General features: G+C 46.1%; 53 protein-coding genes (1 of these 53 running past the window's edge). 37 read left to right on the plus strand and 16 right to left on the minus strand.

Translation table 11 applies throughout. The features are described 5' to 3' along the window. The coding region (locus FTU69_RS10385) for a DUF4372 domain-containing protein (RefSeq protein WP_180103847.1) at positions 1-192 on the minus strand (192 nt) is incomplete at its 3' end. Positions 193-491: 299 nt separating this feature from the next. On the opposite strand from FTU69_RS10385, the gene FTU69_RS10390 reads away from it, so the two are divergent. The 3 genes from FTU69_RS10390 to FTU69_RS10400 all read left to right on the plus strand — a co-directional run bounded on the left by FTU69_RS10390 (position 492) and on the right by FTU69_RS10400 (position 2,931). Continuing rightward, complete coding sequence (locus tag FTU69_RS10390) at positions 492-995, plus strand: glycine zipper domain-containing protein (protein WP_005178715.1); 504 nt, start codon at positions 492-494, stop codon at positions 993-995. Between the two features lie 150 nt (positions 996-1,145). Next, positions 1,146-2,141 carry an LLM class flavin-dependent oxidoreductase gene (locus FTU69_RS10395; RefSeq protein WP_005178716.1) on the plus strand — a complete coding sequence of 332 codons (996 nt, stop codon included), beginning with the start codon at positions 1,146-1,148 and terminating at the stop codon, positions 2,139-2,141. 220 nt (positions 2,142-2,361) lie between these two features. Next, positions 2,362-2,931 (plus strand): hypothetical protein, encoded by a 570-nt coding sequence (locus FTU69_RS10400; RefSeq protein WP_005178717.1) that lies wholly within the window; start codon positions 2,362-2,364, stop codon positions 2,929-2,931. A gap of 183 nt (positions 2,932-3,114) precedes the next feature. Here the strand turns inward: FTU69_RS10400 and FTU69_RS10405 are convergent, their stop codons facing one another. Then, positions 3,115-3,951 (minus strand): pyruvate, water dikinase regulatory protein, encoded by an 837-nt coding sequence (locus FTU69_RS10405; RefSeq protein WP_005178719.1) that lies wholly within the window; start codon positions 3,949-3,951, stop codon positions 3,115-3,117. A gap of 155 nt (positions 3,952-4,106) precedes the next feature. Between FTU69_RS10405 and ppsA the strand changes: the two genes are divergently transcribed. The 12 genes from ppsA (at position 4,107) to alr (ending at position 16,701) form a co-directional block, all read left to right on the plus strand. After that, positions 4,107-6,485 carry a phosphoenolpyruvate synthase gene (gene ppsA, locus FTU69_RS10410; RefSeq protein ID WP_005178721.1) on the plus strand — a complete coding sequence of 793 codons (2,379 nt, stop codon included), beginning with the start codon at positions 4,107-4,109 and terminating at the stop codon, positions 6,483-6,485. A gap of 66 nt (positions 6,486-6,551) precedes the next feature. Then, positions 6,552-7,346 (plus strand): RDD family protein, encoded by a 795-nt coding sequence (locus tag FTU69_RS10415; RefSeq protein WP_016659095.1) that lies wholly within the window; start codon positions 6,552-6,554, stop codon positions 7,344-7,346. Positions 7,347-7,645: 299 nt separating this feature from the next. Further along, the gene (gene cyoA, locus FTU69_RS10420; protein WP_005178724.1) at positions 7,646-8,722 is read left to right on the plus strand and encodes a ubiquinol oxidase subunit II; all 1,077 of its coding nucleotides are present in this window, start codon (positions 7,646-7,648) and stop codon (positions 8,720-8,722) included. Between the two features lie 3 nt (positions 8,723-8,725). Then, positions 8,726-10,708, plus strand: a complete 1,983-nt coding sequence (gene cyoB / locus FTU69_RS10425; RefSeq protein ID WP_005178725.1) for a cytochrome o ubiquinol oxidase subunit I — start codon at positions 8,726-8,728, stop codon at positions 10,706-10,708. 4 nt (positions 10,709-10,712) lie between these two features. Next, complete coding sequence (gene cyoC, locus FTU69_RS10430) at positions 10,713-11,333, plus strand: cytochrome o ubiquinol oxidase subunit III (protein WP_005178726.1); 621 nt, start codon at positions 10,713-10,715, stop codon at positions 11,331-11,333. Beyond that, complete coding sequence (locus FTU69_RS10435) at positions 11,330-11,659, plus strand: cytochrome o ubiquinol oxidase subunit IV (protein WP_171301768.1); 330 nt, start codon at positions 11,330-11,332, stop codon at positions 11,657-11,659. Before cyoC ends, FTU69_RS10435 begins: the two co-directional genes overlap by 4 nt. 10 nt (positions 11,660-11,669) lie before the next feature. Continuing rightward, positions 11,670-12,548 carry a heme o synthase gene (gene cyoE / locus FTU69_RS10440; protein WP_005178733.1) on the plus strand — a complete coding sequence of 293 codons (879 nt, stop codon included), beginning with the start codon at positions 11,670-11,672 and terminating at the stop codon, positions 12,546-12,548. Between the two features lie 297 nt (positions 12,549-12,845). Then, a complete protein-coding gene (rpsF, locus tag FTU69_RS10445) occupies positions 12,846-13,235 on the plus strand; it encodes a 30S ribosomal protein S6 (RefSeq protein WP_005178734.1) in 390 nt (129 codons plus the stop codon). A gap of 11 nt (positions 13,236-13,246) precedes the next feature. Further along, a complete protein-coding gene (gene rpsR / locus FTU69_RS10450; protein ID WP_004719336.1) occupies positions 13,247-13,474 on the plus strand; it encodes a 30S ribosomal protein S18 in 228 nt (75 codons plus the stop codon). 9 nt (positions 13,475-13,483) lie between these two features. Next, entirely contained in the window at positions 13,484-13,930 is a 447-nt protein-coding gene (gene rplI / locus FTU69_RS10455) for a 50S ribosomal protein L9 (RefSeq protein ID WP_005178742.1), read from the plus strand. Between the two features lie 209 nt (positions 13,931-14,139). Beyond that, positions 14,140-15,585 carry a replicative DNA helicase gene (dnaB, locus tag FTU69_RS10460; RefSeq protein ID WP_005178744.1) on the plus strand — a complete coding sequence of 482 codons (1,446 nt, stop codon included), beginning with the start codon at positions 14,140-14,142 and terminating at the stop codon, positions 15,583-15,585. 45 nt (positions 15,586-15,630) lie between these two features. Then, positions 15,631-16,701, plus strand: a complete 1,071-nt coding sequence (gene alr / locus FTU69_RS10465) for an alanine racemase (RefSeq protein ID WP_180103848.1) — start codon at positions 15,631-15,633, stop codon at positions 16,699-16,701. A 68-nt stretch (positions 16,702-16,769) separates the two neighbouring features. Here the strand turns inward: alr and FTU69_RS10470 are convergent, their stop codons facing one another. From FTU69_RS10470 to FTU69_RS10490, 5 genes are all read right to left on the minus strand, one after another. Next, positions 16,770-17,204: a BLUF domain-containing protein gene (locus FTU69_RS10470; RefSeq protein WP_016659098.1), complete on the minus strand. Its 435-nt coding sequence runs from the start codon at positions 17,202-17,204 to the stop codon at positions 16,770-16,772. 96 nt (positions 17,205-17,300) lie between these two features. After that, the gene (locus FTU69_RS10475) at positions 17,301-18,035 is read right to left on the minus strand and encodes a proteasome-type protease (RefSeq protein WP_005178750.1); all 735 of its coding nucleotides are present in this window, start codon (positions 18,033-18,035) and stop codon (positions 17,301-17,303) included. 30 nt (positions 18,036-18,065) lie between these two features. Continuing rightward, positions 18,066-18,845, minus strand: coding sequence for a transglutaminase family protein (locus FTU69_RS10480; RefSeq protein ID WP_104491613.1), 780 nt, complete (start codon positions 18,843-18,845; stop codon positions 18,066-18,068). Next, the gene (locus FTU69_RS10485; RefSeq protein WP_016659100.1) at positions 18,842-19,444 is read right to left on the minus strand and encodes an alpha-E domain-containing protein; all 603 of its coding nucleotides are present in this window, start codon (positions 19,442-19,444) and stop codon (positions 18,842-18,844) included. The genes FTU69_RS10480 and FTU69_RS10485 overlap by 4 nt, the downstream gene beginning before the upstream one ends. A 20-nt stretch (positions 19,445-19,464) precedes the next feature. Then, positions 19,465-21,015, minus strand: a complete 1,551-nt coding sequence (locus FTU69_RS10490) for a circularly permuted type 2 ATP-grasp protein (protein ID WP_180103849.1) — start codon at positions 21,013-21,015, stop codon at positions 19,465-19,467. Positions 21,016-21,260: 245 nt separating this feature from the next. Here FTU69_RS10490 and FTU69_RS10495 point away from each other — a divergent pair, with 245 nt between their 5' ends. After that, positions 21,261-22,259, plus strand: coding sequence for a YafY family protein (locus FTU69_RS10495; RefSeq protein ID WP_016659102.1), 999 nt, complete (start codon positions 21,261-21,263; stop codon positions 22,257-22,259). Between the two features lie 324 nt (positions 22,260-22,583). Here the strand turns inward: FTU69_RS10495 and mnmG are convergent, their stop codons facing one another. Further along, complete coding sequence (gene mnmG, locus FTU69_RS10500) at positions 22,584-24,464, minus strand: tRNA uridine-5-carboxymethylaminomethyl(34) synthesis enzyme MnmG (protein WP_180103850.1); 1,881 nt, start codon at positions 24,462-24,464, stop codon at positions 22,584-22,586. 261 nt (positions 24,465-24,725) lie between these two features. Here mnmG and FTU69_RS10505 point away from each other — a divergent pair, with 261 nt between their 5' ends. The 17 genes from FTU69_RS10505 (at position 24,726) to FTU69_RS10585 (ending at position 45,383) form a co-directional block, all read left to right on the plus strand. After that, positions 24,726-25,085 carry a hypothetical protein gene (locus FTU69_RS10505; RefSeq protein ID WP_045794918.1) on the plus strand — a complete coding sequence of 120 codons (360 nt, stop codon included), beginning with the start codon at positions 24,726-24,728 and terminating at the stop codon, positions 25,083-25,085. Between the two features lie 162 nt (positions 25,086-25,247). Next, complete coding sequence (locus tag FTU69_RS10510) at positions 25,248-26,132, plus strand: bile acid:sodium symporter family protein (protein WP_005178767.1); 885 nt, start codon at positions 25,248-25,250, stop codon at positions 26,130-26,132. 77 nt (positions 26,133-26,209) lie between these two features. Then, the gene (locus FTU69_RS10515; protein WP_016659105.1) at positions 26,210-27,097 is read left to right on the plus strand and encodes a bile acid:sodium symporter family protein; all 888 of its coding nucleotides are present in this window, start codon (positions 26,210-26,212) and stop codon (positions 27,095-27,097) included. Positions 27,098-27,214: 117 nt separating this feature from the next. Continuing rightward, entirely contained in the window at positions 27,215-28,117 is a 903-nt protein-coding gene (prmA, locus tag FTU69_RS10520; RefSeq protein WP_005178769.1) for a 50S ribosomal protein L11 methyltransferase, read from the plus strand. Positions 28,118-28,135: 18 nt separating this feature from the next. Further along, on the plus strand, positions 28,136-29,005 hold the full coding sequence (locus FTU69_RS10525; RefSeq protein WP_168398733.1) for a DUF3426 domain-containing protein: 870 nt from the start codon (positions 28,136-28,138) through the stop codon (positions 29,003-29,005). A 368-nt stretch (positions 29,006-29,373) separates the two neighbouring features. Then, positions 29,374-29,643, plus strand: coding sequence for a DNA-binding transcriptional regulator Fis (gene fis, locus FTU69_RS10530; protein ID WP_001086304.1), 270 nt, complete (start codon positions 29,374-29,376; stop codon positions 29,641-29,643). A gap of 91 nt (positions 29,644-29,734) precedes the next feature. Continuing rightward, on the plus strand, positions 29,735-31,309 hold the full coding sequence (purH, locus tag FTU69_RS10535; RefSeq protein ID WP_005178775.1) for a bifunctional phosphoribosylaminoimidazolecarboxamide formyltransferase/IMP cyclohydrolase: 1,575 nt from the start codon (positions 29,735-29,737) through the stop codon (positions 31,307-31,309). Positions 31,310-31,464: 155 nt separating this feature from the next. Continuing rightward, on the plus strand, positions 31,465-32,748 hold the full coding sequence (gene purD / locus FTU69_RS10540) for a phosphoribosylamine--glycine ligase (protein ID WP_180103851.1): 1,284 nt from the start codon (positions 31,465-31,467) through the stop codon (positions 32,746-32,748). A 263-nt stretch (positions 32,749-33,011) separates the two neighbouring features. Beyond that, positions 33,012-33,581, plus strand: a complete 570-nt coding sequence (locus FTU69_RS10545; protein ID WP_180103852.1) for a GNAT family N-acetyltransferase — start codon at positions 33,012-33,014, stop codon at positions 33,579-33,581. 487 nt (positions 33,582-34,068) lie between these two features. Beyond that, on the plus strand, positions 34,069-34,938 hold the full coding sequence (locus FTU69_RS10550; RefSeq protein WP_075166892.1) for a MetQ/NlpA family ABC transporter substrate-binding protein: 870 nt from the start codon (positions 34,069-34,071) through the stop codon (positions 34,936-34,938). Between the two features lie 75 nt (positions 34,939-35,013). Then, positions 35,014-36,039 carry a methionine ABC transporter ATP-binding protein gene (locus tag FTU69_RS10555; RefSeq protein WP_180103853.1) on the plus strand — a complete coding sequence of 342 codons (1,026 nt, stop codon included), beginning with the start codon at positions 35,014-35,016 and terminating at the stop codon, positions 36,037-36,039. Next, the gene (locus tag FTU69_RS10560; RefSeq protein WP_180103854.1) at positions 36,036-36,731 is read left to right on the plus strand and encodes a methionine ABC transporter permease; all 696 of its coding nucleotides are present in this window, start codon (positions 36,036-36,038) and stop codon (positions 36,729-36,731) included. The genes FTU69_RS10555 and FTU69_RS10560 overlap by 4 nt, the downstream gene beginning before the upstream one ends. A gap of 266 nt (positions 36,732-36,997) precedes the next feature. Then, complete coding sequence (gene dnaE, locus FTU69_RS10565) at positions 36,998-40,564, plus strand: DNA polymerase III subunit alpha (RefSeq protein WP_045794911.1); 3,567 nt, start codon at positions 36,998-37,000, stop codon at positions 40,562-40,564. A 29-nt stretch (positions 40,565-40,593) separates the two neighbouring features. After that, on the plus strand, positions 40,594-41,448 hold the full coding sequence (locus FTU69_RS10570) for an RNA methyltransferase (protein WP_180103855.1): 855 nt from the start codon (positions 40,594-40,596) through the stop codon (positions 41,446-41,448). Beyond that, complete coding sequence (gene cysE, locus FTU69_RS10575; RefSeq protein WP_005178800.1) at positions 41,441-42,250, plus strand: serine O-acetyltransferase; 810 nt, start codon at positions 41,441-41,443, stop codon at positions 42,248-42,250. Before FTU69_RS10570 ends, cysE begins: the two co-directional genes overlap by 8 nt. Positions 42,251-42,357: 107 nt before the next feature. Then, positions 42,358-43,266 (plus strand): ABUW_2363 family tetratricopeptide repeat lipoprotein, encoded by a 909-nt coding sequence (locus FTU69_RS10580; RefSeq protein ID WP_180103856.1) that lies wholly within the window; start codon positions 42,358-42,360, stop codon positions 43,264-43,266. Between the two features lie 113 nt (positions 43,267-43,379). After that, positions 43,380-45,383: a triacylglycerol lipase gene (locus FTU69_RS10585; RefSeq protein ID WP_163145713.1), complete on the plus strand. Its 2,004-nt coding sequence runs from the start codon at positions 43,380-43,382 to the stop codon at positions 45,381-45,383. 76 nt (positions 45,384-45,459) lie between these two features. On the opposite strand, the gene FTU69_RS10590 is transcribed toward FTU69_RS10585, so the two are convergent. Together FTU69_RS10590 and FTU69_RS10595 are read right to left on the minus strand one after the other, a co-directional pair. Then, on the minus strand, positions 45,460-46,533 hold the full coding sequence (locus FTU69_RS10590; RefSeq protein WP_180103857.1) for a maleylacetate reductase: 1,074 nt from the start codon (positions 46,531-46,533) through the stop codon (positions 45,460-45,462). Continuing rightward, positions 46,533-46,685: a hypothetical protein gene (locus tag FTU69_RS10595; RefSeq protein WP_155756624.1), complete on the minus strand. Its 153-nt coding sequence runs from the start codon at positions 46,683-46,685 to the stop codon at positions 46,533-46,535. Before FTU69_RS10595 ends, FTU69_RS10590 begins: the two co-directional genes overlap by 1 nt. Positions 46,686-46,892: 207 nt before the next feature. Between FTU69_RS10595 and mutS the strand changes: the two genes are divergently transcribed. The 4 genes from mutS to FTU69_RS10615 all read left to right on the plus strand — a co-directional run bounded on the left by mutS (position 46,893) and on the right by FTU69_RS10615 (position 51,706). Further along, the gene (gene mutS, locus FTU69_RS10600) at positions 46,893-49,526 is read left to right on the plus strand and encodes a DNA mismatch repair protein MutS (protein ID WP_104471029.1); all 2,634 of its coding nucleotides are present in this window, start codon (positions 46,893-46,895) and stop codon (positions 49,524-49,526) included. Between the two features lie 205 nt (positions 49,527-49,731). Next, complete coding sequence (fdxA, locus tag FTU69_RS10605; RefSeq protein ID WP_005178805.1) at positions 49,732-50,055, plus strand: ferredoxin FdxA; 324 nt, start codon at positions 49,732-49,734, stop codon at positions 50,053-50,055. Between the two features lie 130 nt (positions 50,056-50,185). After that, the gene (locus FTU69_RS10610) at positions 50,186-50,908 is read left to right on the plus strand and encodes a D-Ala-D-Ala carboxypeptidase family metallohydrolase (RefSeq protein ID WP_180103858.1); all 723 of its coding nucleotides are present in this window, start codon (positions 50,186-50,188) and stop codon (positions 50,906-50,908) included. A 132-nt stretch (positions 50,909-51,040) separates the two neighbouring features. Then, entirely contained in the window at positions 51,041-51,706 is a 666-nt protein-coding gene (locus FTU69_RS10615; RefSeq protein ID WP_005178807.1) for an O-methyltransferase, read from the plus strand. Between the two features lie 142 nt (positions 51,707-51,848). Here the strand turns inward: FTU69_RS10615 and FTU69_RS10620 are convergent, their stop codons facing one another. The 6 genes from FTU69_RS10620 to FTU69_RS10645 all read right to left on the minus strand — a co-directional run. After that, positions 51,849-52,691 carry a universal stress protein gene (locus FTU69_RS10620; RefSeq protein WP_005178808.1) on the minus strand — a complete coding sequence of 281 codons (843 nt, stop codon included), beginning with the start codon at positions 52,689-52,691 and terminating at the stop codon, positions 51,849-51,851. A gap of 136 nt (positions 52,692-52,827) precedes the next feature. Continuing rightward, complete coding sequence (locus FTU69_RS10625; RefSeq protein ID WP_104473705.1) at positions 52,828-53,445, minus strand: DapH/DapD/GlmU-related protein; 618 nt, start codon at positions 53,443-53,445, stop codon at positions 52,828-52,830. Then, a complete protein-coding gene (locus FTU69_RS10630) occupies positions 53,438-54,037 on the minus strand; it encodes a YigZ family protein (RefSeq protein ID WP_180103859.1) in 600 nt (199 codons plus the stop codon). Before FTU69_RS10630 ends, FTU69_RS10625 begins: the two co-directional genes overlap by 8 nt. 103 nt (positions 54,038-54,140) lie before the next feature. Continuing rightward, complete coding sequence (locus FTU69_RS10635; protein WP_005178811.1) at positions 54,141-55,325, minus strand: HlyD family efflux transporter periplasmic adaptor subunit; 1,185 nt, start codon at positions 55,323-55,325, stop codon at positions 54,141-54,143. Next, positions 55,322-57,460, minus strand: a complete 2,139-nt coding sequence (locus tag FTU69_RS10640) for a type I secretion system permease/ATPase (RefSeq protein ID WP_104513340.1) — start codon at positions 57,458-57,460, stop codon at positions 55,322-55,324. The genes FTU69_RS10635 and FTU69_RS10640 overlap by 4 nt, the downstream gene beginning before the upstream one ends. Beyond that, positions 57,457-57,671, minus strand: partial view of a TolC family outer membrane protein gene (locus FTU69_RS10645; protein ID WP_180103860.1) — the 3' portion only. The gene runs 1,327 nt beyond the window's last position; the window shows 215 of its 1,542 coding nt (coding positions 1,328-1,542); the start codon falls outside the window, past its right edge; its stop codon occupies positions 57,457-57,459. The genes FTU69_RS10640 and FTU69_RS10645 overlap by 4 nt, the downstream gene beginning before the upstream one ends.

A 57,671-nucleotide genomic window follows, 5' to 3' on the forward strand; every position in this document is an offset into this window, starting at 1 on the left:
CTCCAAATTGGATTGAATATCTCTCAGACTTTGCCTACAAGAGAATTGAGACATCAATATGGCAATAAACTGATCCCACCGGGAAGCCGCTCTAAATTTCTGTCCAACATGGTGTACTTTAGCAAGTGGTTCAAAATCCTGTCGCACAACAGGTTTAATTAGCTCATGAAATACGGTATTCTGATGGGACAAAACCTGAATCCTGGTCGTTAAAGTGTTTGTTTGCACTCATATTTTAACTGTTAGGACTCAGGTTTTTTTATTTAAAGCAAACTATGGGACAGCAGTGATCTTCAGGATGCTTTTTTTACGCCTGGGATTTCATTTTTTCAGTAGATGGATGAGGAGGCAATTATGAAGAGATTCGACAGAAAAATTACACAGCGTTGACCAAAATTAGCATTTTGACACCTGTGCCCTCCACGATCTTTTCTCAAAGTTTTTCTACATTAAAGTCAAGAAAAATTGAATGTGCTCTTTGGAGTGTAACCATGAAGATCAACAAAATTTTATTGAGTACAGTACTGGCCAGCTCAGCGCTTATGATGGGTACAGCACACGCCGACAACAACACCCGTGTCGCAGTAGGTTCCGCTTTAGGTGGTGTGGTCGGTGCAGCCATTGGCCAGCAAATGGGCGGCTCAACCGGTGCGTTAATTGGTTCTGCCTTGGGTGGTGCCGGTGGTGCAGCAGTCTCTGCCGATAAACGTGACCGCAATGGTGCAGCCATTGGTGCCGCTTTAGGTAGCGCTGGTGGTTATAGTGTCGGTAAAAACATGGCCGGTAGCAATGGTGGTTATATTGGCGCAGCCTTAGGTGGTGGTGCCGGTGCAGTGTTAGGTACCAAAGTCAGCGAAGATCGCCGTTATGATGACCGTTATGATCGTCGCTACGACAGCCGTGGCTACCGTTACAACGACTATCGTTATAATGACCGTTACCGCAGTGATAATGGCCTGCATCTGGGTCATTATAAAAACGGAAAACGCCGTTAATTTCAAAGTTCAGAATCTAAACCTATCACAAGCACCTTCGGGTGCTTGTGTTGTTTTACACGATGAAACCTTATATCGAAAAAAAGCGATATACAAACATCGGGACACAACGTATGCTGTGAGCCATAGATATGTGAATAGAGAACGCCAATGCGCAGTTTAAAAGACACACAATTTTCCATTCTGGAACTGGCACCGGTTCGTGACGATAAAACCATTCAATTTTCCCTGCATCATGCGCTAGAGCTGGCGCAACGGGCAGAAAAACTGGGCTATGCTCGCTTCTGGCTGGCTGAACATCATAATATGGACGGCATTGCCAGCTCGGCCACAGCGGTGCTGCTCGGCTACATTCTGGCCAACACCCAGACTTTAAAAGTCGGCTCTGGCGGGATTATGTTGCCCAATCACGCCCCTTTAGTGGTGGCAGAACAGTTCGGTACACTGGCTACACTCTATCCGGACCGGATTGAGCTGGGTCTTGGTCGTGCGCCCGGCACTGATCAGACCACCATGCGTGCCTTGCGCCGTGGCCGTCAGGAAACTGAAGACCAGTTCCCGCAAGATGTGCTGGAAATTCTGCACTATTTCAAAGAACCTGAACCGCAGCAACGCATTGTAGCGACGCCGGGACAAGGCACCCATGTTCCGGTCTGGTTACTCGGTTCCAGCCTGTTTAGTGCCCAGCTGGCAGCCCGATTGGGTCTGCCCTACTCGTTTGCCTCACACTTTGCGCCGCGGATGCTCGGTCAGGCCATTCAGCTGTATCGGGATAACTTCCAGCCGTCTGAATATCTAGATCGGCCTTATGTATCGATGGGCGTGCCAACGGTCGTGGCGGCCACCGATGAAGAAGCGCAGTTTTTGGCCACCAGTGCCTATCAGCGGGTTTTAGGTTTAATGCGTGGTCAGAGCCTGAAACTGAAAGCGCCAGTCGCCAGCATGGACGGTTTATGGTCACCGGCTGAAAAAATGTCGGTGGATAACTTCTATGCCATGGGTCAAATTGGCTCACCTTCGACTGTTAAAGCCGGCTTAGAACAGTTGTTGAGCCGTTATGAGGTCGATGAGTTTATCTTTACCTGTGATGTCTATGACACTGAAAAACGTCTGCAAAACTTTGACTACCTGATGCAGCTCAAATAAGTTTCATCGAGCTGTAATGGAGCCTGTAAACCGTGTGGATTTACAGGCTTTTTTTATTGTGACGGTGAATCTATTCTCGCCCCATCCTGCACTGATATTTTCGTCACCGTGACCGAAATGACTGGCCAGATAGTTAAAGCGCTTTACCTTCCAGCAAGAGCTGACTAAAAATAGAGTAAAACATCTAAATTGATAAAACCAAGAATGAAAGGATGCCCTCATGGTCGTTAAACAGCAGGATACCGGCAAAAGCGTTTTTGAAAATTGTGCAGCAGACTTTCATGCCTTTCAGGGGCTTTGCATCAGTGCCAAAGACAGCAAACAGCATGACTTCAGTCAACGCAGCGTGGCGATTATTGGTGCCAATCAGGACAGTGTCTCGCAGCTGGACAAAATTGCCCAGGTCGCCAGCCAGGTTAAAGTCTTTCAGATTGAACCGCACTTTGTATTACCAAGTACCGAACGCGGTATCCATCGTTTAATCAGCCATCCACTGGTATTTAAAAACCGCCGGCTGTTTAACAACCGGGTCAAGAATATTCTGGCCTTGCGCTTTTTAGATGCGCAGGTGGTAGATACCTGGCTAAAACGTCAGCTAACCCCGAATATTGCCGATACCCAGCACGCCTATTTTAAATCGGACAGTTATTATGCTGCGCTGCAACGTGATAACTGCCAGTTAATTACCTGGCCCATTGCCCGAATTGCAGAACACAGTATTTATACCATTGATGGCAGTGAATATAAGGTCGATGTGATTATTACGACTCACCGTAATCCGGAAAAGTAAATACAGGTACAAGTAAATTAAAAGAGCGGTAAATTAAGAGAAAAGTGTTATTAATTTTCAAGCCGATGAGAGCAATGGATGAAACAGGATTTTAGACCGTTTTTTTAGTTTTTTAATTTATTTTCAGTCTAATATCCACTGGAATACTGCAGCCTGCAGTATTCCAGTTTTAATAACAATTACTTAACCAATACGACGTTTCAGACCGGTCATTTGCAGGACACGGGTCGAAATTTCTTCAATCGACATTTCAGACACGTTCAGGTATTTAATACCTTCAGAAATATAAATGCCTTCAATGGCGCGTAATTCCATCTGGCACTGGTTAAAGCTGGCATAACGGCTATTGGCTTTACGTTCGGTACGAATTGCCACCAGACGCTCGGCATCAATCATCAACCCGAATAATTTATGTTTATGTGGGCGCAGCACAGCTGGCAAGCGGTTATCGTCCAGATCTTCTTCGGTCAGTGGATAGTTGGCCACACGTATACCAAACTGTAATGACAAATAAATCGAGGTTGGGGTTTTACCAGAACGGGATACGCCAATGAGAATCAGATCAGCTTTGTCATAGTGACGGGTACGTGCGCCATCATCATTGTCCAAAGCAAAATGTACCGCATCAATTCGCGCTTTATACGATTCTGAATCAGTTACAGCATGGGTCTGCCCCACCAGCGTGGTTGGCTGTGTGCCCAGCTCATCGGCCAGTTTGCTGATCAACCCCTCAAATACGTCCAGATTGACGGCATTGGCGGTGTTGATAATATCGCGCACATACGGATCGACCAACGTATCAAATACCAGTGGCGGCTGACCGTCTAATTCAGCACGTCGGTTAATTTCTGACACCACATCGGTGGCTGCTTCTTCCGAGCTGATATAGGGAATAATATGAATGTCAAAATCGACATTCGGAAACTGCGCTAAAAGGGAGTGTCCCAAGGTTTCGGCTGTAATTGCGGTTCCATCGGAAATAAAGAACACACTCCGCTTAATTTGTTTACCTTCGGACATTAAAATTCTCCTTAAACATTTGTCTTAGTGCTATATAATCTTTATAGTAAACTGATCTTACATGACTGTCGCTTAGTTAAATCAAAAAGCTAAGCATATTCAACATAATTTCATGCCAAGATAGTGATTAATACTGCAAAAGTGGAGTAATAACTTTGGAAGCGCGCGTAATTGGTCTAGAAAAATTAGGGAAACACGACGTTGAGCTCGTAGGTGGGAAAAACTCATCTCTGGGCGAAATGATCAGCCATTTGTCTAATGCTGGCGTCTCTGTACCAGGTGGCTTTGCGACAACGGCTCAAGCTTATCGTGAATTTCTCGAGCAAAGTGGCCTAAACGCTAAAATTCAAGCCGAGCTTAAAACGTTAAATGTAGATGACGTCAATGCTCTTGCTGAGACAGGCGCAAAAATCCGTCAATGGATTGTCGACACTCCGCTTACGGCAGAACTTGAAAAAGAAATCCGCGATGCTTTCGCAGAACTTTCTAACGGCAACCCTGACATCGCGGTTGCCGTTCGTTCATCTGCTACCGCAGAAGATTTGCCAGATGCTTCTTTCGCGGGTCAACAGGAAACTTTCCTGAACATCCGTGGCATCGACAACGTCCTGATTGCCATTAAAGAAGTATTTGCCTCTTTGTACAACGACCGCGCAATTTCTTACCGTGTACACCAAAACTTTGACCATGATGTTGTTGCCCTGTCTGCTGGCGTACAACGCATGGTGCGCTCAGAAACAGGTGCCGCAGGTGTAATGTTCACCCTGGATACAGAATCTGGTTTCCGTGATGCAGTCTTTATTACGGCTTCTTACGGTCTGGGTGAAATGGTGGTACAAGGTGCGGTCAACCCGGACGAATTCTATATCTCTAAGCCACTGTTAAGAGCAGGTAAACACGCAGTTTTACGTCGTAACCTTGGTTCTAAACACCAGAAAATGATTTATGGTGAAGAAGGTGCGGCTGGTAAATCTGTGGTTGTGGTTGATGTTGAAAAAGCGGATCGTCAACAGTTCGCCTTAAATGATCACGAACTGCAAGAACTGGCAAAACAGGCGTTAATCATTGAAGAGCACTACGGTGCACCAATGGACATCGAATGGGCCAAAGATGGTGATGACGGTTTAATTTATATTGTTCAGGCGCGTCCAGAAACAGTGAAAAGCCGTCAAAACGTGGGCACCATGGAACGTTACCTGCTGAAACAACGCGGCACTGTATTGTGTGAAGGCCGTTCAATTGGTCAGCGTATCGGTTCTGGTAAAGTCCGCATCGTAACCTCGATTAAAGAAATGGACAAAGTCCAGGACGGTGATGTACTGGTTTCTGACATGACCGACCCGGATTGGGAACCAGTGATGAAACGTGCCGCTGCCATTGTCACGAACCGTGGTGGTCGTACCTGTCACGCCGCGATTATTGCACGTGAGTTAGGTGTTCCTGCAATTGTGGGTTGTGGTAATGCCACTGAAGTCTTGACTGACGGTCAGGAAGTGACTGTATCTTGTGCTGAAGGTGATACTGGCTTCATTTACGAAGGTGCTTTAGATTTTGAAGTACAACGCAACTCAATCGAGTCGATGCCTGCGCTACCGTTCAAGATCATGATGAACGTGGGTAACCCGGACCGTGCGTTTGACTTCGCGCAAATTCCAAACGAAGGCATTGGCCTGGCACGTCTTGAGTTCATCATTAACCGTATGATTGGTGTGCATCCAAAAGCATTACTGAATATTGACAGCTTGCCACGTGAAACACGTGCAGCCGTAATGGCACGTACTGCGGGTTATACTTCTCCAGTTGAATTCTATGTGGAAAAACTGGTAGAAGGTATTTCAACGCTGGCAGCCGCGTTTGCAGACAAGCCAGTCATCGTGCGTATGTCTGACTTCAAATCAAACGAATATGCTAACCTGATTGGCGGTAAATTATACGAGCCGGAAGAAGAAAACCCAATGCTGGGCTTCCGTGGTGCAAGCCGTTATGTATCAGACAACTTCCGTGACTGCTTCGAGCTTGAATGTCGCGCACTGAAAAAAGTCCGTGATGAAATGGGCTTAACCAACGTACAAATCATGATTCCATTTGTACGCACTGTGGCTGAAGCGAAACGTGTGATGGAACTGCTGGCACAAAATGGCCTGAAACGTGGTGAAAATGGTCTGAAAGTGATCATGATGTGTGAATTACCAACCAACGCCCTGTTGGCTGAGCAATTCCTTGAACACTTCGACGGTTTCTCAATCGGTTCAAATGACTTGACTCAATTAACACTTGGTTTAGACCGTGATTCAGGCATTGTTTCTCATCTGTTTGATGAACGTGATGCAGCGGTAAAAGCCCTGCTGTCGATGGCGATTCATGCTTGCCGTAAAGCCGGTAAATATGTCGGCATCTGTGGTCAAGGTCCTTCTGACCACCCTGACCTGGCAAAATGGCTGATGGAACAAGGGATTGAATCTGTATCGCTGAACCCAGACTCAGTATTAGACACCTGGTTCTTCCTTGCTGAAGAAAAAGCTCAACAAGCTTAATAAAACATGTTAAAAAAGACCCATTCATTGGGTCTTTTTTATTTATAGATTTGAGATTTAAACTTTATGCAGATTTACTTGGCACGAAATAATCAACAAGCCGGTCCATATACCCTGGAGCAAGTGAACCAGATGCTTGCCAGCCAGCAAGTGTTACTGACAGATCTTGCATGGCATCAAGGGATGACAGAATGGAAAGCTTTAGGTGAGCTCACCCAAGGTAAACTTGTATATCAACCTGAAGGCTACGAGCCTGCGCCGGCCACACCAGAAGCATCACCGTTTCAGCAGCCACAGAATACCGCCAGCTATAACAATTCAAGCCTGAACCAGCCGCAAGCAAAAGCTGCTCAAACTGAACTGGCCTCTATCGGTACGCGTGCACTGGCGAAAATTATTGACCTGTTGCTGTGGTTACCGGCTGCCGCCATTCCATCTTTCTTTTTAACGCAGGACCAGTTTGGTCAACTGTCTGAACTGCAACAGAAAATGCAGTCAGCCACCAGCTCTGATCAGGCGGTGCAATTACAGTCGGAACTGTTTCGCCTGATTCCTGCCGATGCCTGGCAAATGATGGCCATTTACCTGTTGATTATGCTCGGGATTCAGGCGTTTCTGCTGGCCAAAAGTGGCCAGAGTATTGGTAAACGTTTAACCAAAATCAAGATTGTCGACGCTGAAGACCACAGCAAAGTAGGCCTGACCCGCGTGTTTGCGCTGCGTACCCTGGTTTTCATTATTTTGAATCTGTTATTCATGCCGTTTATTACAATTGCCGATTATATCTTCGCTTTGGGTGAAAAACGTCAGACCCTGCATGACAAACTGGCCAAAACCAAAGTCGTAAAGCAAGAAAAATAAAAGATCAAAAAAAGGGATGAAATTTCATCCCTTTTTTATTCATTACATTGATATACAAATAAAAATATTTCGTAAAAAAGTTAATTCCGAGTGACAAAATCGGTTTTTATTACAGTCCTTTAAAGGCGCTTTTTGAGTAGCTTAGTTTGTCGATATCAGGCATAATGCCCTACAACGTAGCGGTGTATCATGATTGACAAGGATTTTTGCGTCAAAAAAAATACTTATCAATCATGCGACACTATAATCGCTATCCCATAATTAAATTAGGGAATGGGACTCTTCACCGAGGTTGTAAAATGAGACAAACGATTTTAGCTGTATTGTCTTTATCTACGATGGCTGCACTCTTAACCGGGTGCGGTGGTGATATGGTACTTCTAAACTCGCAAGGTCCAGTTGCTGAAGGTCAATCGAACCTGATGATGACTGCGATCTACTTGATGCTATTAGTGGTGATTCCTTCAATCATCATGGCATTATGGTTTGGTTGGAAATATCGCGCATCAAATAAAGATGCAGACTATAAACCAACATGGGCACACTCTACTGCGATTGAAATCGTGGTTTGGGGTATCCCGGTTATTATTATTGGTATTCTAGCTTGGTTAACTTGGTGGGGTTCCCACAAGTATGACCCATACCGTCCAATCGAGTCAGATAAGGCTCCATTAACTGTTCAGGTTATTGCTGAACAATTCAAATGGATCTTCATCTACCCAGAACAGAACATTGCGACTGTTAACGAAATCCGCTTCCCAGAGCAAACGCCGGTAAGCCTTCGCTTAACATCCAACTTTACAATGAACTCGTTCTTTATCCCTGCATTGTCTGGTCAGATTTATGCAATGGCGGGTATGCAGACTCACCTGAACCTATTAGCGAACAGCACCGGTCAATACCGCGGCTTCTCGTCTAACTACTCAGGTTACGGTTTCTCTCAAATGCGCTTCCTTGCTCACTCTGTAACTGAAGCCGATTTTGATCAATGGGTAACTGCGGTTAAAGCCGGACAAGGCACAACGATCAATCCTGAAGCTGTTCAAAAAACAGTTCTAGATCAAGCTGAATTTGCATCTTTACGTGACGGTAACCGTTCACAGAAACAAATTGATGCAATGGTTCGTAACGCGAAAACAGAACTAGAGAAAAAACTTGCTGCAACTGCTGAAGCAGAAGGTCCTTATAAGACTCAGCCACATCCTGTGACTTATTACTCTTCTGTAGAGCAAGGCTTGTTTGAATCTGTGATCAATAAATACATGAGTAACTATCATGGTGCAGACCATTCAGCTCAAGCTGAAACTGCGCTTGAAGCGCCTGCTTCAGAAGCTCATGTAAACGTTGAACATGCGACTGCTTCTGTAGAGGAATAAGACATGTTTGGTAAGTTAGGACTAGATGCAATTCCGTACGATCCAATCGTACAGGCTACAGTTGTAATGATGATCCTGGGCGGTCTCGTTCTTGTTGCGGGTATTACCTACTTCAAGAAATGGGGTTACCTGTGGAATGAATGGTTCACATCTGTAGACCATAAAAAAATTGGTATCATGTATATCATCGTGTCTGTGGTCATGCTACTGCGTGGTTTCGCCGATGCGATCATGATGCGTCTTCAGCAATTCCTTGCACGAGGTGGTGGCGAAGGTTATTTACACCCTGAGCACTACGACCAGATCTTCACCGCGCACGGTGTGATCATGATCTTCTTCGTGGCAATGGGTCTTGTAGTAGGCTTGATGAACATCTCTGTACCTTTACAGATTGGTGCTCGTGACGTTGCCTTCCCATTATTAAACTCTTTAAGCTTCTGGCTGTTCGCTGGTGCTGCGGGTCTGATGATGGTTTCACTTGCACTTGGTGAGTTCGCTGCAACAGGCTGGATGGCTTATCCTCCACTGTCAGGTATTGAATACTCTCCAGGCGTAGGTATGGACTACTACATCTGGGCATTACAGATCTCCGGTTTAGGTACGCTTCTAACGGGTGTTAACTTCTTCGTTACCATCATCAAGATGCGTGCGCCTGGCATGAAGTTAATGGACATGCCGATCTTTACCTGGACATCTTTATGTACAGCGGTACTGATCATTGCTGCGTTCCCTGTGTTAACTGCAACAATTGCAATGTTAACGCTTGACCGTTACTTCGGTTTCCACTTCTTTACAAACGACATGGGTGGTAGCCCAATGTTGTATGTAAACCTGATCTGGACTTGGGGTCACCCTGAAGTTTATATCTTGGTATTACCAGCATTTGGTATTTACTCAGAAGTTGTTGCGACGTTCTCTCGTAAAACGTTGTTCGGCTACAAATCAATGGTGTATGCAACTGTAGCAATTACTGTATTGTCTTTCGTTGTATGGGTTCACCACTTCTTTACCATGGGTGCAGGTGCCAACGTTAACGCGTTCTTCGGTATCATGACCATGATTATTGCGATCCCGACTGGTGTGAAAATCTTCTCTTGGTTATTCACCATGTACAAGGGTCGCATCACCTACACAACTCCAATGCTGTGGACACTTGGCTTCCTGGTGACTTTCGGTATCGGTGGTTTAACAGGTGTATTAATGGCAGTTCCACCAGCGGACTTCCTGGTACACAACTCTTTATTCCTGATCGCTCACTTCCATAACGTAATTATTGGTGGTGTAGTATTCGCGATGTTCGCAGGTATCATTTTCTACTGGCCAAAAATGTTTGGTTGGAGACTGAATGAAACTTGGGGTAAAGCTGCATTCTGGTTCTGGTTCTTAGGTTTCTACTTTGCGTTCATGCCGCTGTATATCCTTGGTTTCATGGGTATGACGCGTCGTCTGAACACATATGACAACCCAGATTGGGACCCATATGTCATGATCGCGATGGTGGGTGCGGTAATGATTGCCATTGGTATTGCATGCTTCTTGATGCAAATCATTGTTGGCTTCTTGCAACGTAACCAGCGTCTTGATCACACTGGCGACCCTTGGGATGGCCGTACCCTTGAATGGGCGACTTCATCTCCTGCTCCGTTCTATAACTTTGCGCATCTTCCAAAGATCAATGGCATTGATACTTTCTGGACTGACAAAGAGAATGGCGTAGCTTACGCGAAACCAGCGAAGTACGAAGACATCCACATGCCAACCAACCGTGCTGCGGGCTTTGTGATTGCTATGTTTATCACAGTAATGGGCTTTGCACTTATCTGGCACATCTGGTGGTTAGTAGTTGTAACGTTTATCGCGTCTATCATTTCGTTCATCGTGAGCTCGTTCACGAAGAAAGTGGACTACTATGTTCCTGCAGCAGAAGTAGAACGCATTGAAAACGAACGTTATGCCTTACTTGAAAAACACTTGAAGAAGGACTAAGACAATGGCTGAGGTACTTCATCACGACAACCACGGACACGATGAGCATCATCATCACGATGATACTGACATCACTGTCTTTGGTTTCTGGACTTACTTGATGAGTGACTTGATCATTTTCGGTACACTCTTCATTGCATTCGCTGTATTAAGCAGCCACGTTCCAGTTGGTACTCCAAGTGCAAAAGATCTTTTTGGCGAGTCTTTAGGTTTCGTTTTAACTGAAACCTTCGCCCTGCTGATCTCTTCAGTAACCTTTGGTTTTGCAGTTCTGGCTGCATACAAAAAAGATGTTGCTAAAGTTTTAACTTGGTTAGGCATCACATGGATCTTCGGTGCGATCTTTATTGGCATGGAACTATATGAGTTCAATCATTTAGTTCACGCTGGTCATGGCCCAAGCGTTAGTGCGTTCTTATCTGCGTTCTTTACTTTAGTTGGTACGCACGGTATTCACGTTACTTCTGGTCTTGTATGGATGATCGTGTTAATGATTCAAATCAAGAAATATGGTTTGACTCTACCTAACATGCGTCGTCTTGCTTGCCTAAGCTTGTTCTGGCACTTCCTTGACATCGTATGGATCTGTGTATTCAGCGTCGTTTACTTGATGGGAGTTCTATAATGGGTCACGATCACAACGCTGCTGGCGCATCACACGGTAACTTCAAGCAGTACTCTGTTGGCTTTATCCTGTCTGTTATTTTAACCGTTATTCCTTTTGGTATGGTTATGGCAGGTGGTTTTAGCCGCAGTCTGCTGGTCACAGTTATTGCGATTACTGCGGTTGCTCAGGTTCTTGTACAGTTAGTTTACTTCCTGCACATGAACTCGTCTTCAGAACAACGCTGGAACGTGATTGCGTTTATTTATACAATCCTCTGTATCGCTATTCTGTTAGTCGGTTCAGTATGGATTATGAACTACCTTCACTACAACATGATGATCTAAACTGGTTGTCATGCTGAAAAAGTATTTATTCCTGACTAAGCCAGGAATTCTCTTCGGTAACTTCGTTACCACTTTGGGTGGCTACTTTGTAGCCACTCAAGGTTCTGTAGATTTCCTTCTCCTGCTTCTTACCCTTCTGGGCACTACCCTGGTAGTGGCATCTGGATGTGTGGTTAATAACGTAATTGACCAAGACATCGACCAAAAAATGCAACGTACACAAAATCGTGCGATGGTAAAAAAAACCATTTCAGTTCCGGTTGCTTTAGCGTTTGCTTTAGTACTGGGTGTACTGGGTTTTAGCATTTTATGGTTTGGGGTAAATGCGTACGCTTTCCTTTTTGCCGTGATTGGTTTTGTAGTTTATGTCGGCTTTTATAGCTTATGGACCAAACGCACCACCATTCACCAGACCATTATTGGTAGTATTTCGGGCGCAAGCCCACCGGTTATTGGTTATACTGCGGTTGCAAACCAGTTTGACCTGGCTGCCCTGCTTATTTTTCTGGGCTATGCACTGTGGCAAATGCCGCATTCCTGGGCGATTGCCATTTACCGCTTCGATGACTACAAAAATGCAGGTATTCCAATTTTACCTGTGGCGCGTTCTGTGTATCGCACCAAAGTAGAGTCGCTAATTTATGTGATTCTGTTTACAGTGGTCATGAATGCCTTATTTGTATTTGGATATGCCAACTGGTTATATCTGCTGATTTTAAATGCCCTGTGTATTTACTGGCTGTACATTGCCATCCTCGGCTTTAAAGCAGAAAATGATCAGCTGTGGGCAAAACGCTTTTTCCTGTTCTCTGTAATTTTAATTACCGTGATCAGTTTAAGCTTCAGCATTACTGCGCAAGCTCCTGCAAATTCAATCATCCTCTTTTAAAAGATAGAGCCCTCTCTATCTTTTAAGATGGGACTCCCCTTCTAATTCCAGTTTTCTTTTCTTCGATCTCTTTTTTCTGATTTATAGATACTTACTTTCTATGGGTAAGTTTATTTCTAAAATTTCCCATCTCACTCTTTTGTTGAAATAAGTGATCAAGCTCTTTGTTCAATGGCTTGTATTTCGTTAGCAAAAGCACTAAAATTCACGCTTCGCAATTTTGCGACACAACCCTGGTTGTGACTCCTTGCTTCTGGCTATTTGGTCAGGGGCTGCATAAACCGTAAGGAGCTGACAATGCGTCACTACGAAATCGTACTTTTGGTACACCCAGACCAAAGCGATCAAGTTGTGGGTATGGTAGAACGTTACCTGACTCACATCAAAGAAGCTGAAGGTCAAATTCACCGTTTAGAAGATTGGGGCCGTCGTCAATTGGCTTACCCAATTAACAAAATTCACAAAGCGCACTACATTTTAATGAACGTTGAATGTGGTCAAACGACTCTTGATGAACTTGAAGAATTGTTCCGTTATAACGACGCGATCCTTCGTAGCTTAATCATCCGTCGTGAAAACGCTATCACTGAAGAGTCTTTACTGGCTAAGAGTGCTGAAGAAAAACGTGCGCGTAAAGCTCAACGTGAAGAAGCACAACAAGTTAACCAAGACTCTGCTGAAGCATAAGGAGAACATCAATGGCACGTTTTTACCGTCGTCGCAAGTTCTGCCGCTTTACAGCTGAGAACGTTACGTACATCGACTACAAAGATATCGATACTTTAAAACAGTACATCACTGAAAACGGCAAGATCGTTCCTAGCCGTATTACAGGTACTAAAGCTCGTTACCAACGTCAATTAGCGCTTGCGATCAAACAAGCTCGCTACTTAGCGTTGATCCCTTACACTGACAATCATAAGTGAGGTTGAGCTGTGGATATTATCTTATTACAACGCATTAAAAACCTTGGTAAATTAGGCGATAAAGTATCAGTTAAAGCTGGTTACGGCCGTAACTTCCTTATCCCTCAAGGTAAAGCAGTTGCTGCGACTGAAGCAAACACTGCTGCTTTTGAAGCTCGTCGTGCTGAACTTGAGAAGCAAGAAGCTGAAGTATTGGCTGCTGCTCAAGCACGTGCTGACCAACTGAACGAAGTAAATATCGTAATCACTGCGAAAGCGGGTGACGAAGGTAAATTATTCGGTTCAATCGGTACTCGTGACATCGCTGACGCGTTAACGAACGCTGGTTTAGAAGTAGACCGTTCAGAAGTTCGTTTACCAAACGGTGCGCTTCGTCACACTGGTGAATTCAACATCGCAATCCAATTGCACCATGATGTTGTTGCTGAAGTTCTCGTTACTATCGTATCTGAGTAATTTCTCGCAAGAAAAAAGGGCATGCCTTGGCATGCTCTTTTTTTATTTCTGTAAAAATCTCCTCACCTTTTTGTAAGCTATCCGTTCTTAAAATCTGCTCGCTTTTTTTGCCAGAGCGCGTATGATTTGTGGTTACACCGTTTATTGAATTCATGCTATAAGACCACCGGTTTTATTTGGTATTCATCGTATTAAAATCAGGGAATTATATGTCACAGGCGCTGGCCAACACCAAACCAACTCCAGTCAAAACAGAGAGTTCCAGCAACGATTCCGGTGCACTCAAAGAGTTTCGCACCCCGCCGCATAACCTGGCCATTGAGCAGGCCGTTCTGGCTGCCCTCATGACCGTGGCTGAATCATTGGAACAGGTCGGAGATGTATTACAGGAATCCGATTTCTACGCCACGCGACACAAATATATTTACCGTGCCATTGATACCCTGGCCAAAGAAAATTCCCCTTATGATGCCGTTCTGGTCAATGACTGGCTGATCAAGCACAATCTGCTTGATGCCATTGGTGGTGAAGAATATCTCATGCAGCTGATGGCCGATTCACCATCGAGTTTCTATAACCTGGAAACTTATGCGGCTAAAATTAAAGAGTTTTCGACCTTAAGAAACATGATTAAAGTCAGCTCGGAAATTCTACAAAATGCCTATGACACCAAAGGCCGCACTGTCAGTGAAATTCTAGACCTCGCTGAAACCAATATTTTCCAGATTGCCGAGCAGCACAATAACAACAAGAAAAATGCCGGTCCGAAAGCCATTAATACCGTCGTGGCCGATGTATTCGACAAGTTAAATGAACTGTCGCAAATGGATGGCAACATTACCGGTCTGACCACCGGCTTTGTCGAGCTGGACAATAAAACTTCGGGGATGCAAGCTGGCGACCTGATTATTGTTGCGGCCCGTCCGTCAATGGGTAAAACCACCTTTGCCATGAACCTGGTTGAAAGTGTACTGTTCAATAACGACCTGCCGGCGCTGGTTTACTCCATGGAAATGCCAGCCGATTCAATTGCCATGCGTCTGATTTCCTCGTATGGCAAAGTGCATCAGGGGAATTTACGTTCCGGCAAACTCAGCGGCGATGAATGGTCCAAAGTCACCGGCACCATTTTACAGCTACAAGAAAAGCATTTATATATTGATGACTCATCAGCACTGCCTCCAACCGAAGTACGTTCGCGTGCACGCCGAATTGCCAAACAGCACGGCGGCAAACTCGGCTGTATCATGGTCGACTATTTGCAGCTGATGAAAGTACCGGGCATGGGCGATAACCGTGTCGGCGAGATTTCAGAAATTTCGCGTAGCTTGAAAGCCTTAGCCAAAGAAATGCAGTGTCCGGTCATTGCCCTCTCCCAGCTCAACCGCTCGCTGGAAAACCGTCCCAACAAACGCCCAGTAATGTCCGACCTTCGTGAATCGGGTGCGATTGAGCAGGATGCCGACTTGATCATGTTCATTTACCGTGATGAGGTCTATAACAAGGAATCTAAAGAAGCCGGTACTGCCGAAATTATTATTGGTAAACAGCGTAACGGCCCGATTGGCACCGTGCGTCTGGCGTTTGAAGGCCAATACACCCGCTTTAGTAACCTTTCCCCTGAGTTTTATGCTCAGTACGATGATGATGAATAATTCAGCCATCATTGCCTTTCCATGACCCTGTAGGAGTAAATAAGGGTGCGCCAAGCTACAGTTTATATTGATCGTGCTGCGCTTCAATATAATTTAAACCGTGTCAGACAACTTGCCCCGACTGCCAAAATTGTCAGTATGGTCAAAGCCAATGCTTATGGACATGGCGTTAAAGACTGCTTAGCAGCCTTACAAGACAGCGATGCCTTTGGTGTCGCCTGTTTACAAGAAGCACTGGAAATTCGTGAACTGGGGTTCCAGCAACCCATCACCTTGATTGAAGGCGTGTTCACTGAAGATGAAATGCCAATTGTCATTGAACAGAATATCGAGATTGTGGTGCATCAGCCTGAACAGGTTACATGGCTCATTGCGCACAAAGATGCCTATATCTCTAAAAATCTGAAAGTCTGGGTTAAGCTCAACAGCGGCATGAACCGTCTGGGCTTTAAACTTAAGGTGATTAAAGAGGTCATTCAGCAATTAAAATCGGCTGGTTTTACATGTGTTCTGGCGATGCACTTTGCCAATGCAGATGCCGATCATCCACTGAATGATGAACAGATCCGTCAGTTTCTGGAAGTGAAAAACGACTGTGCCCCAATTTTAGCTTCGTGCTGTAATTCTGCCGCCATCTATAAATATCCGGAACTGCATTTTGACTTTGTCCGTCCCGGTATCATGCTTTACGGCGCAACCCCGTTTGCAGATCGAGATATTCATGCGCTTGATTTAAAACCGGTGATGACCTTTAGCGCAGAAATTATTGCCTTAAATGAGATTCAGGCCGGTGAACAGGTTGGTTATGGCTCGACCTTTACTGCCGATAAAGCTATACAACTGGCTATTGTGTCCATTGGCTACGGTGATGGTTATCCACGTGCCTTCTTTGCGCAGAATTTTGTCGCCATTAACGGCCAAAAAGCAGTGGTAGTCGGTCGTGTTGCCATGGATATGATTGCTATTGATGTAACGGGATTGGATGTTCAGTTAGGCACGGAAGTCGAACTTTGGGGCAAGCAACGATTAGTGGATGATGTTGCTGCAGCCAATGGCACCATTGGTTATGAGCTGTTGTGCCGCTTAACCCAGCGTCCGGACCGTAAAGTTATTTAATCTTTTCAATAAAAGAGAATCTCAATGGAGGTTCTTTTTTTATTCTTTTTATAACGCAGGCAGCAGATTTAAGCCACCTCATCTACCACCGAATGATTTAGCGCCTCATATAGCACCTGAAGCAATCCATCAACCTGTGTGGCATTTAATTGATGCGGTAAAAATTGCGCATGACCGAGTTGCTGGAAATAGGCTTTAATCTCGCTATTACGCATCACATATTTCATAGCCCAATCCTGAAAACGCTGCTGGGCAACATGATTCTCGGTAAAAATCTGGATATTCTGATGACGCGGATCACCAACAATCCCGGCAAAAATTTCCTGAACGGCCTGTTCATCACCTTGCAGACATTGAAAAAAATAACCCTCTGCATAGCACAGCACACCCGATACCTGATGCTGGGTATTAGCATTGCGCGCTTCGATCAGAATATTGCGTAAATCTTGCAGTAAATTTTCAGCCGTCGAGGTACTCTGGCTGGCATAGCAAAGCTGAAACATATTCAAGTCCTAATCATGATCTGTACGAATATTTTTTGATTTTCTTAAGGATTTATCATTCAAGGAAAACTTGATTAAAATAAAGGGACTGAGCTTTTAAGTCAAATAATCTTCGGTTGGCACCGGCAATTCCTGCAACCCGCGTCTTAAGGTATCGGACCACTGCTTGCTGATATATTCAAAGTACGGGTCTTCTTCGCAAATACGTTTGCCCAAAGGAATATGCAGGCTGTCTTTATGATAAACCATACAGTCCAGCGGCATACCCACGGACACATTGGAACGTAAAGTGGAATCAAAAGAAATCAGGCCGCAGCGTAAGGCATCTTCCAGCGACATATCATAGCGTAAGGCCCGGTCAAGAATTGGTTTGCCATATTTGCTTTCTCCAATCTGGAAAAACGGCGTATCACGCGTGGCGCAAATAAAATTGCCTTGCGGATAAATATGATACAGCTGCATCGGCTCGCCTTTAATCTGCCCGCCCACCAGCAAATTGCAATAATAATTATGCTGCTCGTCTTTATCGTCGGTAACATCCTGAATGACTTTTTTCAGCAAACAACCCACCAATTCTGCCACTTCAAACATGGTTTTGACACTATATAAATGCGGTTCCTGGTTTAAAGTCAGATGATTTTTTAAATGACCGATGACTGCCTGTGTGGTCGCTAGGTTGCCCGAGGTCTGAATGGTAATCAGGCGCTCGCCTTCCACCCCAAAGGTATACAGCTTGCGAAATACCGAAATGTGATCGACCCCGGCATTGGTACGCGAATCACTAATAAACACCAGACCATCTTTTAAACGCAGCGCACAGCAATACGTCATAGCATTATCCTTTTAATTGTCATCCATTACTTAGCAGGCCAGAACCTGCACCATGGTCTGCATGTGCTCGATGCCGCCTTTTTCTCTTACGCCACGGACCGGCGCCACATCCCAATAATCCCGCCCGACGGCCAGATAGACATGCGAGTCTGGCTGAAAAGCCAGATTGCTGACATCAAAACAGTACCAGTGCTGTTCTAAAAATACCTCTACCCAGGCATGGCTGGCAAGATGTGAACTGTTGCTGCTATATAAATAACCGGAAACATAACGTGCCGGGATGCCTAAAGATTTACACATGGCAATCAGCACATGGGCATGGTCCTGACAGACGCCCTGTTTGGCCTGAAAGGCTTCAATGGCGGTGGTCTGCACCGAAGTTTGGGCCGGACGGTATGGCATATGGCTTAAAATCGCTTCTGACAAACGGATCAGGTTGTCACGATTCACCTGCAACACATACTGCCGTGCAAAACACTGCATTTCAGGGCTGCACAGCGTGCTGGCTGTTGGTTGTAAAAATAGATAGGGATTCAGCTGATCTTGCAGGCCCCAGCGTGTCTGCGGACGCAACTCGACAATGCCCTGCGCCATAATACTCAGACTTTGATAGCTAAAGCGCTGGGTGCTGGTCATCCAGATATTCTGAAAAGCATCCTGTTTAATCTCGGATTCCCCTGGCACACTAATCGCCCAATGATGAACCTGTTGATGGGCATTGTTCGGCGGGGTCATTTTAATATATTGAATACTGTTACAGGCCGGTGCCGAATAATGATAATGGGTCTGGTGATTAATCATGAGCCTCATGCATCGGCCTCGAACAGTTGCTGGATATGGTCACTAAACTGGTAAAAATGCATGCTGTCGGGCTGCTGCTTCAGCTTCATCCAGATTTCGGGTAAAGAATCCCAGCCGGCTTGGGTCAATAACCCTACCACCACTTCAATATAATAGACCGTGCCCTGAATATCCTGCTTTAAGCGCAATTGCCGGTCCAGTTGCTCGAGATGCTGCCCCAGTTTAAAGAACAGGAAAATATCAGATGCTTCAGCTTCTAAGACTTCATGACAATCTCCAACTACATCACAGATATAGGCCGGATTTTCTTTGGCATTTTTAATGTACTGGTTTAATTCGGCATAGGCATGTGCCGACAAGACCCCGCGTAAATCCTGAATATTATCTTTGGCATACTGAAACTGCTGATGAAAAGAGGCGGGCTGTTCCGGATTTAGAATCAGCTCATTTAAAGATGCCGCATCAAAGGCTGGCAAACAGAATGCGTGTGCATACTGCAAGGCATCATCATTATATTTAAATGGAAACTGACTGCATAAATACTGGATGCGGGTCAAATAACGACCCAACCAGAAAATCTGCTGTGCATTACGACTCAGTAAAATCACATGATTCTCCTTGGGAGTTGTTATGAATGTAAGGGATCAACCACCCAGGTATCTTTAATGCCACCACCTTGAGATGAATTGACCACCAGCGAACCGGCCTGCATGGCTACACGGGTTAAACCACCGGGAACAATTTCAGTGCGATAAGGCGAGCTGAGCACAAAAGGACGTAAATCAATATGCCGTTCGGCAATGCCCTGTTCGGTTAAAGTCGGACTCACCGACAGATTCAGGGTCGGCTGGGCAATGTAGGCTTGCGGTGCGGCCAGAATTTTCATTTTAAACTCGGCCAGTTGCTCCTCGGAGGCTTGAGGACCAATCAGCATGCCATATCCACCTGAACCTTGTGCTTCTTTCACTACCAACTGTTCCAGATGTTCCAGCACATAGGCCAGATCATCTGCTTCGCGGCATTGATAGGTCGGGACATTATTTAAGATTGGTTGTTCACCCAAATAGAAATGAATCATTTTATCGACATAAGGATAAATGGATTTGTCATCGGCCACCCCGGTTCCCGGCGCATTGGCGATGACGACGTGATGCTGTAAATAGGCCGACATCAGGCCCGGTACACCCAAGGTGCTGTCCGGTTTGAAACAGAGCGGGTCTAAAAATGCATCATCTACCCTGCGATAAATTACATCAACCTGCTGTTTGCCCCGCACCGTTTTCACATAAACCTTGTCATTTAATACAAACAGGTCACTCGATGTTACCAAAGGTACACCCATCTCACGGGCTAAAAATGCATGTTCATAATAGGCACTGTTATAGCGCCCCGGGGTCAGCACCACAATAAAAGGCTGATCGACATAGGCATTTTCGGCCAGAATTTCTTTTAAAAGCTGCGGATAATGCTCGATGCCCTGAATATTATTCTGCTGATACAGCTGGGGAATCAGTTTCTGGCTAATCTTACGGCTTTCCAGCATATAAGACACACCCGATGGCGTTCTTAAATTGTCTTCCAGCACAAAAAATTCACCGTGCTGATCACGAATAATGTCAATGCCACTAATCTGACTATAGACCTTACCCTTCAGACCATGACCAAGCATATGTGGCTGATAGGCTTCGTGGGTCAGCACCTGCAGTTCCGGTACGATACCGGCTTTTAGAATATCCTGTTGATGATAAATATCATGTAAAAACAGATTTAGCGCCCGGGTACGCTGGGCACAGCCCAAGGCCACTGTATTCCATTGCTGCCGGGCCATAACTCGCGGAATAATATCAAAAGGAATGGTGCGCTCGGTGCCTTCCTGATCGCCATACACGGTAAAGGTAATTCCCTGATACAGAAAATGTGCTTTGGCGGCATCATTCAGTGCTGTCAGTTCTTCTAAACTGTGCTGGGTCAGCCATTGTTCGATTTTCTGCGCGGCACTATCGGCAAGGCTCTGTTCGCCCGACAATTCATTAAAAAATTCAGATTTCAATTGTTCGAATAATACAGATGATTTTTGCTGCGGCAGCGAAATATCGGTCACCGAGACCTGCACCCGCTCTAAAAGATGATCTGATGTTATTGTATCTATTGAATTTGTATCTTGATTTTCTTTCAGCATACAAACCTCATCATTGTTATCCTTTCTAATTTTATATAAGCAATTCCAGTGCCAATAATTGTGACTTAGCATTCACTCTTTCTTTATCGCCGATCTGTACAGATAAAACAAATCTTATTTTGCTTCATCTTGTATCAATTTATCGCCAGACCTCGTGCCTGCCACTTGCCAAAAAGCATGACATTTCTTATTGTGTGGACTATAGCCATGTACTCTCCAATATTTATCTCAGCGCTGATTCCAATATGTCGACACAAGAAAAAGAAACGTCCAATAGCCTCTATCGCCAGTGGCAAATCCTGTCCCGCCTTTCTACCGGAAAATGGATGGGCACCCGTGAATTACAGGAAATTCTGCAACGTGAAGGCATTGATATCAGCCTACGTACCATCCAGCGTGATTTAAACCAGATTTCGCAGCGCTTCCCGATTGAAAATAATGGCACCGTCCCGCAAGGCTGGCGCTGGCGCTCCGATGCACCGCTACAAAGCCTGCCGCACATGACCAGCTCACAGGCAGTCACCTTTATGATGGTGGAAGAACATCTCAAACATCTGTTACCACCTAGCCTGATTGAGGAAATGACTCCGTGGTTTGATCTGGCACGGCGCAGCCTGTCGACCCAGAACAATGTCCGCCAGTGGATTAACCGGGTGCGGATTGTGCCGGCCATTCAGCCGCTGATTCCGCCAGTGGTCGATAAAAGCGCACAACAGGCCATTTATGAAGGCTTATTGCAGGATAAACAGCTGGAATGTGTTTACCATCCACGTACCACCGCTTCGGAAGAAAAGACCTATATTCTGAATCCGCTGGCGCTGGTACAAAAAGGTGCAGTGATTTATCTGATTTGCACCCGACACGACAAAACCGATATTCAGACCTTTGCCCTGCATCGCTTTAAATCGGCGGAGGTATTAAATTCCCGCGCCCTGCATCCGGTTAATTTTGATATTGATGCCTATATTGAATCCGGCGCGCTGGGCTTTAGAGTCGATTACAGCAAGCCGACTGAAAATATCGAGTTGAAACTGACCATGTCAGAAGCCGATGCGCATTATTTTGAAGAAACCCGTTTAAGCAAAGACCAGCAGATTATCCAGCTGGACAATGGCTTGTATCAGGTCATTTCCAATGTACCATTTACCTCGCAACTGGTGTGGTGGCTGCGCAGTTTTGGCAAAAAACTGGTACAGATTGAACCGGCAGAAGTGTCTGACGCTGTGCATCAAGTCAATGAATAAAAAAGGTCCCAAGTCCGGGACCTAACATTTGCTTATCATTTTTTCAATTTTTTTGTTATCGCTGCTGATTTTTAGGGAAGTTGAACAGGATGCTATTGCTGTTAGCATGCCAGTTCAGCCGTATTATAACGAATGGTTTTTAAGGTCATCGTGCACTCCTCTCTGTTTGGATAAGATCACTGTAACGGCTCCAATATCATCTGTGAAATCATAAGATCTGCAGCTTAAATCTGTTTTTTCTTAAACTCAATTTCCACTTTATTTATTCAGCACATAAAAAAGCCCGCGATCTCAACCGCAGGCTTTTTCACAAATTAGGATCTTTTAAGCAGATTTACGGGCTTGGGCATTTTTACGAATGGTGATCATCACCAATTGAACTGCCGCAGGAGTCACGCCTGGAATACGACTGGCCTGTGCCAGAGTTTCCGGCAATACCTGTTTCAGCTTCATGGTGATTTCACGCGACAGACCAGATACGCCGTCATAATCAAAATCAGCCGGGATTTTGGTTTCTTCCAGACGTTTCATCTGCGCTACATCTTCATGCTGACGGTTGATATACCCTTCGTATTTTACCGCAATTTCAATCTGGTCACCGACTTGCTGCGACACTTCCGAGCCAGTCAGTTCGGCAATTTGCGTAAAAGTGATGTTCGGACGTTTAAGCAAATCAATCGCAGAACATTCTTTGGACAGATCAGCACCGGTCATCTCAACGAATTTTTTACCCATCGGGTTGTTTGGCGCAGCCCACAAGTGCTGTAAACGGCCTTTCTCACGCTCAACTGCATCCATTTTTTCACAGTAAGCATTCCAGCGTGCATCATCCACCAGACCCAGTTCACGGCCAATCGCAGTTAAACGCTGATCCGCATTGTCTTCACGCAGCATTAAACGGTATTCAGCACGTGAGGTGAACATTCGGTACGGTTCTTTGGTTCCCAAGGTAATCAGGTCATCAACCAGCACGCCCATATACGCTTCATCACGTTTTGGCGTCCACTGTTCCTGATCCCAGGCACGGCGTGCAGCGTTCAAGCCCGCAAGTAAACCCTGCGCACCCGCTTCTTCATAACCGGTGGTACCGTTGATTTGACCGGCAAAGTACAGGTTATTGATTGCTTTGGTTTCCAAGGTGAATTTCAATGCTTGCGGGTTAAAGTAATCGTATTCAATCGCATAACCCGGACGCAGAATATGCGCATTTTCCATACCGCGGATTGAGCGCACCAGTTCAAACTGCACGTCAAATGGCAGTGACGTTGAAATCCCGTTTGGATACAGCTCATGGGTATCTAAACCTTCAGGCTCCAAGAAGACTTGGTGCGAATCTTTGTCGGCAAAACGGTGAATTTTATCTTCAATCGAAGGACAGTAACGTGGACCTACCCCTTCAATCACGCCGGTATACATTGGCGAACGATCCAAACCACCACGGATAATGTCATGGGTTTTTTCATTGGTATGCGTGATATAGCAGTTAACCTGTTCAGGATGCATCGAGGCATCGCCCATAAATGACATCACTGGAGATGGGAAATCACCCGGCTGCGGGGTCATCACCGAAAAATCAACTGAACGTGCATCAATACGCGGTGGAGTCCCAGTTTTTAAACGGCCCACTGGTAGTTGTAATTCACGTAAACGGTGTGCCAGAGAAATAGAGGGTGGATCACCGGCACGACCACCGCTGGATTTTTCCAGACCGACGTGAATCACGCCACCCAGGAAGGTCCCGGCAGTCAATACTACCGTTTTGGCATCAAAGCGAATGCCCATTTGGGTGACCACACCTTTAACGGTATCGCCTTCTACAATCAGGTCATCCGCCGCTTGCTGGAAAATATCCAAGTTTGCTTGGTTCTCAAGCGTTTCACGAATCGCGGCTTTATAACGCACACGGTCAGCCTGCGCACGTGTAGCACGCACTGCAGCACCTTTACGCGAGTTCAGAATACGGAATTGAATCCCGCCTTTATCGGCAGCCAGCGCCATCGCACCGCCCAAGGCATCAATTTCACGCACCAGATGCGATTTACCAATACCACCAATGGCCGGGTTACAGCTCATCTGCCCCAAAGTCTCAATGTTATGAGTTAAGAGCAAGGTTTGTCGGCCCATACGCGCTGCAGCCAAAGCCGCTTCCGTACCCGCGTGACCGCCGCCGATAACAATGACATCGTAAACTTTAGGATAATGCATAGTGGTAAATTGAGAGATAAAAAGAAATGACAGAATATTATAGCAAAAGCCGGCGTATAAGTTGACAGATTAAGTCAATTTTATTTGGATTTTCTCGTGGTTTTTCACCTGATTGATCGCCTGGCAATGTAAATGAACGTTGCAGATATACCGCAAATAAAAACATTTCATATTAAAAATTAACCAGATATAGGTTGTTTTATTTTGATTATTTTTTATCCTAAATCATGTACTCATTACAAACAAGCACAGGTACGAATTATGAATAAGAAGATACTCCTCTCATCCATCCTCTGCGGTTTATGTTTATCTCCATTTGCAGCTGTACAGGCAAATGACAAAGTTGAAAAAGTGTACGATTCACAGCGCTATCAGAATGTCTGTAAAGGCAAATCTCAAGGTGCTGCTGTCAGCTTTGCCTATCGTGGCATTATCTGGAACGGCACCTGCCAGCCACAGTTTTTCCCGGCAGACAGAAAACTCGATATTCAGGGTGATGAAGCTGCACTGTATACCACCTGTGGCCAAGACATGAATGCAACCACGGCAACCATTTCTGGTGCAGAAGTTCGTGGTAAATGTGCCCTTGGATTTACCCCGCCGCGTCCTGCTCAAATGTAAACTCCAACCCGATTCACATCTAGTCAAAATATGTGAACTCAATCAAGAAAACAGCCATTTATTACCAAGTAAATGGCTGTTTTTATTATTTTTATAGTTGATTTAAAACTCAACTCAATTACACTGAAACTGGGGAAAATAAGAATTAAATAGGATGATGCCATGCAAAGCGGCATTTTTACCTTCTTTCTACCGCTAACCTTGGCGGTATTAATGATGGGTTTGGGCTTGCTACTCAGCCCTAAAGATTTTATTCGGGTCAATCAGCAACCGAAAGTCATTTTTATTGCCTTGTTTACCCGGCAGGTCTTGCTGGTTGGACTGGCATTTATTCTCTGCCTGTTTTTAGAACTGCCTCCTTTGCTGGCAGTGGGGTTAATGCTGCTGTCGGCCACCCCTAGTGGTTCCACCTCTGCCCTGTTCAGCTATGTCTATAAAGGCGATGTGGCTTTAAATATTGTCGTGGTTGCCATCAATTCGGTGATGGCCATTTTAACCCTGCCTTTTGTGATTAGTATTGCCATGCGCTATTTTATGGCCGATCAGACCGAAATCAACATGCCAATTGAGCGGATTGCCTATACCTTCCTGCTAATTTTAGTGCCAGTCTGTCTGGGGATGGCCATTCGCTCGTCTTTTCCAGAGCTGGCCAAACGGCTGAGTAAACCGATTCGGCGCATGTCGGTATATTTTATTTTTGCCCTGTTTTTTTTCGCGCTCTTTCAGGAACGCTATCAACTGGCGCAGTATATGGAACAGGTTGGACTGGCCACCGCCCTGTATGCTTTTGTTAGTCTGGTGGCCGGTTATGTACTGCCACAACTGATGGACATTCCCGAACAGCAGGCGCGCTCCTGCGGTTTCTTTATGAGTATTCATAACACCGCGCTGTCTTTAACCCTGGCACTGTCTGTGCTGCAAAGCACCCAGATTGCCATTCCTGCCGCCATTTACACCATCTTCATGTATATGTTTGCCTTGATCTTTGGACATTTACTGGCTAGACGAATGCCGTTAAATTCGGTAAAACAGAAAGTCATAGAGTAATTTGAATAAACAGTAAAAGATATTTTGCATGAAGCAACTGTCTTTTCTCACAAGGATAAATTTGACAGGAAGGTCATATGGATTCAGGCATTATTACCGTTATGCTGCCCTTGGCGCTGGCCATTATTATGGTTGGGCTGGGGCTGGAACTCACGCCCAAAGATTTCGCACGCGTTACCAAACACCCCAAAGCAGTCCTGGTCGCACTATTTTGCCAGCTGGTATTGCTGGTCGGGATTGCCTTTTTATTATGTAAAATTCTGGCACTACCGCCGTTACTGGCCGTCGGCATGATGCTGCTGGCTGCTTCGCCGGGTGGCAGTACCGCCAACCTGTTCAGTTATTTATTTAAGGGCGATCTGGCGCTCAACATTACCTTAACCGCAATTAACTCGGTGATTGCAGCACTGACCTTACCCATTATCGTCAATTTCGCAATTGCCCACTTTTTACAGGCTGACCAAAGCATTGGCCTGCAATTCAGTAAAATCTTGCAGGTATTCGGGATTATTATTGTGCCGGTGATTATTGGCATGTTAATTCGTCATTATGCCCCGCGACTGACCGAGAAACTGAATAAACCGTTACGGATTTTTGCAGTGATCTTTCTGATTTTAATTATCATCGGGGCTATTGTGCAGGAGCGACACAATATCCTGAATTATATTGGTGATATTGGCCTGGCTACCGCACTGTTCTGTATTTCCAGTCTGGTGATTGGTTACTTCGTCCCACGCCTGTTTGGGATTAATAGCGCCCAGGCCCGTGCCAGTGCCTTTGAAATTGGGATTCATAACAGCACGCTTGCCATGACCATTGCCTTAACCGTTATGGCCAGTTCAACCGTGGCCATGCCAGCGGCAGTCTATTCTATTTTCATGTATATCTTCGCCGCCATTTTTGGCATGTTATTAAACCGCTTTGTGCCGATTGCCGAACCCAAGCCTGTGGTGGCAAACAGTTAAGTACTTTTTTCACCCAAGGATGTCGCGCTGGCATCCTTTTTATTTTGTACATTGGTAGGCGAAACCGATTGCCTTCCGCTACAATATCCTTTTGAAAAAACAAATTAGGTTATTCCTGTGAAGTGGTTACAAATACATATTACTGTTGATCAAGCTCAAGTCGACTTTACTGAAACATTACTCAGCTCACTTGGCGCCGTGAGTGTAACGCTGGATGATGCTGAAAATCAGGACTTGCTTGAACCACTTCCAGGCGAAACACCGCTGTGGAACAAGGTGATTGTGACCGGTATTTATGCACAGGACGAAAACGAAGAAATTGATGTGGCTGCGCTGGAAACTTTCATTCGCACTCAACTGCCAGATGCACCAATGCGTAGCGAATTCCTGGAAGATCAGGTCTGGGAACGCTCATGGATGGATTATTACGAGCCAATCCAGATTGCTGAAAAATTCTGGATTGTACCGGAATGGCTAGAGCCCCCTGAAGCAGATGCGGTGAATATTAAACTGGATCCGGGTCTGGCCTTTGGTACCGGTAACCATGCCTCAACGTTCCTGTGCCTGCAATGGTTAGGTAAAACCGATGTTAAAGATAAAATCGTCATCGACTATGGTTGCGGTTCTGGCATTTTAGGTGTTGCTGCCCTACTTTTAGGTGCGAAAAAAGTCTATGCCACTGATATTGACCCACAAGCGGTTTTAGCCACCCAGCAAAATGCTGAATTGAATGGCGTACTGGATCGTCTGTTTGTCGGTCTGCCTGAAGAGTTTAATGAAACCTTAAAAGATCAGAAAGCCGATGTACTGGTTGCCAACATTCTGGCTGGCCCGTTAATGATGCTTGCGCCTGAATTCGCAACTTTAACCAAATCTGAGGGAGAGTTCGCACTTGCAGGTGTAATAGAAGAGCAAGTTGCTGAAGTTTCTAGTGTTTATTCTGAATTTTTTGATATATTAGAGGTCGAAAAACGTGAAGAAAACTGGTGCCGAATTTCCGGGAAGCGCCAGCCGCATTAATTAACCTCTATAGATCTTATGAGTGAAAAGCAGACCAAGTGCCCCGAGTGTTTAACCACCTATAAAGTTTCTGTTGCACAGCTTACAGTGGCTCAGGGCATGGTTTGCTGTCCCAAATGTGCATCCACCTTTAATGCACTCTCGCATCTGGTGCAGCCAAAGCCTGCGCCAACCCAGCTCGAATACAACGGTTTTACTGGCGGCCAGGTCAGCTCACCTGTTCTGGCCGATCATGGTCTGACTTTTGACGACACGCATGAAACCCATCTACTGGATATTTTTGACCGTAAGGTTGAACATTCCAATATTGATTTAAAGACCTACTTAAACAATCTGAATTATTTCAGCACCGAACCGATTGCCAGTATTCCCTCGATGAATCTGTCTGAAAATGAACTGCAGCAAGAACGCAAGAAACATGGTGCGGGCTATTACACGCTGTGGGGTATTGTCAATTTTAGTCTGGTCGGTTTGCTGATTTTCCAGATTCTATGGTTTAACCCGAAATTCATGAACAACAGCCCTGCCCTGACTGTGGCTTTTAACGGGGTCTGCCAGCTGTTTAACTGTGAAACCTTTGAAAAGCAGTACAGCCTGATTTCAATTAACCGTGTGCGGGTGAAACGCTATGACCATGAACATACCTTGTTCTCCGGCGAGCTGATCAATTTTCATGACAAGAGTTTGGTATTGCCAAAACTGAAAATCACCTTAAAAGATGATAATGAAGAAGTGGCGACCTATGTACTCGAACCGAAAGAGTATTTAATTAAAAGTCTGGCCAGCATTGAGCGGATTCCAAAAAATACCCCATTCAAGTTTGAAATTCAGCTGCCAGTGACCCGAAAAAGCTTTGATACCTATAATTTAGAAATTATCAAGCCTTAAAAATTAAAAAAAAATGTAAAAAAAGTGCAGTTTTCTTGCTCACTTTTTCTAAGACAATGGTATGATACGCGCCACGTAAGCTTAGTGCTGCATACTCCTCAGTAATTCAAAACAAATAGAAACTCGCAGAATGCGCCTTATTTTCAATAACGCGTATTGAGCAGGTTTTTTCGTTTCGATTTTTGGTCTGTAACAATTATTAATCTATTGTTACGCTTATTTTTCGACCAGCGCTGTGAGTTGTGGCAAGCTAAATGTTCCAGTTTTAGAACTCTCGTTTTAGGATCTAAAACGGGGTTCATTTATTTATAGACCACATTTATATATCACTTTACCCAAGTGATATCTGATTTTTCGGATTAATTCGCATGAATAGCAAATCTCCTATTTTTACTGCACAATCTGATGTCGCTCTTCGTATCCACGTTGATCGCGCAGTTCGCCATTACTTTGCTCAATTGCAAGGCGAGCAACCTTCTCAGGTGTATGACATGGTGCTAGCAGAAATGGAGAAACCTCTTTTATCTGTAGTTCTAGAATATACACGTGGCAACCAGACACGTGCTGCCGAGATTCTAGGCTTAAACCGTGGTACTTTACGTAAAAAGTTAAAAGCTCACGGTTTAATGAGTGAATAAATGATAAAATGCTCGCGGCTTTCGTGGGCATTTTTTTTAACCGCATTTTGCTAATGTTTTAATCTGTTTTTTGATAACTGTGACGAAAATCATGACTATTAAACGCGCTTTAATCTCTGTTTCTGACAAAACTGGAATTGTTGAATTTGCACAAAATCTAGTGGCTCTTGGGGTAGAAATTTTATCTACAGGCGGTACATATAAGTTGCTTAAAGACAACAATATCGCTGTAGTTGAAGTTTCAGAGCACACCGGTTTTCCAGAAATGATGGATGGTCGTGTAAAAACTTTACATCCTAAAATTCATGGCGGCATTCTGGCTCGTCGCGGTCTAGACGAAGCTGTAATGGCAGAACACAACATCGATGCAATCGATTTGGTGGTAGTGAACCTTTATCCATTTGCAGCAACGGTTGCAAAACCTGACTGCACCCTGCCAGATGCGATTGAAAACATCGACATCGGTGGTCCAACCATGGTTCGTGCTGCGGCGAAAAACCATGCGTCTGTCGGTATCGTCGTCAACGCATCTGACTATGCGACTGTTATTGCCGAGCTTAAAGCTGAAGGCAGCCTGTCATACGCAACCCGTTTTGACCTGGCAGTGAAAGCATTTGAACATACTGCACAATACGACGGCATGATCGCATCTTACTTAGGCGCTCGCGTAGGTAAAGAACAAGGCGAAGCAGACAAATTTGCGCGTACGTTCAATACACAATTGAACAAAGCACAAGATTTACGTTACGGTGAAAACCCGCATCAATCGGCTGCATTCTATGTAGACCCAGCGGCAACTGAAGCATCTGTTTCAACAGCTAAACAGCTGCAAGGTAAAGAACTTTCTTATAACAACATCGCCGACACTGATGCTGCGCTTGAATGCGTGAAATCATTCGCGAAACCTGCTTGTGTGATCGTAAAACACGCCAACCCATGTGGTGTTGCGGTATCTTTAGACGGCATTCAAGCGGCTTACGACTTGGCTTATGCAACCGATCCTGAATCTGCATTCGGTGGCATCATTGCATTCAACCGTGAATTAGACGTTGCAACTGCACAAGCCATTGTTGACCGTCAATTCGTTGAAGTGATTATTGCACCAAGCGTTGCTGAAGGTGTTTTGGACGTGACTGGCGCGAAGAAAAACGTACGTGTACTGGTCTGTGGCGAATTACCAGCAATTGACGAACGTGCGCCACAAATGGACTACAAACGTGTCAACGGTGGTTTGCTGGTGCAAGACCAAGACTTGGGCATGATCACCAAAGATGATCTTAAAGTGGTGACCAAACGTGCTCCAACCGAGCAAGAAATTGACGACATGATCTTTGCCTGGAAAGTGGCGAAATACGTGAAGTCTAACGCGATTGTGTATGCGAAAAACCGTCAAACCATCGGTGTGGGCGCAGGCCAAATGAGCCGTGTAAACTCTGCGCGTATTGCAGCAATTAAAGCTGAACATGCAGGCCTCGTGGTTGAAGGTGCAGTGATGGCATCTGACGCATTCTTCCCGTTCCGTGATGGTATTGATAACGCTGCGAAAGCAGGGATCAAATGCATTATCCAGCCGGGTGGTTCTATGCGTGATGAAGAAACCATTGCAGCAGCTGACGAAGCTGGTATTGCCATGGTGTTCACTGGCATGCGTCACTTCCGTCACTAATTAACTAAATTAATTAGAAGTCGTATTTAATCATCCCCCTAAATCCCCCTTTGTAAAAAGGGGGACTTTTCGCGTAAGAGAACAGTGTTTTTCGCGATTCCCCTCCCTTTCTTAAAGGGAGGTTGGGAGGGATTCAATTTTGAGGGATTTTTTAAATGAACATTTTAGTTTTGGGTAATGGCGGTCGTGAACATGCATTGGCATGGAAAATCGCACAAGATGAAAAAGTTGCTAAAGTTTTTGTTGCACCAGGCAACGCAGGTACAGCAACCGAAGCTAAATGTGAAAACATCAATTTAAGCATTTTAGACAATGCGGCGATTATCGACTTTGCAAAAAACAATGCGGTAGATTTAATCGTGGTTGGTCCTGAAGCACCGCTGGTCAATGGTGTGGTGGATGCTTGCCGTGAAGCAGGTTTAAAAATCTGGGGTCCAACCCAGTTTGCAGCGCAGCTTGAAGGCTCTAAAGCATTTGCCAAGCATTTCTTAAAACGCCACAACATTCCAACTGCATTCTATGACGTATTCACTGAAGTTGATGCAGCCAAAGCCTTTGTTGAAAAAAATGGTGCGCCGATTGTGATCAAGGCGGATGGTCTTGCTGCAGGTAAAGGCGTAATCGTGGCGATGACCAACGAAGAAGCATTTGCAGCCATTGATGACATGCTGGCAGGCAACAAATTTGGTGATGCCGGTTCTCGCGTAGTCATCGAAGAATTCCTTGTAGGTGAAGAAGCATCATTCATTTGTATGATTGATGGCGACAACATCTTGCCAATGGCCACTTCTCAAGACCATAAACGTATTTTTGAAGGCGACCAAGGTCCAAACACAGGCGGTATGGGTGCCTACTCTCCTGCGCCTGTGGTGACTGCAGACGTATTTGAGCGCGTGATGAAAGAAGTAATGCGCCCAACCGTTGACGGTATGAAAGCAGATGGTCACGTATACACCGGTTTCTTGTACGCTGGCTTGATGATTGATGAACAAGGTCAACCAAAGGTGATCGAGTTTAACTGTCGTTTCGGCGACCCTGAAACTCAACCAATCATGATGCGTTTAAAATCATCTTTGGTTGATCTGGTTGAGGCTGGTATTGCAGGTAACTTGCCAGCAGAAGCTGAATGGGATGAGCGTAAGACTGTCGGTATTGTTTTAGCATCTAAAGGCTACCCAGAAACGTCTAGCAATGGCGATGTGATTTCTGGTTTAAACACCGAAATGACCGATGCCAAAGTGTTCCATGCCGGTACAAAAGCCAATGAAAATGGTGAGATTGTCACTGCTGGTGGTCGTGTACTTTGCGTAACTGCACTAGGCAACACCATTGGTGAAGCACAAGCAAAAGCTTTAGAACTTTGCCAAAAAGTAACCTTCGACGGCGTTCAATATCGTAAAGATATTGGTTACCGTGCGATTGCGCGTGAAAATGCTTAATTCTCTCTTAGATTGATTAAGTAAAAAAACCCCGCTGAATGCGGGGGTTTTTATGCTTCTAAATTTTCCCTCTCCTCTCAGGAGAGGGTTAGGGAGAGGTGCTTTAATTTTTCATTATGAAGCCAACCCTCCGCCTCACCTTCTCCCTGAGCCATATATAGCGCAAGAGAAGGGATTTCATGTCTTATCTCATTACGGAAATTATCATTCTTTTCTTGATAAATGCATTTATGATGTATCAAGAGCTTATTAATCATTTTAACATGAAAATCCACCTCCAAACCCCTCGCCTGATCCTCCGCCAATGGCAAGACAGTGATGCATCCCCATTTATCCAAATGTGTGCCGATCCTGAAGTCATGCGCTATTTCCTCAATCCCTTGACCGAGCAGCAAAGTCTGGCTTTTATGCAACGTATCCAAAATTTTATTGCCACACACGGCTGGGGCCTGTTTGCTGTCGAACTAAAAAGCAGCAGTGAATTTATCGGGTTTATTGGCTTACATCAGCATTTGGAACACTATGATTTTGCCCCATGTATTGAAATTGGCTGGCGACTAGCCAAGCAATACTGGCACAACGGTTATGCCACCGAAGGCTCAAAAGCCGTACTGGATTATGCTTTTCGTGAGCTACAGCTGGACAACGTAGTTTCCTTTACTACCGTGCTCAACACGCCCTCGGAAAAAGTCATGCAAAAAATTGGCTTAAGCAAAGTCAAAACCTTTGCGCATCCGCTGGTGCCGGCAGATCATCCTTTACTCATGCATGTGTCTATCAAATTGATCGCCAAAGCTATCTGCAAGCGCATTAAAAATCTCAAGTTTGGATGAAAACTGTCATAGGATTGAAGGAAATAATCATTATAAAGATCTATCATCCTACCCCATCTGTGCTATATCTATTTTTACGATTTAGATTGGATAATTTTTTATATAAACATCTATAAGATTTTTTCATAGATTTAGCCCTTTCAATTCAAAATAGTAAATTGATTTATTTATTCTTTTCTTATTTTATGAACTTTACTTATGCAGGAATACGGCTAAAGGTCTAGTTTCTATACACTATTTTGTATATCAATTTATTGTTATGATGTAGACCATTTTTTCGCTATCTTCTAAAAATAAAGTTTTCAATTACATGGCTTTAAGCGCTTTTAAAGTCAATTGAAAAATACAGCAGATAGCTGAAAGCCTAAACGAATTCGCGCACTGGATGGACTTGAATCTCGCCTCTTTCGGCTCAAGTGAAATCCCGGCGCTTAAAATTATCAATAAAGTAACAGCTTGGCTGCTTCACTTTATTTGGGATGGACACATGAAAAAGTTCCTTGGCCTGGTTCTAGGTCTTTCTGTTGGTTTAGCTGGCTGTGCAAAACAGGAAACGCCGGCAACTGACGCCGCACAAACTGATGCTGCAACTGTACAAACCGTCACCATGGCATCTACCGGTTCCGATGCTGACATCTGGCGCTATATTGCGACTTTGCCTGAAACTGAAGCGGCGGGTATCAAGCTGGAAGTGAAAAACTTCACCGATTACGTTTCAATGAACACCGCTGTGGCAAACAACGAAATTGATGTGAACGCATTCCAGTCTTATGCTTATCTGGTGGCTTACAATGCCAACAATGAGCAGAAGATTGCGCCGGTTTCGACCACCTATCTTGAGCCAATGGGTATTTACTCAAGCAAAGTGAAAAAAGTGGAAGAGTTCCAGAACGGCGCGACCATTGCTATTCCGAATGATGCAGCCAATGAAGCGCGTGCCCTGCTGTTATTACAATCTGCAGGTCTGATCAAGCTGAAAGCAGGCTTCTCTCCTGCAACGGGCACTCCAAATGACATTACTGAAAATGCCAAAGCAATTGTCATCAAGCCAATTCAAATGGCGACTGCAGTTCGTGTTAAAGATGAAGTGGATGCCATTGTGCTAGGCAATACCCTAGCGATGGAAGGCGGTTTAAACGTACTGAAAGATTCAATCTTCTACGAACCAATTGACCAGAGCACCAAGCTGAACGTCAACGTATTGGCAGTTGCAGAAGCACGTAAAGATGACCCGATCCTGAAAAAAGTCGGTGAGCTTTATCACACTGAAGCGGTGAAACAGTATGTAGATCAAAACTTCGGTGGCACAAAAGTTGCGGTAAATAAACCTGTCAGCTATTTAACTGAAACCAATTAAGCATATAATGCTGAGTTAACAAACAGGCAAAGTGTACTTTGCCTGTTTTTCATTTTTGTACAGTTTCTTGACGCTATGATCGAATTTAAGAATATTTCCAAACATTATCAGCTTAAAGGCCAGACCATTCGCGCGCTGGATCAGGTCAATCTGCAAATTCCAGATGGCAGTATCTTTGGAATTATTGGTTATAGTGGTGCAGGAAAAAGTACCCTCATTCGCCTGATTAATTTGCTGGAACGCCCGAATGAAGGTCAGGTAATCATCAATAACACCGACTTTACCGCTTTAAGTGCCAAGGCGCTGCGTCAGGAACGTGCCAATATCGGCATGATTTTCCAGCACTTTAACCTGCTGCAAACCAAAACCGTAGCGGCCAATATTGAAATGCCGATGAAACTGCTCGGCTGGTCGGCGGGAGAGCGTGAAAAACGCCTGAATGAACTGCTCGAATTTATTGATCTGAAACATAAAAAAGATGCCTATCCAGATGAGCTGTCTGGCGGTCAAAAACAGCGGGTCGGGATTGCCCGTGCCCTGGCCAATCATCCTAAAATCTTACTTTGTGATGAAGCCACCAGTGCGCTGGATCCGCAAACCACGCAATCGGTGCTGGAACTGCTAAAAAAAATTAATCGTGAACAAGGCATTACCATTGTCATGGTCACCCATGAAATGGATGTAATTGAATCAGTCTGTGATTATGTGGCCGTTATGGAACATGGCCAGGTGATTGAAACCGGTTCTACCCTGGACATTTTTAGCCAGCCGCAGCATCCAACCACCAAGAATTTTATTCAAACCGTGCTGCAACAGCAGTTACCGGTGAATATTTTAAACAATCTGGAAAACCAGAATCAGCACAGTATTTACTGCCTGAAATTTTTAGGGAAATCGGCGCAGGAAACCGTGATTCAGGCAGTAATTAAACAGTTTGATTTAAGCCTGAATATTTTATTTGCCAACATGACTGAAATTAATGGCGCGGTGATTGGGCAGATGTTTATTCAGTTGCTAGGGGACCCGGCCATTATTCAGCAAGCACTTCAGTTCCTCGAACAAAATGGGGTTCAGGTTGAACAAGCAGGAGTACAAGGATGAGAGATTTAATTGTCCAGTGGCTCACCAGCCTGACCGCGCCGTTCTGGAAAAGCGCCCTGTCGATGGACCAGTTTGTCACAGCCTTACAAGAAACTTTCCACATGGTGTTTTTTGCCATGCTGTTTGGCTGTATCTGGGGCTTTATTCAGGGGATTACCCTGGTCGCCACCCGTCCGGGCGGTATTTTACCGAACCGCGCGATTTATCATGGCCTGAACCCGATTGTAAATGCGCTACGTTCCCTGCCATTTATTATCCTGTTAATTGCCGTTATTCCTTTAACCAAGTTTCTGATCGGTACCTCAATTGGCACCTGGGCTGCCATTGTCCCGCTGACCATTTATGTCGGTCCATATATTGGCCGTCTGGTGGAAACCTCATTGCTGGAAGTCAATGAAGGGATTATTGAGTCAGCACAAGCCATGGGTGCGACACCGCTGCAGATTATTTTCAAGTTTATTTTGCCGGAAGCACGTAGCTCGCTGATTCTAAACCTGACCACCGCCACCATCAGCCTGATTGGTGCAACTGCAATGGCCGGTGCCGTCGGTGCCGGTGGTATTGGTGATCTGGCCATTTCTTACGGTTACCAGCGTTTTGATACCAGCGTGGTGATTCTGACCGTCATTGTACTGCTGATTCTGGTGCAAATTGTGCAGATGCTGGGTGAATGGCTGGCTAAACTCAGATAAGGATTCACCTCTCTATCCAGAACGAGACAGATTACTCATTCTCAAATTAATCACCCTCTACGGAGGGTTTTATTTTGGCTGTTAATCACCCTCATAGCAGCCCGAAAACGCTGGTTTTCAGCCCATGCAGATTACTGTTCAAGTGATGAGAAACCAATCCGCTACGTTGGTTTACATATCTAAAACTTCGCCATTTCCCCTTAATTTCAAACTGAAAGCCAAAATCCCGTGCTAAAATGTGCAGTGGTTTTTGCAGGGACTGATTTATGCACTTTGTTCATCTTGGTATTCATACTGAATTTTCGATTACAGAATCTATCGTACGTATACCTGATTTAGTCAAAGCCGCAGCCAGTGAAGAAATGCCTGCCCTGGCCATCACCGACCTGTCCAACCTGCATGCCGCCGTCAAATTCTATGGCAAATGTCTGGGCAAAGGCATCAAGCCGATCATGGGTTCGGAAATCCGCCTGAATGATGCCGAACATCGCATGACCTTACTGGCCATGAACAATCATGGCTGGCGTAATCTGACCGAAATCGTGTCGCGCGGTTTTATTGAAGGCCAGCAGCTGGATATTCCCTGCGTACAGAAAGACTGGGTCTTGGAGCAGCATGACGATTTAATCGCCCTGCTCGGCATTCACTCCGATGTCGGTAAAATGCTCTGTACCTCGAACCCGCAAAAAGCCGAACCTTTACTTGAAGAATGGATTGCCAAGTTTGGAAACCGGGTTTATCTGGCCCTGACCCGCACCAATCGCCCGAATGAAGAAGACTTCATTTATGAAGCGGTACAGCTGGCGAAAAAATATAATATTGGCGTGGTGGCACATAATGATGTGCACTTCATCAGCCGTGAAGATTTTGAAGCGCATGAAGCGCGCGTCTGTATTGCCGATGGTTATGTTTTGGGCGATAGCCGCCGACCAAAAAACTACAGCCCGGAGCAGTATTTTAAAACCGCTGCAGAAATGACCGAGCTGTTTGCCGACATTCCGTCTGCCATTGAAAACACCTATCACATTGCCAAGCGCTGTAATGTGACGCTGCAACTGGGCAAATACTTCCTGCCGGATTACCCGATTCCGGAAGGCCATACCATTGAAACCTTCTTTGCGCATTTATCCAAGGAAGGTCTGGAAGAGCGCCTGAACCATCTTTATCCGGTAGCGCAGCGCGATGAAGACTGGCCTGAAATCCGCAAACCGTATGATGAGCGGATTGAATACGAAATTAATATTATTAACTCGATGGGATTCCCGGGTTACTTTCTGATCGTGATGGACTTCATTCAGTGGTCGAAGAATAACGGCGTGCCGGTCGGTCCGGGTCGTGGTTCGGGTGCCGGCTCGCTGGTAGCGTACAGTTTAAAAATTACCGATCTGGATCCGCTGCGCTATGAACTGCTGTTCGAACGTTTCCTGAACCCGGAACGTGTCTCGATGCCCGACTTTGACGTCGACTTCTGTATTGCCGGCCGTGACCGCGTGATTGACTACGTGGCCCGTACCTATGGCCGTGATGCGGTATCGCAGATTGCCACCTTCGGTACCATGGCCGCTAAAGGCGCGATTCGTGACGTGGCCCGGGTTTTGGGTAAATCTTATGGTCTGGCCGACCGTATTTCCAAAATGATTCCGACCAAACCTTTGGGTCTGAGTCTGGAAGAGTCGCTGGCGGCTGAACCGCAGTTAAAAGATATTGTCACCAATCCGGGTAACCCGGACTATGACGATGCTTCTGAAATCTGGGAAATGGCGTTAAAGCTGGAAGGCATTACCCGAAATACCGGTAAACACGCCGGTGGTGTGGTCATTGCACCGACCAAAATTACCGACTTCTCTGCGGTACTGTGCGATGCCGATGGCACCGGCCGGGTGGCCCAATACGATAAAGATGACGTTGAAGCCGCTGGTCTGGTCAAGTTCGACTTCCTGGGGCTGCGTAACCTGACTGTAATTGAAGATGCGGTGCAGAATATTAATAAACGGGTTAAACCCGAGATCCCGCTGGATATTGCCCATATTCCGCTGGATGACAAAGATGCCTATTTGGTCTTTGCCAATGCCAATACCACCGCGGTGTTCCAGTTTGAATCCGTGGGCATGAAAAAGATGCTGAAAGAAGCACGCCCGAGTAAATTTGAAGAAATTATTGCTTTCGTATCTTTGTATCGTCCGGGTCCAATGGACCTGATTCCGGACTTTATTCATCGTATGCATGGCGGTGAATTTGAATACCTGCATCCGCTGCTCGAAGGCGTACTGGAGCCAACTTACGGGATTATGGTGTATCAGGAGCAGGTGATGCAGGCCGCACAGTACTGTGCCGGCTATACGCTTGGTGGTGCAGACTTGCTGCGCCGTGCCATGGGTAAGAAAAAACCCGAAGAAATGGTCAAGCAGCGTAAAATCTTTATTGAAGGTGCAGCCCAAAAAGATATTGATGAAGCCACCGCCAACCATATTTTCGACTATATGGAAAAGTTCGCCGGCTATGGTTTTAACAAATCACACGCGGCTGCCTATGCGTTAGTGGCCTACCAGACCGCCTGGCTCAAAGCCCATTACCCGGCTGAGTTCCTGGCTGCCGTTATGTCCTCGGAAATGCAGAACACCGATAACGTGGTGTTCCTGATTGATGACTGCCGCCACAATGGTCTGGAAGTATTACCACCGTCGGTGAATATGTCGCTGTATCATTTCCATGCCACCGATGACAAAACTATTGTTTATGGTTTAGGCGCAATTAAAGGCGTGGGTGAACAGGCCATGCAATCGGTGATTGATTCGCGTATCCAGCAAGGACCATATAAAGACCTATTTGATTTCTGTCACCGGATTGACCTGAAAAAAATTAATAAACGGACCTTAGAGGCCCTGATTCGTGCCGGTGCGCTAGACTGCTTAGGCATTGAACGTTCCAGCCTGATGGCGCAGTTACCAGAAGCGGTGCAAGCCGCAGAACAGGCCCGTTCTAACCGTGAAACCGGGATTATGGACCTGTTTGGTGAAGTCGAAGAAGTACAGCGCAAACCGGCAAAACCGGTCAAACCGTGGTCCGATGAAGTCCGCTTAAAAGGTGAAAAAGATACTTTAGGCCTGTACCTGACCGGCCACCCGATTGATGTATACCGGGCTGAGCTGAAATCCTTTATTCCGGCGCGAATTAATGAACTGAGTCCGACCCGCCGTGGGGTCACCACAGTCTTTGCCGGACTGGTGCTGGATGTGGCCAACTTCCCGAACCGGGTGGTGGTGACCTTAGATGATGGCACCGCACGAATTGAAGTATCAGCCAATCACGAGCGTTTCCAGCGCTTTAAAGACATCATCCAGGTTGAAAAAGTGGTGGTGATTGAAGGCGAAATTTATGAGCGCGAAGGTTTTGACCGTCCAATGGGGCGTCTGACCAAAGCCTTTAGCCTGAATGAAATCCGTCAGAAACGGGCTAACAGTATCAAGATTACGCTATCTGCCGAACATGACAGTAAAACGCTGAGTCGTGATGTACAGCAGATTTTGATGCCGTATACCAATATTGATATGAGCACGCATATTCCTGTAATTCTGTATGTAGATTATGGTTATGCCACTGCTGAACTGCATTTAGGCGTGCAATGGAAAGTCGCGCCAATGGATGAACTGCTGATCAAGCTACGTGATTATTTTGGTAAAGATGCTCTGCATATCGAATATCAGGTGAAATCTAAAGCCGCCCAAGCGGTGGCGCATGAGCCCAAGCCTGCCCACGTTCCGGCACCTCCAGCGGACATGAGCATGGATGATGCGCTCGATTTATATCAGGCCGAAATGGGTCAATATTCTTAATTTAAAATTTTCTTTATTCTGGACCTTGTATGAGTCAAGTCGACAATGCTGCCTTGTCAGCACATCTCTCCCATGTGCGTATTGTCATGGTCAATACCACTCTGCCCGCCAATATCGGCAGCGCCTTACGCGCCATGAAAACCATGGGCCTGTCCAAACTGTTGCTGGTCGCACCGAAGACCTATCCGCATCCGGATATTGACGCACTGGCGGCCGGTGCCACCGATCTGATTGAACAGATTGAAATTGTCGACACCCTGGAACAGGCCATTCAGGACTGTCATCTGGTGTTTGGTACCAGTGCGCGCAGCCGCACCATTCCCTGGCCGCTGCTGGATGTCCGCCCGGCTGCGGAAAAAGCCATGCAGGCCGTCACGGCATCGCATCAGGAAATTGCGGTGATTTTTGGCCGTGAAGATCGTGGTCTGACCAATGAAGAACTGGCCCTAGCCAATTACCATGTCACCATTCCGGTGAATAGCGATTACGGCGTGTTAAACGTGGCCCAGGCCATTCAGATTATCTGTTATGAAATGCGGATGGCAGCCATGGCCCGGGTAGAACAGCAGCCAGACCCTAAAGCCACCATGCAGGTTCTTGATGGTATCGAAATGGAATGGGATGAGCCTCTGGTGACCCATGCCCAGATGGAACAGTTCTATCCGCATATTGAAAAAATGCTGGCCGAGATTGAATTTATGGATCCGAAAAATCCAAGATTATTACCTTTGCGCTTGCGTCGGCTTTTTGGACGTATACAATTAGATCGTATGGAATATCACTTATTACGTGGCATTTTTAGTCGCGTACAGGCATTGAATAACGGTTCATGGAAAAAATCATCAACAACATCGACACAGGACGAGGATCAAGATAATGCTTAAACAGCTCAAAGAAGATATACAAGCTGTCTTTGCGCGCGATCCTGCTGCACGCAATACCTTGGAAGTCTTAACTACCTATCCCGGCATTCATGCCCTGATCATGCATCGGGTTGCACATGAACTCTGGAACAAAGACTGCAAGGGTTCGGCGCGCCTGTTGTCTTCATTTAGCCGCTTTGCCACCGGTATTGAAATTCATCCGGGCGCGAAAATTGGTCGCCGTTTCTTTATTGACCACGGTATGGGTGTGGTGATTGGTGAAACAGCCGAAATTGGCGATGATGTGACCCTGTATCATGGCGTGACCCTTGGGGGGACCACCTGGAACAAAGGCAAACGTCACCCGACTTTAGAAGATGGCGTGATTGTTGGTGCTGGCGCGAAAATTCTCGGGCCATTTACCGTGGGTAAAAATGCCAAAGTCGGTTCCAATGCAGTGGTGACCAAAGCGGTACCGGCCAATACCACCGCGGTCGGCAATCCGGCGCGTTTTATTACCAAAGATCAGCCGAAGGATGAAGCCGAAGCACGTCGCCGTGACTATGCTGAAAGCATCGGTTTCCAGCCCTATGCGGCCACCCAGGATCAGTCCGATCCGATTCTAGACGGCATGCGGGTCTTGCTAGACCGTATTCAGCACAATGAAAAACGCATGAATACCTTATGTCAGCGTCTGTCTTTACTCGACCCAAGTTTTAAAAAGCAGCAGCAAAACGAACAGCCATTTAGTGCTGAAGAATTAAAAATTATTGAAGATGTGCGCCGTGAATGTGAAGCACAAAGCAGTCAGTCCAAAGCTTAACAACACGGTAACAGCAAACTTCTTGCCTTCTCTTGCATGTTCGTCACAGATTTTTTAGACTGACGAACATGCTCAGCCATTTTAAAATAAATTAACGGATGAATATTATGACGCTTAAGCCTTTGGCATTTGCTCTGATTGCGACCACTTTAGTTTCAGCCTGTTCCACTGCACCAAAACAACAAAACCCAGTCAATGCACCAATTGTGTTTACCGAGCCTGATCTGACCCCTCCATTTTATGCTTTAAATCCGTTTAATTATGATGCACCTCCTCCATTTGAACTGAACCTGCAACAGGCTGCGGCCCAGCCAGTGACTAAAATGGAAGTAACTGCCCCGGATAATCCATCGAAAAAAATTACTTTAGACACCAACCGTCTGATTATTCCGACCATCAACAACAACCAGCGCAGCTTGAAGTTTGCGGTGCTGGCCGGTGAAAATGAAATTGACATCACCGAAATTGATGACTTTTTACAGATGGTCGAAGGTAAAGCACGTCACTATCCACCACGTTTTACTGACCGTCAGGAACGCCGCGGTTTTGAAGCTAAACTCAAAGAAGTCACCCAACAACTGGACAGCCTGGCGGTACAGGAAAATGCCTCTTTTGATGTGCTGATTCGTGCCTTTAAAGCCAGCGTAATGGCACGTAACCTGGACTTAGGTTCAATTTATACCACCCGTTCTCTGGCTTATGCGCAGCGCATCCTGAAAATTAACAAGGAAGATGCCGAAGCCAATTTCTGGTTTGGTTTTGCCCTGTCTGAAGGTGGCGGTCATCGTGAAGCAATTTCTTATTTAGATAAAGCCATGAAAGCCGGCGTACAGGAAGCCTATCTGGCTGCTGCCAACAACTACATTGCTTTAGAGCAAAAGAAAAATGCGGTACAGACCTTGAAAAACTACAAGATCAAGTATCCGCAAGAAGCAGCTGTGGCAGACCGTTTAATTACTGAAATTGAAAAACAGGGCCGCTGGAATGTCTGGCAAATCATGACACCGAAGGCTTAAGTCTGGTGAAAGAAAAAATAGGTCATGTTATATGGCCTATTTTTTTGTCAATTGAAAAAACCAAGAAATTCAGTATGATTAAAAAAAACTTATAAAATACGATGCGAATTCACATGACCACTATGACGTATAAGATGATGCTGGCCACCGCGCTCAGCAGTTCCATTCTCGTTGGCTGCCAAACGGTCAGTGTTAAACAGCAAGCATTAAATGTCAGCATTGCCAACGAACGGGAAAGTATTTTATCTCGTGACCGCTTGAGCGAGGCCAGCCTCAATGTCTTGTCCATGACTGGCCGTGAAGCGCAAATCTGTACCGAAAACCCGAAACAGTGTATTGATGAACTGAAGCAGATTCCGGAAATTCTGGATGAACAGCTGCTGTCCACTGCCAGCGAAGTTTATCTGGCCAAAGCCATGCAACTGGCCGATTCTTCCAATTGTAAAATCGGAATTTTAAGCAAACACCAGTCTGAAGAAAAACAGCAATTACAGCAGCAGAACTATCAAAAATGCCTCGACCAGCAGCTGTTTATGCTGGATAAAAGTATCCGTTATAGCTATGCCTATATGTTCAAAACCGAACGGGCGCCACAAGACCGGATTTTTGACAACCGTCAGGTACAAATCCGCGACTTTTATAATCAGGCCATTGCCAAACTAGTATCCAGCTATACCCTGCGCTATCAGCCGGATGTGGTGGCCAGCCAGATTCAGGTCGGTGAAAGTACCTATCATATTGACTTCAATTATTTTCCAACCTTAAAACAGCAAAAAATCGAGCAGTTAAGAGCCACCTATGACCTGAACTTTTCAGGTTTACGTTCCATTACCCGTCGTGATGGTTTTGGCTCGGAATTTCTGGTCATTCTGCCGGAGCAGCGCGCAGATCAGCCAGAGAAAGCCCGTTATATTATTGATCCTTTAAGCCATCGTTATCCAAACAATCAGAATCCGAATATCCATCAGGCCCGTTATCTAGCGGCAACCCTGGTGGCTGAACCGCAGCAGTTTGGCAATGTAGAGGATATCCTGAACAAGGATTTTCGCCTGCGCGCCTATGATCCCTATAAATATGAACAGGCCCGCATTGCCAATAAAAACTATCCGCTGGCGGCTAATTTTTCTGCGCCTTATGGACTGTGGCTGGCGGAAAATAATCTGCTGAAATCGGCTTATCTGTCACTGATTGACCGTGATGACAAGCTGACCATGCCGCATTTATATTTTCTGGAACCATATAATCCGAATAAAAAAGTGCTGGTTTTGGTGCATGGTCTGGCCAGTAGTCCGGAAGCCTGGATTCGCTTAACCAACGATATTATGGGTGATCCAGTGTTACGCGAGCATTATCAGGTCTGGCAGGTGTTTTATTCGACCAATATGCCAATTATTGAAAGCCGTTTCCAGATTCATGCCCTGCTGACCCAAGCCTTCCAGCAGGTCAACCCTAAAGCCGCAGCAAAAAAAGATGCGGTGCTGGTCGGCCACAGTATGGGCGGGATTATTGCCCGACTCCTGGTCAGTGATGCCGATGTGTCCAAAGAAGCCCTGTCGATGATGAGTGGCCGACAACTGGCCAAATACCGCCGTATTCCCGTGATTCAGCAGCGCCTGATTATGCAGGATATTCCTAACTTTAACCGGGCAATTTTCTTGGCCGCTCCGCACCGCGGCACCGAATATGCCGATCGCTGGTTTACCAAAGTGGCGCGTAAAATTATCCGTTTACCGGGGGCATTTTTAAATGCGGCCACCGATTCATTGTTAAATGAAGACCCGAGCCTGAAAGATCTGGTCAATGAACTAGATAAAGGCCTGATTCAAAATGGCCCAAGCGATTTAAGCCATCAATCCAAATTTATTGCCTTAACTCAAGATATTCAGCCACGTAAAGGACTGAAATATCATAGTATTATGGGCAATACCAGTCAGAGTAACGACCCTGCTCTCATCACCGATGATATTGTGGCCTATGAAAGTGCGCATCTGAAACAGGCCCAGTCTGAAAAAATTATTACCGGCGGCCACTCGATTCAGGAAACTCCAGAAGCAGTGTTGGAACTGCGCCGGATTTTACGCTTACACTTGCAGGAGCTGGGTTTATATAAACCTTAACCTGCCAATAAAAAACCGAAGCCTTCAACCGCTTCGGTTTTTTTATCTCTGGAAGATGGCTACATATTGCTATGTATTAAAGTGTGGCAGGAGGCAAACCGGCATAAGCCTGCAGCGACAGCTGCTTTAATTCATCATCGTCATATTCACGCGGATTATAATACGGCGAATCACAAATCATCCGGGCAATGTCCGCCGGGGCGTGTTCCGGTAACCCTAAGTCTTTTAAAGCCAGAGGAATCTGCAGGCGCTGGTTTAATTGATAGATAAAACGGCCCAGCTCCTCCCGACTGTCAACACCCAGTGCAGCGGCCAGTTGATCCATCGCCTGTACATCGGCATGGCGGTTATAGTGCACCGAATAGGCCAGCATAATCGCGTGGGTTTGCGCATGAGGCAGGTTAAAGGTGCCCCCTAGGCTATGACAGATTTTATGGTGAATCGCCATACCCACCGAACCCAGACAAATCCCAGCCAGCCACGCGCCATAGCTGACCTGTTCACGCAGTTGAATATCGTTCGGATGCTGTACCAGTTCCGGTAAAGCGGTGGCCAGACAGCGAATCGCCTCCAGCGCCATCAGGCTAATCACCGGATTTTTATTTTCTGCATACAAAGCCTCCACCGCATGCGCCATGGCATTCATGCCCGAACAGGCAGAAATCTCTGCCGGCAGATTCAGGTTAAGCGCTGGATCATAAATCACGATTTTCGGTAACACCTGTGCAGCTTTGCCGGTGGTTTTCAGCTGATTTTCCGTAATACCATATACCGGGGTCATTTCACTGCCCGCATAGGTGGTCGGAATTGCCACAATTGGCAGATGGGTGTCCAGTGCAATGGCTTTGGCTAAACCAATAGCCGAACCGCCCCCCAAAGCCAGACAGCAATCCACCTGTAATTCTTGTGCTGCCTGAACCGCCTGCCGTGCCACCTCTGCCGGCACGTGCATTACCGCATGAGCATAAACCGTAACGGTCAAATCACCAAGTTGCCGGGCCAGCTGCTCAGCGGCCTTCTGCTGGCCGGGCGTGGCAATCAGCAGAATCTTGTGATAACCGGCCTGCTTGAGAATATCCTGCGTGCGCTTGGCTTCCCCCGCACCAAAATACACCTGTACTGGCAAAGCCTGATAATAGAATTTGGGCATCATGGGCTCATCTTCATGTTGTTCTTTACCCCAGTATAGAGTGCCTCTCCTGCTGCTTCGAGCGCATTGCTGCAACGCTGCTTTCCATATTTCCTGGTCTTCTCTGCTGCAATCTTCATCAGCTGTATTGCTCGCTTAATTTTCTCCGCCATAAGCTGCTCAGTTTCAGCACAGATTTTCCAGAATCGGTTTTTTCCGCCTAGCTAAATTTGTTAAGATGAAGCGCTTGTTGGGTCGTCAACAGCATCGACGTGCAGGATTTAAATACGATGTTTTATCTGCTCCAGCTGGCCCAAATGACATCCACGCGGTGAAAGCCATTCCAACACCCATGCGTTAATTGAAGGAACTGAATGTACATGAACATGCAAGAAATTGTGGCTGACTTATCTTCGCATACCCCGATGATGCAACAATATTTAAAAGTGAAGATGCAACATCCACATTCTTTAATGTTTTATCGAATGGGTGATTTCTACGAATTATTTTTTGATGATGCGCACAAGGCGGCCAAACTGTTAGGCATTACCCTGACCCATCGCGGTAAGGCCAATGGCCAGCCAATTCCGATGGCCGGCGTGCCCTATCATTCTGCCGAAGGTTATCTGGCGCGACTAGTCAAAAAAGGCGAAACCGTGGTGATCTGCGAGCAAATTGGCGAGGTAACTGGCAAAGGCCCGGTGGAACGTGGCGTAGTACGGATTATTACCCCCGGCACACTCACCGACGATGCCCTGCTCAACAGCTATCAATCTTCCAATCTGGTCGCGCTCTGTTTACAGCAGAACCAGATCGGGATTGCACTGCTAGATTTAAGTGCCGGTATTTTCAAGGTCCAGCAGCAGGAGTATCAACCGGAACAGCTGGCGATTGAACTGTCGCGTCTCATGCCAAGCGAAATTGTGGTCGATGAAGATATTGTCGATCCGAATATCATCGAGTCTGTTAAAAAACAGCTGGATTGCCCGGTTACCAAACGTCCAAATGTCGATTTTAACCTGAATAATGCCCAGAAAACCCTGTGTGACCAGCTAGGCGTAGCTACCCTATCTGGCTTTGGGATTGATCATTTGCCTTTGGCCAAAGCCGCCGCCGCCGCCTTGATTCACTATGCCAAAGAAACCCAAAGAACGGCGTTGCCGCATATCCGCTCGATTCAGCTGGAACAAAGTAGCGATTTTATTGCGCTAGACCCGGTGACCCGGCGTAATCTGGAACTGATTGAACCTTTATTTGAACACGGCACCTCACTGTTTCAGCTGATTAATGACTGCCAGACCGCGATGGGTGGTCGTCTACTTAGCCGCACCTTAATGCAACCGCTACGTGATACCGCACTGCTGGATGCAAGGCTGGATGCGACCGAAGCGATTTTAACCGGTTATCACGATGCACCAATTCGTCTGGTACTGAAAGAAATTAGTGATATTGAACGTGTGCTGAGCCGGGTCGCTTTAGGCAGTGCGCGCCCACGTGATCTGGTGCAGCTGCGTCAGGCCTGTGCCCAGATTCCGTATTTACGTCATGCCGTGCAGCCGATTGTCAGTGCCGGCCAATCCAAATATTTACAACAGCTGAATGAAGAACTGGGCGATTTTCAGGGCCTTTACCAGCGTTTAATGGCGGCCATTGTGGAACAGCCACCGGTGTTGCTGCGTGATGGTAATGTCATTGCCGAAGGCTTTGACAGCGAGCTGGATGAGTTACGTCAAATCCGTGATCATGCCGGCCAGTTCCTGATTGATCTGGAAATTCAGGAGCGTGAACGTACTGGCATCAACACGCTTAAAATTGGCTATAACCGCGTTAGTGGCTACTATATTGAACTGTCCCGTGCGCAGGCCGAACAGGCACCGGAGCATTATATCCGTCGTCAGACCTTAAAAAATGCCGAGCGTTATATCACCCCGGAACTGAAAAGTTTTGAAGATAAGGTATTGTCGAGTGAATCACGCGCGCTGGCACGGGAAAAAATGCTGTTTGAAATGCTGCTGGATGAGCTGCGTCAGGACATTGGCAATTTGCAGATGATGAGCAGCGCCATTGCCCAGATTGATGTGCTGGCCAACTTTGCCCATCAGGCCCGCCTGAAAAACTGGACCCGTCCGGAATTTTCACCGGAAATTGGAGTCAAGATTGTCGCCGGCCGTCATCCAGTGGTGGAAGCCTTGAGCAAAACCGCATTTACCCCAAATGACACCACACTGGATTTTAACCATCGTATGGCAATTATTACCGGGCCGAATATGGGCGGTAAATCGACCTTTATGCGCCAGACCGCACTAATTGCCCTGCTTGGCTATTGTGGCAGTTATGTGCCGGCTCAAGCTGCGGTGCTAGGTCCGATTGACCGGATTTTCACCCGGATTGGTTCGGCCGATGACCTGTCTACCGGTAAATCAACCTTTATGGTGGAAATGACCGAAACCTCGCAAATTCTGCATCATGCCACCAATCAGTCACTGGTGCTGATGGATGAAGTCGGCCGTGGCACCAGTACCTATGATGGCCTGTCACTGGCCTGGGCCTGTGTGCTGGATTTAACCAAACGGATCAAATGCTTATGCCTGTTCGCTACGCATTATTTCGAGCTGACCGAGCTAGGCAAAGAATCAGGTATTGATAATTATCATGTTACGGCCAAAGAACTCAATGGCAACCTGATTTTACTGCATAAAGTCCAGCAGGGTCCGGCCAGCCAGAGTCATGGTTTGCAGGTGGCCAAACTGGCCGGTATTCCTGCCAATGTGATTAAAGAAGCACAAAATCGCCTGAAGATTCTGGAAAAGCAGTCACATCAGTCGGTACAAAAATCGGTCCAGCATGATTTATTCAGTGAACCGGTGGTAGAAACTGAAGTGATTGAACGGATTGTCGAAGTTGAAAAACCATCACCGGCCCTCGAAGCCTTACGCCAACTGGATGTCGATAATCTCACCCCACGTCAGGCTCTAGAGCAATTGTATGCCCTGAAAGAGCAGCTAAACGCCTGATTCAAGACTTGAATTTCATATATGGAAAGGCTCTCATTTGAGAGTCTTTTTCATTTATAAGTTTTTTTGATGGTTTTATAGCACTTTTATCAAATTTAGTAGCACTGTCTATATCAAATATCAGTAAAAGCAATTGTTAGTTCACATCATTTTTGCCTAAAATACAGCTTAGTTATTAGAACCATATTTTTAGGTAGCTGTCGCCATGACATTTGTTGTCACTGAAAACTGTATTAAATGTAAATATCAAGACTGTGTAGAAGTATGCCCTGTAGATTGTTTCTATGAAGGTCCAAACTTCCTGGTGATTAACCCGGATGAATGTATCGACTGCGCACTGTGTGAACCTGAGTGTCCAGCCAATGCGATTTTCTCGGAAGATGAGCTACCAGAAGGTCAGGAAGTATTTATCGAGCTGAATGCTGAACTGGCAGAAAAATGGCCAAATATCACGCAAATTGGTGAACAGCCTGCTGACCGTGAAGAATGGAATGGCAAGCCGGACAAATTACAATACTTAGAAAAGTAATTTTAAAAAGATCAGCAAAAGCTGATCTTTTTTTATACCTAAAACACACATTTGATTGCAATATTTTCAATTTTTACCGAAGCTTTTAGATTAGAATGCTTAGGATTTTAGTAAACGTTTGATTTGCATAATGACGCAATTTCTCAAGGCGGTGCTCTCGCTCAGCATCGTGCACCTGATCATGCTCGGATGTACAACCACACCGCAGAAAGGGAAAACGATTCATTCGCCTGATGGAAAACGGATTTATATCCCACAAGAAAAAATCAGCTATGAACGCAAGGTCGCACCAAAAGTGGTGCCCTATGCCTATAACAGCTGGATTGCCGTGACCGATAACCTGCGCCAGGTCCGCGAATATGAAAAATTCCTGAATGCTGAAGGCGTCGGCAATATTATTCCAAGTTTTGAATTACTGCGCACCGCACGTGACTGGCAAAAATGTGGCCGCTCGCAATACATGGTGCCCAACCGCGAATTATGGCGCAATCAGATTCCAACCTTAAAAGTCTTTAAATATCTGGTTGCCTCCAAAGTCCTGACCGATTTTGAAGTCACTTCAGTCTATCGCGATTTACCGCTGAACCAGTGCGCCGGTGGTGCCAGTTCCTCACGGCATTTATATAATTCCGCTATTGATTTCCGGATTGGGCCGGAATTTCCACAGCCGCAAGATTATGCCTTTATTGAAAATACCAAGTTCAGACTGTGCCAGTTCTGGACCCAGTATGGTCAAAGCCTGAATATGGGCTTGGGACTGTATGCTTCAGGGCAAATCCATATTGATACGCAGGGCTATCGTACCTGGGGACCGGATTTAAGCCGCTATTCGTCAATGTGCTATTACGAATAAATCCGGATCTGAATACAGAGGTGCTGCGGCGCCTCTTTTTATGTCTATTAATTCTGCAACTCTCCCGATAAAAATTGCACTCTAGGGGGAAAAGTTTAAAATGCATGCATTGCAACAAAGGTGCCCCCGACTATGAAACAAATGTGGACCGACCTCGACCACTACATCGAAACACATTTAATTCCTGAAGATCCGATTCTGACCCAAACCTTAAAACATACCGATGATCGGGGTTATCCGGATCACCTTGCTGTTGCGCCCAACCAGGGCATGTTGTTACAGATGTTAATTCAGATGAACGGCTGTAAACGTATTCTGGAACTTGGTACCTTTGCCGCCTATAGCACCATGTGGCTGGCGCGCGCTTTACCGGAAGATGGCTATATTCTGACTATTGAAGGCCGTGATGCACACGCCGCCGTGGCGCAGGAAAATATTGATCAGGCCAAGCTGAAACAGACTATTGATTTGCGTGTTGGCCGCGCCGCCGATATTTTAAAGAGCCTGCCGGCTGATACTGCCCCGTTTGACTTTATTTTTATTGATGCCGATAAACAGAGCTATCCGGAATATCTGGAACTGAGCCTGAATCTGTCACGCTCCGGCACCTTAATTTTCCTGGACAATGTAATTCGCGCCGGTGACATCATCAATCCGGACAATCACAAGCCTAGCATTGAAGGCATTCGCGAGATGTTTAAGCTGATGCAGGAGCATCCACGTTTATTGTCCTCAACTGCCTTGCAAACGGTAGGCAGCAAAGGGCATGATGGCTTTGCCTTGGCCATCGTTAAATAAGGCCCAAACAGAACAAAAAACACACAAAATAATATTTATTTTATTTTTTATAAACTTACATATACTGTCCATATAGTTATCCACAATAAATGCGGATAACCTTGGACAGTAATTCATCAGATGCGTGTAAGATATTTGGGCTTTATTTCACTACCAGTAACGGCACATTCGAATTCCGGAAAATGGTGGTGGTAATACTGCCCAGGAAAAACTGATGGATTTTACTATGACTAAAGGCCCCAAGCAAAATTAGCTGAATGCCATGTTCACGCTGATAATCCAGAATATTCTCCGCCACATCTCCATAACGATATTCCACCACCACATCTAAACCAGCGGCTTTTAAATACTGGGTCGGCTCATTCAATATTTCCGGATGATCACCCACATACAGCAAATGACATTGCAGCAGACGCAGCAAATCACTTTGGGTGATGCGCTTCATGATTTTTAAGCAGGTTGGTGAATATTCATAAGCGAAAATAAAACGGGTTGGCGGCTTAAACTGCTCGCCCACGGTCATAACGGCACAATTGGCCCCGCGGATAAAGTTTTCGACGTTACTGCCCAGGGCTTTATTGCGTTCGGCGGAACGCTCCCCAACCCGGCCGATGACCGCAATATCATCTTCTTGCAAGACATTAAAACTTTGTTCAAGAAAATCGCCTTTTTCCTGAATCTGGGTCGGCACGATATTATATTTTTGCTGCACCATCTCGGAAATATGACGCAGCAGATTATTGCTATATTCCAGCGCAATGTCGCTCTGCTTCTGTTCCAGCTCGGCCAGTTCCTTCAATAACATGGCATTGCTTTCAAAACCAATGACCCCGCTAATTTCACCTAAGTGATAACTGGCCGGATAATAGTCCAGCACCTGTAACAGCACCAGTTCCCGCTGGGTCTGCTTGGCTATCCACGCTGCGGCTTCCGCGAGTGCATTGATACAGGGTGAAGAATCAATACAGGCAATTACTCGTTTCATTGTCGCCTCTCTTGTTGCCTGTCTGCCAGGCTTTCGTTTTAATTGTTATCTAAAACTTAGCATAAGTCCTCAGCGGATGACATGACAAAATGTAAATAAAACACAGACATTTGAAGATAGAGAGCTATGTATGAGATTAATCACGATAACGAATCAAACGTGCCGGATTCCCTGCCACAATGGCCCGGCTTTCAATATCTTTGGTGACCATGCTGTGCATGCCGACAACCGCATGGGCACCAATTTTAATACCATCCTTAACGCCGACATGAGCACCCAGCCAGACATCGCGTTCAATTTCGATGCCCTGCGAACGTACTGGCTGCTGGTAAATTGGCTGAGCTAAATCCATGCCATGATCAAAGGCATATAAATGGCAATAGGCGGCAATACGCACCTGATCGTGAATCTTAATGCCGACCCGACCACCATCTAGAATACTATGATGATTAATCGCCACTTCACTGCCAATATGCAGCGGACCATGCAAGGTACAATCTGCAGCAATAAAAGTATTATCCCCGATGCTAATTTTACGTCCCGGTTCGGCAAAAATATGCGCCAGCGGTGAAATAAAGCAGTTCTCGCCAATTTCTACCGTTTCCATCTCCATCAAATAGGCCTGATAGTCTTTTTGCCAGGCTTCGGCCCAAACCCGGTTTTTCGGTTTCAGCGACCAGTACAGCCATGGCATATAATTCAGCCGATGTTTATGCTGTTCCCGATATTTCAGCAAAGGATCATGTTCAGTCATCTGCTGGCTCCTCCATGACTTTGAGCTGTTCCCGGCCGCGGGTAACGTCCTGAATTTTTAAGGCCAAAGGCTCAATCTGATGCACCTGTAATAAGGCATTGACTTGCACGCCATCTGCCCCGTACTGTTCCTCAAACTCGATATTCTGGCTATTCAGTTCATATTGGAAAATGGCCCATTCATTAAACTGGCACTGAAACTCGACTTTTTTCTTTTCAATCAATTCAATTTTTTCTGCCAGCAACAGACATTGCCCAACACACCCCCCATAAGCGCGCACCAGACCACCGGTGCCAAGTTTAATCCCGCCATACCAGCGATTGACCAGCACCAGCACATTGGTCAGCTCATTGCCCTCAATGGTAGCCAGAATAGGTCGGCCGGCAGTGCCAGAAGGTTCACCATCATCATTAAAACGCACCTGATGGCCAATTTTCCATGCCCAGCATTGATGGGTGGTGGTCAGGTCTTTGTTGGCTTCCAGAAAATCTTTAACCGCCTGTTCGTTTTCTACCGGTACGGCAATGGCCTCAAAACGGCTCTTTTTAATATCTTCTTCAAAGCGAACAAGGGAGGCAATGGTAAATGGCATAACACAGCTAAAATGCAATAATCTCTGAAATTATAACGTGTTTTCAGGCAAGTTTTAGCAATAAAAAACCTCCCAAACTGGGAGGTCTAAGTTGAATTGACAATTAACGCTCGCGTAACGCTTCCTGGGCCTTGTTAAACGGTTTAATCAGATAATCCAGTACGGTTTTGGAACCGGTTTTAATATCAACCGTGGCCACCATTCCGGGGGTAATACTGAACTGCTGGCCAGATTTATTGGTCAGCTTATCGGTATCGGTCCGGATATAGACCCGGTAATAAAACTGGTCCTGCTTGACTTCATCACGGATGGTATCCGGTGAAATCACCGTGACCTTACCCTTTAAACCGCCATAAATCGAATAATCATAGGCGGTAATTTTGACCAGTGCTTCCTGGTCTGGGCGAATAAATGCAATATCTCGCGGCGAGATCCGCGCTTCAATTAACAGCTGTTCATCTAAAGGCACAATGGTCATTAACTTGCCATTTTGCGGTACGACCCCGCCAATGGTCATCACATCAATTTCCTTGACCACACCCCGTACCGGCGACTTGAAGACTGTGCGGTTCAAGGTGTCGGACTTGCCACGTACCACCTGTTGCTGGGTCTGTACATCGGTACTGGACTTGGACAGCTCTTCACGCGCTTTGACATAATACTGGTTACGAATATCATTCATCTGGTTACGCAGGTCATTGGCCTCGCGTTTCAGACGCAGCACTTCCACCTCACTGGCCGCACCTTTGGCCACCAAGGGTTCAGTCATACGCAATTCCTGCTCGACCAGCACCAGAGCCTGCCGTAAACCGGCCAGCGATTCTTCTAAGTTGGCCCGGCGCGAATTGTATAAAGCAGTTTCCTGCTGTACCAGTTTTGGCTCTTTCAGCACTTCTTCAGGAAAAACCAGAGGCGTGCCATTTACTTCAGCGCGTAACCGGGCCGAAGTGGCCAAGGAAGATACCAGTAAAGATTCCGATTCACCCACATTAGAAGCAAACCGGGTCGGGTCCAGCTGGGCCAGCACCTGACCCCGATTGACAATTTCCCCTTCACGGACATTCAAGGTGGTGAGAATCCCGCCTTCTAAAGACTGTACCACCTGCTCTTTCGAAGATGGCACCACTTTACCAGTGCCGGTGGATACTTCTTCCAGCTTGAACAGCCAGGCCCAGAGTAGCAAAACTGCCAGTCCAATACAGATAATCCAGATAAACAGACTGGCTTTAGGTAAAGGTGGCTCCAGCTCGGTCACCTGCATTGAACGTTTGCTTAATTGTTCACTCATGACTTCGCTCCTGCCATCTGACGTGGTTGAGATGCAGACTGATTAAGAATCTGGTCTCGTGGCCCGTCCATCACAATTTTCCCATCATTGACCACAATAATCCGGTCCACCAGCTCTAAGACTGCACGGCGATGGGTGGCCACCACCAAAGTCCGGTGCCCAAGCCACATTTTCAAATGATCAATCAACTGTTTCTCGGAGACATCATCAATTGCAGCCGTTGGTTCATCCAGCAATAAAATATTCGGCTGACGCAGCAGCAAACGGGCCAGCAACAAGGCCTGTTTCTGGCCACCAGAGAACCCCACACCACCTTCCAGAATCAGATGGTCCAGCCCTTCTTTCTTTTCCTGCACAAAAGCCAGCGCACCGGTAATTCGAAGTGCCTGTAAAATATCGTCATCATTGGCCAATGGTGCACCCAAAGTCAGGTTTTCTCGTACCGTGCCAAAAAACAGATGCGCATTCTGATTCAATAGCCCCATATCACGGCGTACATCAGCAGGATCAATCAGGCCCAACTCTACGCCATCGAGTTTAATTTTGCCCTGATTCGGGGTTTGCATGCCGGAAAAAAGCTGCAACAAGGTGGACTTTCCGGCACCATTCCGGCCCAGAATGGCAATTTTTTCACCGGCTTTAATTTCGAGCTTGGGCACCATCAAGGTTGGTTTAGGATCATCTTCGCCATATTTAAAGCTGACCCCGCTTAATTCATAATGACCATTTAACACCGGACGATGAATTAAGTGGCTATGTTCCGGCTGATCAACCGGTTTTTTCATTAATTCATCCAGTCCCTGTTTCGCCACTTTGGCCTGTTGTAAACGGCCCAGCACGCCGGCAATCTGTGAAATTGGTGCCAGCATCCGTGAAGATAAAATTGAACAAGCCACCAGAGCACCGGTGGTCATTTCTCCATCCATCACGGCAAAACAGCCGACCAGCACCACAATTGCAAAGGTCAGCCCCTGAATTTTCTGGGTCCAGGCCGTCATCACCCCAACAATTTTACGCTGACGCATAGCAATATCGGCGGAGACTTCATTCATATGATTCCACTGGTTCTGGAAGCGGGCTTCGGCGCGTAATAACTTGATGTCTTCAATGCCCTGTACCGATTCCACCAGCATGGCATTGCGGATTGCGCCTTCACGCATCCCCTCATTAGCCAGTTTAGCCAGAGGCTTTTGCGCCAGAATACCGGGAATAATCATGAGCGGTACCACAATCAGCATCACCCAGAACAGGTTCCCGCCAATCACCCAGAACACGCCTAGGAACAGCAGGAAGAAAGGCAAATCAGCGATTGCAGAAATGGTGGTCGACGTCACCAGTTCACGCACCCCTTCCAGTTCACGAATTTGTGAAATAAAGGTCCCGGTCGATTTAGAGCGTTCACTGTTTTTAATCCGTAGCGCATGTCCATATACCCGATCTGAAATACGCAGATCAGCGCGCTTGCCGACAATATCGGAGAGGTAAATCCGTGCGACCCTTAAACTAAACTCGAAAATGGCCGCAATCAGCACCCCACCTGCCAACACCCACAAAGTGGGAACCGATTGTGCCGGAATTACCCGGTCATAGACATTCATCGAAAACAGGATGGTGGCCAGCGCCAGAATATTGGCCATCAGGGAGGCAAACATTACATCGATATAACGTTTCCAGTCCCGCAGCACAATTGACCAGAACCAGTTGTCTTCATAGGGTTTAACATATTCATCTACCCGCGCATCGGGAACCGATTTTTCCGGACGCAGGATATAGACATGCCGCACATGCTCAGCCAAGGTGTCGCTGGCCAGCATTTGTGACAAACCCTGATCACCACTGAACTGAATACTCAGGTTACCCTCAGCATCGACCTTGTCAATTACGCCCACCTGACCATCCTGGAATTCAACCAGTACCGGCAAACGCCAGGGATTGATCACTTCGGCGCTAAAGTCGGTTTTGCGCAGACTTAGGCCCACCTGACGGGCAATCAGATTTAAAATATCATCAATATTCTGGTTCGGATTCCAGTCCAGCTGCAAGCGGATACGTTCTGCGGATGGTTCAATCCGGTAATGCTTGGCAATGCTCAGCACTGCTTGAAGCCACGGTTGATAATTTATTTTAGTACTCATGGCTGAACTTCAAGCCCCTGAATGGATATATGGTTTAAATCATAAATATCGCGTGTCCGTCCGGTAATGGAGATATAGCGCGCAATGGCGGCATAAATATCAAAACGCGTATTTTCAATTTCCTGGGCGGCACTATGAATTGCCTGTTCGGCATTCAGTAAATCGACAGCTGAGCGCGTGCCTAATTTATATTGTTCCTGATACAGCTCTT

This window comes from Acinetobacter sp. YH12134 (assembly GCF_013418555.1).
Classification (GTDB): Bacteria; Pseudomonadota; Gammaproteobacteria; order Pseudomonadales; family Moraxellaceae; genus Acinetobacter; species Acinetobacter indicus.

Excerpts from the sequence above, each read along its gene's own strand:
- cyoB (WP_005178725.1), top strand. The coding sequence starts at position 8,726 with ATGTTTGGTAAGTTAGGACTAGATGCAATTCCGTACGATCCAATCGTA.
- cyoC (WP_005178726.1), top strand. The coding sequence starts at position 10,713 with ATGGCTGAGGTACTTCATCACGACAACCACGGACACGATGAGCATCAT.
- FTU69_RS10415 (WP_016659095.1), top strand. The coding sequence starts at position 6,552 with ATGCAGATTTACTTGGCACGAAATAATCAACAAGCCGGTCCATATACC.
- FTU69_RS10550 (WP_075166892.1), top strand. The coding sequence starts at position 34,069 with ATGAAAAAGTTCCTTGGCCTGGTTCTAGGTCTTTCTGTTGGTTTAGCT.
- FTU69_RS10625 (WP_104473705.1), bottom strand. The coding sequence starts at position 53,445 with ATGACTGAACATGATCCTTTGCTGAAATATCGGGAACAGCATAAACAT.
- FTU69_RS10510 (WP_005178767.1), top strand. The coding sequence starts at position 25,248 with ATGCAAAGCGGCATTTTTACCTTCTTTCTACCGCTAACCTTGGCGGTA.
- fdxA (WP_005178805.1), top strand. The coding sequence starts at position 49,732 with ATGACATTTGTTGTCACTGAAAACTGTATTAAATGTAAATATCAAGAC.
- FTU69_RS10480 (WP_104491613.1), bottom strand. The coding sequence starts at position 18,845 with ATGAGGCTCATGATTAATCACCAGACCCATTATCATTATTCGGCACCG.
- FTU69_RS10590 (WP_180103857.1), bottom strand. The coding sequence starts at position 46,533 with ATGCCCAAATTCTATTATCAGGCTTTGCCAGTACAGGTGTATTTTGGT.
- dnaB (WP_005178744.1), top strand. The coding sequence starts at position 14,140 with ATGTCACAGGCGCTGGCCAACACCAAACCAACTCCAGTCAAAACAGAG.
- fis (WP_001086304.1), top strand. The coding sequence starts at position 29,374 with ATGAATAGCAAATCTCCTATTTTTACTGCACAATCTGATGTCGCTCTT.
- purH (WP_005178775.1), top strand. The coding sequence starts at position 29,735 with ATGACTATTAAACGCGCTTTAATCTCTGTTTCTGACAAAACTGGAATT.
- cysE (WP_005178800.1), top strand. The coding sequence starts at position 41,441 with ATGCTTAAACAGCTCAAAGAAGATATACAAGCTGTCTTTGCGCGCGAT.
- cyoE (WP_005178733.1), top strand. The coding sequence starts at position 11,670 with ATGCTGAAAAAGTATTTATTCCTGACTAAGCCAGGAATTCTCTTCGGT.
- FTU69_RS10640 (WP_104513340.1), bottom strand. The coding sequence starts at position 57,460 with ATGAGTACTAAAATAAATTATCAACCGTGGCTTCAAGCAGTGCTGAGC.
- FTU69_RS10560 (WP_180103854.1), top strand. The coding sequence starts at position 36,036 with ATGAGAGATTTAATTGTCCAGTGGCTCACCAGCCTGACCGCGCCGTTC.
- cyoA (WP_005178724.1), top strand. The coding sequence starts at position 7,646 with ATGAGACAAACGATTTTAGCTGTATTGTCTTTATCTACGATGGCTGCA.
- mnmG (WP_180103850.1), bottom strand. The coding sequence starts at position 24,464 with ATGCATTATCCTAAAGTTTACGATGTCATTGTTATCGGCGGCGGTCAC.
- FTU69_RS10400 (WP_005178717.1), top strand. The coding sequence starts at position 2,362 with ATGGTCGTTAAACAGCAGGATACCGGCAAAAGCGTTTTTGAAAATTGT.
- FTU69_RS10555 (WP_180103853.1), top strand. The coding sequence starts at position 35,014 with ATGATCGAATTTAAGAATATTTCCAAACATTATCAGCTTAAAGGCCAG.
- FTU69_RS10570 (WP_180103855.1), top strand. The coding sequence starts at position 40,594 with ATGAGTCAAGTCGACAATGCTGCCTTGTCAGCACATCTCTCCCATGTG.
- FTU69_RS10635 (WP_005178811.1), bottom strand. The coding sequence starts at position 55,325 with ATGAGTGAACAATTAAGCAAACGTTCAATGCAGGTGACCGAGCTGGAG.
- FTU69_RS10405 (WP_005178719.1), bottom strand. The coding sequence starts at position 3,951 with ATGTCCGAAGGTAAACAAATTAAGCGGAGTGTGTTCTTTATTTCCGAT.
- FTU69_RS10615 (WP_005178807.1), top strand. The coding sequence starts at position 51,041 with ATGAAACAAATGTGGACCGACCTCGACCACTACATCGAAACACATTTA.
- FTU69_RS10490 (WP_180103849.1), bottom strand. The coding sequence starts at position 21,015 with ATGCTGAAAGAAAATCAAGATACAAATTCAATAGATACAATAACATCA.
- dnaE (WP_045794911.1), top strand. The coding sequence starts at position 36,998 with ATGCACTTTGTTCATCTTGGTATTCATACTGAATTTTCGATTACAGAA.
- FTU69_RS10525 (WP_168398733.1), top strand. The coding sequence starts at position 28,136 with ATGAGTGAAAAGCAGACCAAGTGCCCCGAGTGTTTAACCACCTATAAA.
- FTU69_RS10515 (WP_016659105.1), top strand. The coding sequence starts at position 26,210 with ATGGATTCAGGCATTATTACCGTTATGCTGCCCTTGGCGCTGGCCATT.
- FTU69_RS10475 (WP_005178750.1), bottom strand. The coding sequence starts at position 18,035 with ATGACGTATTGCTGTGCGCTGCGTTTAAAAGATGGTCTGGTGTTTATT.
- FTU69_RS10610 (WP_180103858.1), top strand. The coding sequence starts at position 50,186 with ATGACGCAATTTCTCAAGGCGGTGCTCTCGCTCAGCATCGTGCACCTG.
- FTU69_RS10470 (WP_016659098.1), bottom strand. The coding sequence starts at position 17,204 with ATGTTTCAGCTTTGCTATGCCAGCCAGAGTACCTCGACGGCTGAAAAT.
- rpsR (WP_004719336.1), top strand. The coding sequence starts at position 13,247 with ATGGCACGTTTTTACCGTCGTCGCAAGTTCTGCCGCTTTACAGCTGAG.
- FTU69_RS10495 (WP_016659102.1), top strand. The coding sequence starts at position 21,261 with ATGTCGACACAAGAAAAAGAAACGTCCAATAGCCTCTATCGCCAGTGG.
- rpsF (WP_005178734.1), top strand. The coding sequence starts at position 12,846 with ATGCGTCACTACGAAATCGTACTTTTGGTACACCCAGACCAAAGCGAT.
- purD (WP_180103851.1), top strand. The coding sequence starts at position 31,465 with ATGAACATTTTAGTTTTGGGTAATGGCGGTCGTGAACATGCATTGGCA.
- FTU69_RS10545 (WP_180103852.1), top strand. The coding sequence starts at position 33,012 with ATGAAAATCCACCTCCAAACCCCTCGCCTGATCCTCCGCCAATGGCAA.
- FTU69_RS10390 (WP_005178715.1), top strand. The coding sequence starts at position 492 with ATGAAGATCAACAAAATTTTATTGAGTACAGTACTGGCCAGCTCAGCG.
- FTU69_RS10620 (WP_005178808.1), bottom strand. The coding sequence starts at position 52,691 with ATGAAACGAGTAATTGCCTGTATTGATTCTTCACCCTGTATCAATGCA.
- FTU69_RS10505 (WP_045794918.1), top strand. The coding sequence starts at position 24,726 with ATGAATAAGAAGATACTCCTCTCATCCATCCTCTGCGGTTTATGTTTA.
- mutS (WP_104471029.1), top strand. The coding sequence starts at position 46,893 with ATGAACATGCAAGAAATTGTGGCTGACTTATCTTCGCATACCCCGATG.
- FTU69_RS10595 (WP_155756624.1), bottom strand. The coding sequence starts at position 46,685 with ATGGCGGAGAAAATTAAGCGAGCAATACAGCTGATGAAGATTGCAGCA.
- FTU69_RS10585 (WP_163145713.1), top strand. The coding sequence starts at position 43,380 with ATGACCACTATGACGTATAAGATGATGCTGGCCACCGCGCTCAGCAGT.
- FTU69_RS10630 (WP_180103859.1), bottom strand. The coding sequence starts at position 54,037 with ATGCCATTTACCATTGCCTCCCTTGTTCGCTTTGAAGAAGATATTAAA.
- FTU69_RS10580 (WP_180103856.1), top strand. The coding sequence starts at position 42,358 with ATGACGCTTAAGCCTTTGGCATTTGCTCTGATTGCGACCACTTTAGTT.
- FTU69_RS10395 (WP_005178716.1), top strand. The coding sequence starts at position 1,146 with ATGCGCAGTTTAAAAGACACACAATTTTCCATTCTGGAACTGGCACCG.